57 protein-coding genes (1 of these 57 cut by a window edge) are annotated in these 54,319 nt (G+C 72.1%); 22 read left to right on the forward strand and 35 right to left on the reverse strand.

The genetic code is table 11. The annotated features are described in order from the left end of the window. Positions 1 to 767, reverse strand: the 5' portion of a protein-coding gene (locus ACXNSR_RS03630; protein ID WP_458640685.1) for a serine hydrolase domain-containing protein. The gene continues 646 nt to the left of window position 1, outside the view; the window shows 767 of its 1,413 coding nt (coding positions 1-767); it begins with the start codon at positions 765 to 767; its stop codon lies off the left edge, out of view. Between the two features lie 280 nt (positions 768 to 1,047). Here ACXNSR_RS03630 and ACXNSR_RS03635 point away from each other — a divergent pair, with 280 nt between their 5' ends. After that, positions 1,048 to 1,341 (forward strand): DUF6400 family protein, encoded by a 294-nt coding sequence (locus tag ACXNSR_RS03635; RefSeq protein ID WP_458640686.1) that lies wholly within the window; start codon positions 1,048 to 1,050, stop codon positions 1,339 to 1,341. Next, positions 1,328 to 1,585: a hypothetical protein gene (locus ACXNSR_RS03640; protein WP_458640687.1), complete on the forward strand. Its 258-nt coding sequence runs from the start codon at positions 1,328 to 1,330 to the stop codon at positions 1,583 to 1,585. Before ACXNSR_RS03635 ends, ACXNSR_RS03640 begins: the two co-directional genes overlap by 14 nt. Positions 1,586 to 1,600: 15 nt before the next feature. Here ACXNSR_RS03640 and ACXNSR_RS03645 read toward each other — a convergent pair whose 3' ends face one another. From ACXNSR_RS03645 to ACXNSR_RS03655, 3 genes are all read right to left on the reverse strand, one after another. Then, positions 1,601 to 2,395: a 3-hydroxybutyrate dehydrogenase gene (locus ACXNSR_RS03645; RefSeq protein WP_458640688.1), complete on the reverse strand. Its 795-nt coding sequence runs from the start codon at positions 2,393 to 2,395 to the stop codon at positions 1,601 to 1,603. A gap of 132 nt (positions 2,396 to 2,527) precedes the next feature. After that, positions 2,528 to 3,226 (reverse strand): HAD family hydrolase, encoded by a 699-nt coding sequence (locus ACXNSR_RS03650; RefSeq protein WP_458640689.1) that lies wholly within the window; start codon positions 3,224 to 3,226, stop codon positions 2,528 to 2,530. Between the two features lie 50 nt (positions 3,227 to 3,276). Further along, positions 3,277 to 4,707, reverse strand: a complete 1,431-nt coding sequence (locus tag ACXNSR_RS03655; RefSeq protein ID WP_458640690.1) for a L,D-transpeptidase — start codon at positions 4,705 to 4,707, stop codon at positions 3,277 to 3,279. A 218-nt stretch (positions 4,708 to 4,925) separates the two neighbouring features. Here ACXNSR_RS03655 and ACXNSR_RS03660 point away from each other — a divergent pair, with 218 nt between their 5' ends. The 3 genes from ACXNSR_RS03660 (at position 4,926) to ACXNSR_RS03670 (ending at position 6,839) form a co-directional block, all read left to right on the forward strand. Then, positions 4,926 to 5,432, forward strand: a complete 507-nt coding sequence (locus ACXNSR_RS03660; protein WP_458640691.1) for a GNAT family N-acetyltransferase — start codon at positions 4,926 to 4,928, stop codon at positions 5,430 to 5,432. A gap of 64 nt (positions 5,433 to 5,496) precedes the next feature. Further along, positions 5,497 to 6,045: a GNAT family N-acetyltransferase gene (locus tag ACXNSR_RS03665; RefSeq protein ID WP_458640692.1), complete on the forward strand. Its 549-nt coding sequence runs from the start codon at positions 5,497 to 5,499 to the stop codon at positions 6,043 to 6,045. Next, the gene (locus ACXNSR_RS03670) at positions 6,042 to 6,839 is read left to right on the forward strand and encodes a hypothetical protein (RefSeq protein ID WP_458640693.1); all 798 of its coding nucleotides are present in this window, start codon (positions 6,042 to 6,044) and stop codon (positions 6,837 to 6,839) included. The genes ACXNSR_RS03665 and ACXNSR_RS03670 overlap by 4 nt, the downstream gene beginning before the upstream one ends. 32 nt (positions 6,840 to 6,871) lie before the next feature. On the opposite strand, the gene ACXNSR_RS03675 is transcribed toward ACXNSR_RS03670, so the two are convergent. Further along, positions 6,872 to 7,333 carry a hypothetical protein gene (locus tag ACXNSR_RS03675; protein ID WP_458640694.1) on the reverse strand — a complete coding sequence of 154 codons (462 nt, stop codon included), beginning with the start codon at positions 7,331 to 7,333 and terminating at the stop codon, positions 6,872 to 6,874. Between the two features lie 185 nt (positions 7,334 to 7,518). Here ACXNSR_RS03675 and ACXNSR_RS03680 point away from each other — a divergent pair, with 185 nt between their 5' ends. Continuing rightward, positions 7,519 to 8,517, forward strand: coding sequence for an NAD-dependent epimerase/dehydratase family protein (locus ACXNSR_RS03680; RefSeq protein ID WP_458640695.1), 999 nt, complete (start codon positions 7,519 to 7,521; stop codon positions 8,515 to 8,517). Positions 8,518 to 8,578: 61 nt separating this feature from the next. On the opposite strand, the gene ACXNSR_RS03685 is transcribed toward ACXNSR_RS03680, so the two are convergent. From ACXNSR_RS03685 to ACXNSR_RS03695, 3 genes are all read right to left on the reverse strand, one after another. After that, a complete protein-coding gene (locus ACXNSR_RS03685; protein ID WP_458640696.1) occupies positions 8,579 to 9,343 on the reverse strand; it encodes a class I SAM-dependent methyltransferase in 765 nt (254 codons plus the stop codon). Positions 9,344 to 9,466: 123 nt separating this feature from the next. Next, a complete protein-coding gene (locus ACXNSR_RS03690; RefSeq protein ID WP_458640697.1) occupies positions 9,467 to 11,506 on the reverse strand; it encodes a prolyl oligopeptidase family serine peptidase in 2,040 nt (679 codons plus the stop codon). A 67-nt stretch (positions 11,507 to 11,573) separates the two neighbouring features. Next, on the reverse strand, positions 11,574 to 12,695 hold the full coding sequence (locus tag ACXNSR_RS03695) for an AI-2E family transporter (protein ID WP_458640698.1): 1,122 nt from the start codon (positions 12,693 to 12,695) through the stop codon (positions 11,574 to 11,576). A gap of 132 nt (positions 12,696 to 12,827) precedes the next feature. On the opposite strand from ACXNSR_RS03695, the gene ACXNSR_RS03700 reads away from it, so the two are divergent. Next, entirely contained in the window at positions 12,828 to 14,120 is a 1,293-nt protein-coding gene (locus tag ACXNSR_RS03700) for an MFS transporter (protein ID WP_458640699.1), read from the forward strand. Positions 14,121 to 14,135: 15 nt separating this feature from the next. On the opposite strand, the gene ACXNSR_RS03705 is transcribed toward ACXNSR_RS03700, so the two are convergent. The 4 genes from ACXNSR_RS03705 to ACXNSR_RS03720 all read right to left on the reverse strand — a co-directional run bounded on the left by ACXNSR_RS03705 (position 14,136) and on the right by ACXNSR_RS03720 (position 18,489). Continuing rightward, entirely contained in the window at positions 14,136 to 15,476 is a 1,341-nt protein-coding gene (locus ACXNSR_RS03705; RefSeq protein WP_458640700.1) for a DUF2252 domain-containing protein, read from the reverse strand. A 92-nt stretch (positions 15,477 to 15,568) separates the two neighbouring features. Then, positions 15,569 to 15,742: a hypothetical protein gene (locus ACXNSR_RS03710; protein ID WP_458640701.1), complete on the reverse strand. Its 174-nt coding sequence runs from the start codon at positions 15,740 to 15,742 to the stop codon at positions 15,569 to 15,571. A gap of 160 nt (positions 15,743 to 15,902) precedes the next feature. After that, a complete protein-coding gene (locus ACXNSR_RS03715) occupies positions 15,903 to 17,423 on the reverse strand; it encodes an alpha/beta hydrolase (RefSeq protein ID WP_458640702.1) in 1,521 nt (506 codons plus the stop codon). A 106-nt stretch (positions 17,424 to 17,529) separates the two neighbouring features. After that, positions 17,530 to 18,489: an aldo/keto reductase gene (locus ACXNSR_RS03720; protein ID WP_458640703.1), complete on the reverse strand. Its 960-nt coding sequence runs from the start codon at positions 18,487 to 18,489 to the stop codon at positions 17,530 to 17,532. Positions 18,490 to 18,592: 103 nt separating this feature from the next. Here ACXNSR_RS03720 and ACXNSR_RS03725 point away from each other — a divergent pair, with 103 nt between their 5' ends. Then, complete coding sequence (locus ACXNSR_RS03725) at positions 18,593 to 19,540, forward strand: endonuclease/exonuclease/phosphatase family protein (protein WP_458640704.1); 948 nt, start codon at positions 18,593 to 18,595, stop codon at positions 19,538 to 19,540. Here ACXNSR_RS03725 and ACXNSR_RS03730 read toward each other — a convergent pair. The 3 genes from ACXNSR_RS03730 to ACXNSR_RS03740 all read right to left on the reverse strand — a co-directional run bounded on the left by ACXNSR_RS03730 (position 19,524) and on the right by ACXNSR_RS03740 (position 26,417). Further along, positions 19,524 to 21,035: an Ig-like domain-containing protein gene (locus ACXNSR_RS03730; protein ID WP_458640705.1), complete on the reverse strand. Its 1,512-nt coding sequence runs from the start codon at positions 21,033 to 21,035 to the stop codon at positions 19,524 to 19,526. The genes ACXNSR_RS03725 and ACXNSR_RS03730 overlap by 17 nt on opposite strands. Then, on the reverse strand, positions 21,028 to 24,792 hold the full coding sequence (locus tag ACXNSR_RS03735) for a CDP-glycerol glycerophosphotransferase family protein (protein ID WP_458640706.1): 3,765 nt from the start codon (positions 24,790 to 24,792) through the stop codon (positions 21,028 to 21,030). The genes ACXNSR_RS03730 and ACXNSR_RS03735 overlap by 8 nt, the downstream gene beginning before the upstream one ends. Positions 24,793 to 25,178: 386 nt before the next feature. Further along, the gene (locus tag ACXNSR_RS03740) at positions 25,179 to 26,417 is read right to left on the reverse strand and encodes a hypothetical protein (protein ID WP_458640707.1); all 1,239 of its coding nucleotides are present in this window, start codon (positions 26,415 to 26,417) and stop codon (positions 25,179 to 25,181) included. 303 nt (positions 26,418 to 26,720) lie between these two features. On the opposite strand from ACXNSR_RS03740, the gene ACXNSR_RS03745 reads away from it, so the two are divergent. From ACXNSR_RS03745 to ACXNSR_RS03755, 3 genes are read left to right on the forward strand one after another with little or no spacing between them, the layout of a single operon-like run. Continuing rightward, a complete protein-coding gene (locus ACXNSR_RS03745; protein WP_458640708.1) occupies positions 26,721 to 27,926 on the forward strand; it encodes a sensor histidine kinase in 1,206 nt (401 codons plus the stop codon). Then, the gene (locus ACXNSR_RS03750) at positions 27,923 to 28,588 is read left to right on the forward strand and encodes a response regulator (RefSeq protein ID WP_458640709.1); all 666 of its coding nucleotides are present in this window, start codon (positions 27,923 to 27,925) and stop codon (positions 28,586 to 28,588) included. The genes ACXNSR_RS03745 and ACXNSR_RS03750 overlap by 4 nt, the downstream gene beginning before the upstream one ends. Before the next feature lie 34 nt (positions 28,589 to 28,622). After that, positions 28,623 to 29,132 (forward strand): NUDIX hydrolase, encoded by a 510-nt coding sequence (locus ACXNSR_RS03755; protein ID WP_458640710.1) that lies wholly within the window; start codon positions 28,623 to 28,625, stop codon positions 29,130 to 29,132. A 21-nt stretch (positions 29,133 to 29,153) separates the two neighbouring features. Here the strand turns inward: ACXNSR_RS03755 and ACXNSR_RS03760 are convergent, their stop codons facing one another. From ACXNSR_RS03760 to ACXNSR_RS03775, 4 genes are all read right to left on the reverse strand, one after another. Next, positions 29,154 to 29,762: a DUF6529 family protein gene (locus ACXNSR_RS03760; protein WP_458640711.1), complete on the reverse strand. Its 609-nt coding sequence runs from the start codon at positions 29,760 to 29,762 to the stop codon at positions 29,154 to 29,156. Between the two features lie 125 nt (positions 29,763 to 29,887). Further along, positions 29,888 to 31,042 carry an alpha/beta hydrolase family protein gene (locus ACXNSR_RS03765; protein ID WP_458640712.1) on the reverse strand — a complete coding sequence of 385 codons (1,155 nt, stop codon included), beginning with the start codon at positions 31,040 to 31,042 and terminating at the stop codon, positions 29,888 to 29,890. A 152-nt stretch (positions 31,043 to 31,194) separates the two neighbouring features. After that, entirely contained in the window at positions 31,195 to 31,560 is a 366-nt protein-coding gene (locus ACXNSR_RS03770; RefSeq protein WP_458643554.1) for an ArsR/SmtB family transcription factor, read from the reverse strand. Positions 31,561 to 31,741: 181 nt separating this feature from the next. Beyond that, positions 31,742 to 32,116 carry a hypothetical protein gene (locus ACXNSR_RS03775; protein ID WP_189742363.1) on the reverse strand — a complete coding sequence of 125 codons (375 nt, stop codon included), beginning with the start codon at positions 32,114 to 32,116 and terminating at the stop codon, positions 31,742 to 31,744. Between the two features lie 299 nt (positions 32,117 to 32,415). Between ACXNSR_RS03775 and ACXNSR_RS03780 the strand changes: the two genes are divergently transcribed. After that, the gene (locus ACXNSR_RS03780) at positions 32,416 to 32,688 is read left to right on the forward strand and encodes an SHOCT domain-containing protein (RefSeq protein WP_458640713.1); all 273 of its coding nucleotides are present in this window, start codon (positions 32,416 to 32,418) and stop codon (positions 32,686 to 32,688) included. Here ACXNSR_RS03780 and ACXNSR_RS03785 read toward each other — a convergent pair. Next, the gene (locus ACXNSR_RS03785) at positions 32,675 to 33,706 is read right to left on the reverse strand and encodes an ArsR/SmtB family transcription factor (protein ID WP_458640714.1); all 1,032 of its coding nucleotides are present in this window, start codon (positions 33,704 to 33,706) and stop codon (positions 32,675 to 32,677) included. The genes ACXNSR_RS03780 and ACXNSR_RS03785 overlap by 14 nt on opposite strands. A 70-nt stretch (positions 33,707 to 33,776) precedes the next feature. On the opposite strand from ACXNSR_RS03785, the gene ACXNSR_RS03790 reads away from it, so the two are divergent. Next, complete coding sequence (locus tag ACXNSR_RS03790) at positions 33,777 to 34,676, forward strand: oxidoreductase (RefSeq protein ID WP_458640715.1); 900 nt, start codon at positions 33,777 to 33,779, stop codon at positions 34,674 to 34,676. Positions 34,677 to 34,719: 43 nt separating this feature from the next. Here the strand turns inward: ACXNSR_RS03790 and ACXNSR_RS03795 are convergent, their stop codons facing one another. Both ACXNSR_RS03795 and ACXNSR_RS03800 read right to left on the reverse strand, forming a co-directional pair. After that, positions 34,720 to 34,965: a hypothetical protein gene (locus ACXNSR_RS03795; RefSeq protein ID WP_458640716.1), complete on the reverse strand. Its 246-nt coding sequence runs from the start codon at positions 34,963 to 34,965 to the stop codon at positions 34,720 to 34,722. Positions 34,966 to 35,001: 36 nt separating this feature from the next. Further along, entirely contained in the window at positions 35,002 to 35,508 is a 507-nt protein-coding gene (locus ACXNSR_RS03800; protein ID WP_458640717.1) for a hypothetical protein, read from the reverse strand. A 229-nt stretch (positions 35,509 to 35,737) separates the two neighbouring features. On the opposite strand from ACXNSR_RS03800, the gene ACXNSR_RS03805 reads away from it, so the two are divergent. Continuing rightward, positions 35,738 to 36,604 (forward strand): S1 family peptidase, encoded by an 867-nt coding sequence (locus ACXNSR_RS03805; protein ID WP_458640718.1) that lies wholly within the window; start codon positions 35,738 to 35,740, stop codon positions 36,602 to 36,604. 68 nt (positions 36,605 to 36,672) lie between these two features. Beyond that, positions 36,673 to 37,056: a hypothetical protein gene (locus ACXNSR_RS03810; protein WP_030725697.1), complete on the forward strand. Its 384-nt coding sequence runs from the start codon at positions 36,673 to 36,675 to the stop codon at positions 37,054 to 37,056. A gap of 6 nt (positions 37,057 to 37,062) precedes the next feature. Here the strand turns inward: ACXNSR_RS03810 and ACXNSR_RS03815 are convergent, their stop codons facing one another. From ACXNSR_RS03815 to ACXNSR_RS03860, 10 genes are all read right to left on the reverse strand, one after another. Then, positions 37,063 to 37,449: a hypothetical protein gene (locus ACXNSR_RS03815; RefSeq protein ID WP_189742770.1), complete on the reverse strand. Its 387-nt coding sequence runs from the start codon at positions 37,447 to 37,449 to the stop codon at positions 37,063 to 37,065. Between the two features lie 311 nt (positions 37,450 to 37,760). Continuing rightward, entirely contained in the window at positions 37,761 to 38,678 is a 918-nt protein-coding gene (locus tag ACXNSR_RS03820; RefSeq protein ID WP_458640719.1) for a MurR/RpiR family transcriptional regulator, read from the reverse strand. 65 nt (positions 38,679 to 38,743) lie between these two features. Next, positions 38,744 to 39,451 (reverse strand): NADPH-dependent FMN reductase, encoded by a 708-nt coding sequence (locus ACXNSR_RS03825; protein ID WP_458640720.1) that lies wholly within the window; start codon positions 39,449 to 39,451, stop codon positions 38,744 to 38,746. Between the two features lie 118 nt (positions 39,452 to 39,569). Then, positions 39,570 to 39,911, reverse strand: a complete 342-nt coding sequence (locus ACXNSR_RS03830; protein ID WP_327733771.1) for a TcmI family type II polyketide cyclase — start codon at positions 39,909 to 39,911, stop codon at positions 39,570 to 39,572. 20 nt (positions 39,912 to 39,931) lie between these two features. Next, complete coding sequence (locus ACXNSR_RS03835) at positions 39,932 to 40,411, reverse strand: SRPBCC family protein (protein WP_458640721.1); 480 nt, start codon at positions 40,409 to 40,411, stop codon at positions 39,932 to 39,934. A gap of 1 nt (position 40,412) precedes the next feature. Then, complete coding sequence (locus ACXNSR_RS03840; RefSeq protein ID WP_458640722.1) at positions 40,413 to 40,667, reverse strand: acyl carrier protein; 255 nt, start codon at positions 40,665 to 40,667, stop codon at positions 40,413 to 40,415. An 18-nt stretch (positions 40,668 to 40,685) separates the two neighbouring features. Next, positions 40,686 to 41,912 carry a beta-ketoacyl synthase N-terminal-like domain-containing protein gene (locus ACXNSR_RS03845; RefSeq protein WP_458640723.1) on the reverse strand — a complete coding sequence of 409 codons (1,227 nt, stop codon included), beginning with the start codon at positions 41,910 to 41,912 and terminating at the stop codon, positions 40,686 to 40,688. Further along, on the reverse strand, positions 41,909 to 43,180 hold the full coding sequence (locus tag ACXNSR_RS03850) for a beta-ketoacyl-[acyl-carrier-protein] synthase family protein (RefSeq protein ID WP_458640724.1): 1,272 nt from the start codon (positions 43,178 to 43,180) through the stop codon (positions 41,909 to 41,911). Before ACXNSR_RS03850 ends, ACXNSR_RS03845 begins: the two co-directional genes overlap by 4 nt. Continuing rightward, positions 43,177 to 43,620 carry a cupin domain-containing protein gene (locus tag ACXNSR_RS03855; RefSeq protein ID WP_150255520.1) on the reverse strand — a complete coding sequence of 148 codons (444 nt, stop codon included), beginning with the start codon at positions 43,618 to 43,620 and terminating at the stop codon, positions 43,177 to 43,179. Before ACXNSR_RS03855 ends, ACXNSR_RS03850 begins: the two co-directional genes overlap by 4 nt. A gap of 105 nt (positions 43,621 to 43,725) precedes the next feature. Beyond that, positions 43,726 to 44,823, reverse strand: coding sequence for a SchA/CurD-like domain-containing protein (locus ACXNSR_RS03860; protein ID WP_458640725.1), 1,098 nt, complete (start codon positions 44,821 to 44,823; stop codon positions 43,726 to 43,728). Positions 44,824 to 45,095: 272 nt separating this feature from the next. Between ACXNSR_RS03860 and ACXNSR_RS03865 the strand changes: the two genes are divergently transcribed. Further along, on the forward strand, positions 45,096 to 46,727 hold the full coding sequence (locus ACXNSR_RS03865; RefSeq protein WP_458640726.1) for an FAD-dependent oxidoreductase: 1,632 nt from the start codon (positions 45,096 to 45,098) through the stop codon (positions 46,725 to 46,727). 50 nt (positions 46,728 to 46,777) lie between these two features. Here the strand turns inward: ACXNSR_RS03865 and ACXNSR_RS03870 are convergent, their stop codons facing one another. Further along, the gene (locus tag ACXNSR_RS03870) at positions 46,778 to 46,990 is read right to left on the reverse strand and encodes an acyl-CoA carboxylase subunit epsilon (RefSeq protein WP_458640727.1); all 213 of its coding nucleotides are present in this window, start codon (positions 46,988 to 46,990) and stop codon (positions 46,778 to 46,780) included. A 218-nt stretch (positions 46,991 to 47,208) separates the two neighbouring features. On the opposite strand from ACXNSR_RS03870, the gene ACXNSR_RS03875 reads away from it, so the two are divergent. From ACXNSR_RS03875 to ACXNSR_RS03890, 4 genes are all read left to right on the forward strand, one after another. Continuing rightward, positions 47,209 to 47,430: a hypothetical protein gene (locus ACXNSR_RS03875; protein ID WP_458640728.1), complete on the forward strand. Its 222-nt coding sequence runs from the start codon at positions 47,209 to 47,211 to the stop codon at positions 47,428 to 47,430. Between the two features lie 288 nt (positions 47,431 to 47,718). Continuing rightward, positions 47,719 to 49,149: a glycoside hydrolase family 16 protein gene (locus ACXNSR_RS03880; RefSeq protein ID WP_458640729.1), complete on the forward strand. Its 1,431-nt coding sequence runs from the start codon at positions 47,719 to 47,721 to the stop codon at positions 49,147 to 49,149. Positions 49,150 to 49,274: 125 nt separating this feature from the next. Next, positions 49,275 to 49,811, forward strand: coding sequence for a pyridoxamine 5'-phosphate oxidase family protein (locus tag ACXNSR_RS03885; RefSeq protein WP_458640730.1), 537 nt, complete (start codon positions 49,275 to 49,277; stop codon positions 49,809 to 49,811). Positions 49,812 to 49,899: 88 nt separating this feature from the next. Beyond that, positions 49,900 to 50,736, forward strand: a complete 837-nt coding sequence (locus ACXNSR_RS03890) for a class II glutamine amidotransferase (RefSeq protein WP_458640731.1) — start codon at positions 49,900 to 49,902, stop codon at positions 50,734 to 50,736. Between the two features lie 19 nt (positions 50,737 to 50,755). Here ACXNSR_RS03890 and ACXNSR_RS03895 read toward each other — a convergent pair whose 3' ends face one another. Further along, positions 50,756 to 51,640 carry an MBL fold metallo-hydrolase gene (locus ACXNSR_RS03895; protein ID WP_458640732.1) on the reverse strand — a complete coding sequence of 295 codons (885 nt, stop codon included), beginning with the start codon at positions 51,638 to 51,640 and terminating at the stop codon, positions 50,756 to 50,758. 126 nt (positions 51,641 to 51,766) lie between these two features. Here ACXNSR_RS03895 and ACXNSR_RS03900 point away from each other — a divergent pair, with 126 nt between their 5' ends. Together ACXNSR_RS03900 and ACXNSR_RS03905 are read left to right on the forward strand one after the other, a co-directional pair. Next, positions 51,767 to 52,195 (forward strand): MarR family winged helix-turn-helix transcriptional regulator, encoded by a 429-nt coding sequence (locus ACXNSR_RS03900; protein WP_458640733.1) that lies wholly within the window; start codon positions 51,767 to 51,769, stop codon positions 52,193 to 52,195. 89 nt (positions 52,196 to 52,284) lie between these two features. Next, a complete protein-coding gene (locus tag ACXNSR_RS03905) occupies positions 52,285 to 53,337 on the forward strand; it encodes a LacI family DNA-binding transcriptional regulator (RefSeq protein ID WP_458640734.1) in 1,053 nt (350 codons plus the stop codon). Positions 53,338 to 53,408: 71 nt separating this feature from the next. Here the strand turns inward: ACXNSR_RS03905 and ACXNSR_RS03910 are convergent, their stop codons facing one another. Continuing rightward, entirely contained in the window at positions 53,409 to 54,071 is a 663-nt protein-coding gene (locus ACXNSR_RS03910; RefSeq protein WP_458640735.1) for a DUF4360 domain-containing protein, read from the reverse strand. Between the last annotated feature and the right edge of the window lie 248 nt (positions 54,072 to 54,319).

The following is a 54,319-nucleotide window of genomic DNA, read 5'->3' on the forward strand; positions in this document are numbered from 1 at the left end:
GTGCCGGGGAAGTAGGTGTCGCGCAGCCCCACGCGCCGGATCACGTCCCGCGTGATCACCTGCTCCGGGTCCTGGCCGGTCACCTTGCGGAGCACCTCGCCGAGCAGGACGTAGTTGGTGTTGGAGTAGGCCCAGTCGGTGCCCGGTTCGAACTGCTGCGGCAGGGCCACGCCGTAGCCGATCAGCGTTGCGGGCCCGATCGTGCGGTACCGCTGCTCGTCCAGGCTCTCGGTGGTCCCCTTCAGGAGGGAGGGGAAGGCACCACCGATGTAGTCCTGGATTCCGCTGGTGTGGTTGAGGAGCATGCGTACGGTCACCGTGCGGCCGCGCTCGCCGGGCAGCAGCTCGGGCACGTAGTCGCCGACCGGCCGGTCGAGGTCCACCCGGCCCTTCGCGGACTGCTGGAGGACGGCCACGGCGGTGAAGGTCTTGGTGACGCTGCCGACGCGGTGCCGGAGGTCGGGGCGGACCTTGCGTCCGGTGGCGACGTCGGCGAGGCCGGCGGCGCCGTCGAAGCGCTCGCGGCCGTCGCGGACCCCGGAGTAGACGCCGTACACGCCCGCATCCCGGATCGCGTTCAGCCCGGCCTGCAGCTGGGTCCGGTCGAGGCGCCGGCCGGCGTCCTGGCCGTAGGCGCTCGGCGCTTCCCGGACGGCGGCGCTCGCGGCCGGCGCGAGGCCCGCCAGCAGGGCTATGGCGACGGCGGTGGCCGAGGCGGCGCGACGCAGTCGCGGTGCGGATCGGTCGGCGGCACGGGTGTGGGGCACGGCGGCTCCTCGGCGGTGGCCCGGTGGGGGCCGGCGATCTTGGTCACCTCAATTCTTCGCCTCGGACCCCCACCGCGACCTCCTTCGCCAGGACGAACCGGTCATCAACCTCCAGAAGGAGAAGCACCTTGACAGGCCATTACATTTGTCACCTCTCGCTCCGGGCGCACTGCCCCGTCCGGCGCGGCGCGCACGGGCTCGCGCACCCCCTGGCCGGCGGACTGTGACTCCGCCCACCCTCCCTTGACCGGACAAGGAAGGGCTACCTAACTTCGGTGTCATGGCCCCCCACGACCGCACCCCTCCCTCCGACGCCTCCGGCAGTCCCGGCGCCTCCGACGCGTCCGAGCTGGTCGGCTTCTCCGTCGACCTCACCTCGCAGGAGGTGCTCCGGCGCGCCCAGGTGATGGCGGCACTCGGCCGGGACTGGGATCCGGTGGAGGTGCTCCTCGGCGAGGAGGCCGCGTACGACCTGCTCTATTCCGGGCTCGACGCGCAGCAGCAGCGCCTCTACGACGACCTCGTGGCGGCCGGTGTGCTGCCCCCGCGCGGAGACGGCCGTGCTGCCGCTTGACCCGCAGGCCGACCCCGGGCGCCGTGCCTGGGTGGCCTGCCCGAAGTGTGCGGACGCGCGCGGCTGCGAACCCTGCGAGCAGCGGCGTACCTGCTCCGCCCATTGGCGCTACCTGCTCACCAACACCGGCAGCATGCTCCACCTCCAGTGCCCGTCGTGCACCCACGTCTGGGTGCACGAGAGCGGCTTCGGAGCCACCCGCTCCCGGTGGGACCGCGTCAGGGACGCCCGACCCGGCTCCTGACGGCCGTCCCTGGGGTCAGGTGGCGGCCCAGCCGCCGTCCAGGGGGATCGAGGCACCGGTGACGTAGCCGGTGTGCGGGCCGCAGAGCCACAGGACGGCAGCGGCGACCTCCTCCGGCTCGACCAGCCGCTTGACCGCGGAGCGGCTCAGCAGTACCTCGGACACCACCCGACCTGCGTCGATGCCGTGGGCGGCGGCCTGGGCCTCGATCTGCCGCTCGACCAGTGGTGTGCGGACGTAGCCGGGGTTCACGCAGTTGCTGGTGACGCCGTGCGCGGCCCCTTCGACGGCCGCGACCTTGCTCAGCCCTTCCAGGGCGTGCTTCGCGGTCACGTAGCCGGCCTTGAACGCGCTGGCGCGCCGCCCGTGCGCGCTGGAGATGTTGACGATGCGGCCCCAGCCGTGTGCGCGCATGTACGGCATGGTCCGGCGGATCAGCAGGAACGGCGCCTGCACCATCACCCGCTGCATGAGCGCGAAGCGGTCCGGCGGGAACTCGGTCAGCGGGGCGACGTGCTGCAGTCCGGCGTTGTTGACCAGGATGTCGATCTCGGCCGGCAGTTCCTCGACGGAATCGGCCCGGGCCAGGTCCACGACGTGCGCCCGCCCGCCGATCCGCTCGGCGACGGCCTTCGCCGTGGCGGCGTCGATGTCCACCACGTGTACGTGGGCCCCGGCCGCGGCGAGCGCCGCGGCGCAGGCCCGCCCGATACCGCCGCCGGCGCCGGTCACCATGGCGGTGCGGCCCGCCAGGTCGATGCCCGCTGTGGCGGCTGCTGCGTGGGGCACGGGAGGGTATCCGCTTGTCATGCCCGGAATCATCCGGGACAGCGCCGGGACGATCCCATGTGCGCGGCCGCCACAGTCGCGCCCTGCGGCGTGTCGGCCGCCGCCACTGTGTCGAGGGCAGCGGCCGACGGGACCACGCGGGCCCGAACAGGACTACGCAGGCCCGAGCAGGTCCAGGAGCGGGGTCAGTCCGCCGGGCCGCTGGTCGACCGGGAGGTGGTCGACGAAGTGCACCGGGCAGCCGAGTGCCAGCGCGCCGCCGTCCGCCTCGCGGCTGTCGCCGACCATCAGCACCTCGGCGGGAGCCAGGCCCAGCCGGTCGCAGGCCGTCCGGAAGATCACCGGATCGGGTTTCTGGGCGCCCAGCTCGAAGGAGAGCACGTAGGCGTCGACCAGCTCGTCGAGCCCGTGCGTGCGGAAGACCGGGCGCAGGTCCCATCCGATGTTGCTGACCACGGCCACCGGGAGCCCCCGGCGGCGCAGTGCGCGCAGGGTGGGCCCGGTGTCCGGGTAGGGCCGCCAGGCGGCGGGGGTCATGTGGCGGTCGTAGAGGGCCTGCGCCAGTTCCGGGTCGGTGATCCCCGCGGCGCGGATCAGGCCGCCGTAGGCGGCCCGGTGCTGCTCGGGGCTGATGTCCCGCTGGTCCCACGCGGTTTCGAGGTGCGCCGGCATGTGCTGGGGCGACAGCCCGCCGGGCAGTGCGCCGTATTCGGTCAGCCGCCGCGCCGTCGCGCCGAACTCCTCCTCGGTCAGCCGGATGCCGGTCTCCGCGAGGGCGGCGGCGAGCCACTCCTCGGTCGGCTCGACGCGCAGCAGTGTGCCGGAGAAGTCGAACATCACTCCTTTGATCATGTGGTGATCGTAGTCCGGTCGAAGGGCCGGGCGGGGCCTGCGGGGCGCGCTCAGGTGGTCGGGTGCAGCCTGGACGCGACGGGGGCGGCCGGTGAATCCTCCGGACTCCCGTCGACGGCGGCCAGGGCGCTGCCCGCCAGCCAGGTCCGCCAGTCCACGTTCCAGTCGCCGAAGCCGTTGTCGAAGGGGGCCATCTTCGCGCCGCCGCTGTTGACCACCTCCACGATGTCCCCTTCCCTGACGGTCTCGAAGAACCAGGCGGCGTCCTCGGTGCTCATGCCCGTGCAGCCGTGGCTCACGTTCTCCTCGCCCTGCGCCTCGACCGACCAGGGCGCGGCGTGGATGTACTCGCCGCTCCAGGTCACCCGGGTCGCGTAGGAGACGGGCAGGTCGTAGAACTCGCTGGTGCCCGGCTTGATCCCGACCGTGTCACCGCGCATCCGGACCTTGGGCTCCTTGCGCAGCACGACCTTGATGCCGCTGCGGGTCCGGAAGCCCTCCTTGCCGGTGGTGACCGGGATCGTCCGGATGACCCGTCCGTTGCGGCGTACGGTCATCCGGTGGGTGGCGGAGTCGGTGACGGCCTCGATCCGGTCCGCGATGGTGAACTGCACCGCCTCGGAGGGGCCGCCGTAGTCCTCGTCCCCGACCTCGACCCCGTCGAGACCGCTGCGGACGCGGACGACGGTGTGGGCGGGCCAGTACGTGCGCGGCCGGAAGTGCAGGGTCGATTCGTCGACCCAGTGCCAGGCGCCCTCGACGTGGGGTTCCGAGGTCACCTGCAGTGCCCGCTCCAGCCGGGCGCGGGCCGGGAGGTCGTCGGCGGGCACCGGGCGGCTGAGGCTCGCCGTCACGATCTCCCCCGCGCCGTACGTACCGGGCTCCGGCCCGAACTCGACCGTCAGCCTGCCCCCGTCCGAGGGCGGCGCGGTCCGGAAGGCCATGGTCACGCCGACCGCGGTCCCGTCCGCGTCCAGGGCGCCGACCTGCACGGTGTAGGTCTCGCCGGCCCGCAGCGGCTCGCTGTTGAGCCAGCGCTCGCTGTGCGGGGCGAGCTCGCCGGCGAGATGGCGGCCGTGCCCGTCGCGCACGGTCACGTCCGTGAGGCGGCCCTGGTCCGCGAGGGCGATCTGGAGCGGGCCGCCGGAGTCGGTGGGCAGCTCCTCGGTCCGGGCGGTCCGGGCGGTGCGGGCGGCCCTCGCCGTACCGCCGAGGGAGGGCTCCTTCACCATGGATCCCACCCCGCGCGCGGTGGCCCGTACCCGCTGCTCCTGCCAGCCGCTGCACAGCCCGGGGCGGAACATGCGCACGGCACAGGGCCCGTCGCCGGATCCACCCCCCTCGTCCAGCACTCTCCCGACCAGCAGGGTGACCGCGGCCTCGCGCTGCGGGCCCGCGAGGGTCCCCTCCGCGGGATCCGCATCGGGCGCCCGGCCCGGCGCTGCGGCGACGACCAGCATGGCCCCCGTCACCGCAGCCACGGCGCCCCACGCCTTGGCCGGTTGTCTCCGTCGCATTCGTGGCATAGCCGTATCAAAGCGATGTGGCGCCAAAATGATGATCACGCCCTCCGTGCTGCGCCCGAACGGGCATCCAAGTGAACTCGGACGGAGCACAGCGCCCGGCCCCGACGAGCGGGGAGCGGCCGGAGGTCCGATAATCGGATGCCCTCGGGCGGGCCGCCCGCGAGAATGCGGCCATGGTCATCCGCACAGCACGGTTGCACGAGCTGCCCCTCCTCCAGGACATCGAGAGGGCCGCCGGTCGCTGCTTCCGGGACATCGGCATGCCGGAGATCGCCGACGACGAGCCGCCGGCACTCGACGAGCTCGCCACCTACCAACGGGCCGGGCTGGCCTGGGTGTCGGTCGACGGGGCCGATATCCCGGGCGGCTACCTGATCGCCGCACGCGTCGAGGGCAATCTGCACGTCGAGCAGGTGTCCGTCCATCCGGACCGCGCGCGCCGCGGGCTCGGCCGGGGCCTGCTGGAACACCTGGCGGAATTCGCCGGGCGCGAGGGCGCGCCCGCCCTGACCCTCACCACGTTCACCGCGGTCCCGTGGAACGCCCCGTACTACGCGCGCTGCGGCTTCCGGCCGCTGGCGGACACGGAGCTCACTCCCGGCCTGCGGGAGATCCGTGAGCGGGAGGCGGCACACGGCCTGGACCGGTGGCCCCGCATCTGCATGCGGCGGGACCTGTGACGGCGCCCGGCCTGCGCAGGGACAGCCGGGCTCGAACCGTTGGTGACTCGATGAGGGATACGTGATGTTCGAAGGAAAGTCGGTGAGGCTGCGCGCGCTGCGCGCCGAGGACGCCGAGCACCATCTCCGGTGGCGCAACGACCCGGAGGTGGTGCGCTGGGCCGCGGCCGGTGATCCGTGCTTCGGCCCGGTCACGGCGGAGGCGGTCGGGCTCGCCTTCGACTCCATGCTGCGCCTGAGCCCGAGGGAGTCGGCCGTGTTCACGGTCGAGGACCTGGCGTCCGGGAGGGTGATAGGCATGGCCGACTACCGGGACCTGGACCCGTACGCCGGAGTGGCCACGCTGGGCATCACCATCGGCGAACGGGAGTTCTGGGGTCGCGGCCACGGCCGTGACGCGCTGCGGCTGCTCATCGCCCACCTGTTCGGCGCGTACGGCCTCAGCCGCCTGGAACTGGACACCTGGAGCGGCAACGAGCGGGCCGTGCGGGCCTTCGCCGGGCTGGGCTTCCGGGAGGAGGGCCGCCGCCGGTCGGCCGTGCTGATGGAAGGCGAGCGCTACGACAGCGTGCTCTTCGGGATGCTCCGCGAGGAATGGGCGAACCCCGCATGAACGAGGCAGCTGCGGGAGTGACGGAGCACCCCGGTTTCGGTGTGATGCTGGCGTGGTTGCTGGACCGCAGGGCCCTGCGCGCGGAGGATCTGGCCGATCTCTCGGGATCGATGCCGGACGAGGTCCGGGCGGTGCTCGCGGGGGAAGTCCCCGGCGAGGCGCTGCTCCGGCGGATCGCGCCTGTCCTCGGCTTCCACGCGGTCGATCTGTTCATCCTGGCGGGGCTGAGTGTCCCGGACGACTTGGCGCCGCTTGACGCCGACGCCGAGCGGTGGGCGCCGTACATCGTGATGGAGGCGGTGCACCTTCCCGCTCCGGATCGGCGTGAACTCCTGGAGCTCGTCCGCTCACTGCCGCAGGAGGAACGGTCTTCCGTCTTCGCCGCGAAGCCGATCTCCTCCCTTGCCGGTCCGGGCGGCCGGATCATCCGCATGCTCCAGTACCGCAATCTGGACCGGATGGGCATGGCCAGGCTCCTGGCGGTGGTGACGCCCACGTACCTCTCGGCCCCCACGTACGGCCTGATCGGCTCCGGTCGGACGGAGTTGACGCCCCGCCTGGTGACGGATTCCGCGGCCGTGCTGGGGATCGACGCCGGTGAACTGGCCGTGCTGACGGGCGTCGATCTGCCCGAGGTGCCTCCGCCCGCGGCCCCGGTGGCGGAGGACGCCGCAGCCCTGCTGTGGGAGGCACGGCGCCTCTCCGCGGCCCAGGCACAGCACGTCGCCGAGGCGGCGCGCTCCCTGCGCGGGGACTCCGCCCAGGGCTACTTCCTCAACCTGTCCGGGTCCTGACACCGGCCGGTCCCGCGTCCGCGGTCGCCGCGTCAGACTCCGGCCGAGGCCATTTCGATGATCGACCGGTAGTGGGCGGCCGCGGACACCACGCACGCGCGGTAGGTGCGGTTTTCCCTGACCACCAGGAAGTAGTCCCTGATCTGCTTCCAGTACTGGCGCAGGTAGCCGAGGCCCGGCACGAAGCCCGGGGGCCTGGGTACCAGGGCGAAGGCCTCGGAGCACTTGAGGATGCCGCCGGTCACCTCGGACAGGACGTCCGCCACCTCGGCGTTCATGTTCCAGCCCGCGGCCAGCTGCGGGGTCCAGATGGAGCCGGCGATCTCCCGCAGCCGCTCCTGTTCCTCCGGGGTCGGGTCGCTCGGGGCGACCGCGGTCACCGGGTGGCCGCCGACGGCCCCGGCCGCCTGTGCGGGCCCTGCGGCGCCCACCCCCAGCAGGGCTCCCGCCGCGATCAGCGCGACCGCCGAAAGCCTGAGTGAACGTATCCCCATGTCCGCCCCTCCCGCGTTGCCGGAAGTCCCCTCCCAGGACCGGGCGTCGAGATTTCCACGGCCCCCGCACAGGGTCAACGGGGCCCGGACGGTCATGGCCGGATCCGTGCGCGTCCGCACCCGCCCGCCTTCGCCGAGCGCGAACCGAGGTCGCGGCGGTGCTCGCCATGTGCTGAGCTGGCCCGATGGATCTTCTTGTACTGGGCGGGACCGCATGGCTGGGACGTGAGATCACGCGGCAGGCGCTGGCGCGGGGGCACTCGGTGACCTGCCTGGCGCGCGGCGAGAGCGGCGCCGTCGCGCCCGGCGCGCACCTGGTGGCGGCGGACCGGAACGAGGAGTCCGCCTACGCGGAACTCCTCGACCGCGACTGGGACGCCGTGATCGAGGTGTCCTGGCAGCCGGCCTTCGTCCGCGGTGCGCTCGCGGCCCTCGCGGGGCGGACCCGGCACTGGACCTACGTCTCCTCCATCAGCGCCTACGCCGACCACAGCACGGTCGGCGCCGACGAGTCGGCCGCGCTGCTGCCGCCCGCCGAGGGCGACCAGGTGGGGCGGGAGGAGTACGGCGAGGCCAAGGTCGCCTGCGAGGAGGCTTCGCGCGCGGCGGTGGGAGACCGGCTCGTCATCGCCCGGGCCGGGCTGATCGGTGGCCCGGGCGACGCGAGCGGACGGTCGGGGTACTGGGCGGCGCGCTTCGCCCGTGAGGTGGACCAGCCCGTGCTCCTCCCCCGGTCGTCCGGGGTATCGACCCAGGCGATCGACGTGCGCGATCTGGCGGGCTGGCTGCTGGACCTGGCCCAGGAGGGGACCACCGGGACCTTCGACGCCGTCGGTCCCGTCGTCCCCTTCGACGACTGGATCGGCCTGTCGGCACGAGCGGCCGGGTACACCGGGCCCATGGCGCAGGCGGAGCCGCAGTGGCTCCTCGACCAGGGCGTCGTGCCGTTCATGGGCCCGGAGTCGATGGCCATGTGGATGCCCGATCCCAAGTGGGCCGGATTCTGCGCCCGCAGCGGAGCCGCGGCGCACGCGGCCGGACTGCGCGACCGCCCGCGGGCGCAGATGCTGGCGGACCTGCTGCGGTGGGAGCGCGCCGAGGGGCTGGAGCGCCCCCGCAGGGCCGGTCTGAGCACCGCCCGCGAGCGGGAGCTGCTCACCGCGCTCGCCGCCGTACCGGAGTAGCGCCGCGCGGGACCGGCCGACGCCGTAGCGGCTGATCGACCTGGATCAGGCGCGCCCGCGGTCACCGCCGCGGCCTGGTCGCGACGGTGAGCGCGACGGTGACGGTCCGGGTGCAGGTGCCGTCGGGACAGTGGTCCAGCAGGGCGCGGCGCAGCTCGGACTCGAAGGCGTCCTTCCGGTCGCCGAACAGGGCCGGGCTGGAGCGGGCGCGCGAGAACTGCAGGCCGATCACCTGATCCACCGTGCAGCGCGCGGACCGTTCCCACGTGGTGGTCGCGACGCGGGAGAACACCGACTTCGCGAGATGGTCCTCCGCGTCCCGTACGTCCTCCCTGTCCGCCGGGCCGTGGCCGGGTCCCAGGAAGCGCTCGCGCACCTCGTCGACGACGGCCGGCCAGGGCGCCGCCACGGTGGTGACGACGGCGATCCCGCCGCGCGGTGCGAGCACGGCGTCCAGGTCCGCCGGCACCCGCGTCCGGTCCATCCGGTGGAACGCCCCGCCGATGACGCACAGGTCGGTCCGGGGCAGGCACAGCCGGCCGATGCCGGCGGCGTCACCGCGCAGCCAGGAGATGTTCCGGTGGCCGCGCTCCTCGGCGAGTGCGCACCCCTCGGCGAGCATGGCCGGCTCCGGGTCGACGGCGTAGACGTGCTCGGCCAGCGGAGCCAGCGGCAGGCTCATCGTGCCCGGTCCGGCGCCGAGGTCCAGTACGGTCTGGGAGCCGTCGAGCGCGAACCGGTCGACGAGGAGCGCGTAGAGCTCCGCCGGGTACGGCGGCCGGTAGCGGGCGTAGTAGGGGGCGGCGGACGCGTACGGGGTGCTCATGGGGTCCTCCCGGGCCGGGGTCGCATCCGCCGATGGTGGAGCCACGACCCGGCCCGCGGCAGCGACTGACCCCGGAAATCCCCCGTACGGATGCCTGTCGTTCACCTGCGTCCCGCTGTCCGATCAGTTCCGCGGGGTCAGCCGCTCCCACAGGAAGGTGTGGACGAGGGCTTCGTTGAAGGCCGTCTGCCGGTGGTCGGTGGCACCCGCGTGGCCGCCGCCGAGGTGCTCGTGGAAGAGGACGGGATGCCCGTACTCGCGCAGCCGCGCGGCCATCTTGCGGGCGTGGCCGGGGTGCACCCGGTCGTCTCGGGTCGAGGTGAGCAGGAGCAGCGGCGGGTACGCGGGCCCGTCCGCCCGGATCCGGTGGTACGGGGAGATCTCCTCCAGGTGCGGCCGGTCGGCCGGGCTGTCGGGATCCCCGTACTCGGCGATCCAGCTGGCCCCGGCCAGCAGCTTGTGGAAGCGCAGCATGTCCAGCAGCGGCACGTGCGCGACGACCGCGCCGAACAGTTCCGGGTCGCGGGTGAGCATGGCGCCCATGAGCAGCCCGCCGTTGCTGCCGCCCTCGATGCCGAGCTGCGCGGGAGTGGTGATGTCCCGGGCGGTGAGGTCCCGGGCGACCGCCGCGAAGTCCTCGTAGGCCCGGACCCGGTTCGCGCCGAGGGCCGCCTTGTGCCAGGCGGGCCCGTACTCGTGCCCGCCGCGGATGCCCGCGACGACGTACGTGCCGCCGCGCGCGAGCCAGGCCCGCCCGGTGACCGCGCTGTACTGCGGGACCATGGAGATCTCGAAGCCGCCGTACCCGTAGAGCAGGGTGGGGCCGGGGCCCGGGCGGTCCTCGGGTCCGACGACGAAGTACGGCACCCTCGTGCCGTCCGCGGAGGTCGCGAAGTACTGGCGCACGGCGAGACCGGCCGTGTCGAAGAGCGCCGGACTCTGCTTGAGGGTTTCGCTCTCGCTGTCGTCGCCGGCCGTGCCCCGGTAGAGGGTGGCGGGCTGGAGGAAGCCGGAGACCTGGTGGAAGTACTCGTCGCCGACGTCCGGGTCCGTGTCGGTGACCGAGGCGCTGGAGAGCTGCGGCAGGCCCGGCAGCGGTGCGCGGTGCCAGCCGCTCCCGCCCGCCCCCGTGGGCGGGGTGAGGAGCTCCATCCGGGAGGAGACGTCGGCGCGGGTGCTGAGGATGAGGTGGTTTCGGGTCCAGCTGTACCCGGCGAGCGCCGTGCGCTCGTCCGGGGTGAACAGCACCTCGGCCTCGCGCTCCCCCGCGAGGAAGGCGTCGAGGTCGAAGGCGAGCAGACTGCCCGCGCCGTGGCCGAGCCACGGCGACTTGGTGGTGACGGTCAGCCACCGGCGGCGGACGGAGGCGCCCGCGTCGTCCGGGACGTCGATCTTCAGCGGCGGGGCGGCCGGGTCCTCCTGGAGCAGGAAGAGCTCCTGGTTCCAGAAGTCGATCTGCCGGTGGACGAAGTCCCGTTCGAAGCCGGGGGTGTCGTCGTGCCATCCGGAGGCGGACAGGTCCGTCGGCCGGCCTTCGTAGACCGGCTCGGCGTCCGCGAGGGGCGTGCCGCGCCGCCAGCGGCGTACCTGGAGCGGGTAACCGGACGCGGACATCGAGCCTGCGCCGAAGTCCGTGCCGATCCAGACCCGGTCGTGGTCGATCCACCCGATCCGGGTCTTGGCCTCGGCGACGGTGAACCCGTCCGCGACGAATTCCAGGGTCTCCAGGTCGAACTCGCGCACCACGCAGGCGTCCGCGCCGTCCCGGGACAGCAGGACGAGGGCGTGCCGGTGCTCCGGGGCCAGGACCCGGCTGCCGGCCCAGGCCCACTTCTCGCCCTCGGCCTCGGCGAGCGCGTCGAGGTCCAGGAGCACCTCCCAGGCCGGCCGGTCCGTGCGGTACTCCTCCAGCGTGGTCCGCCGCCACAGGCCGCGCACGTGGTCGGCGTCCTGCCAGAAGTTGTAGAGGTGGCCGCCCCGGCGGACCGTGTAGGGGATCCGGCCGTCGTCGTCCAGGGCCTCGCGCATCTCCTGCTCGAGGACCTTGAATCCGGGGGAACCCGTCAGCTCGTCCACGGTCTCGGCATTGCGCTCCCGCACCCAGGCGAGGGCGGCGTCGCCGGATACGTCTTCCAGCCACAGGTAGGGGTCTACATCGCTCATCAGGCGATTGTGCAGGAAGCGAGGGCGGCTGTCCGACGTCCGGCCGCCCTCAGCCGCCGACGGCACCTCAGCCGCCGTCGGCCCCTCCGCCCTCGTCGGCCTCCCCGCCCTCGTCGGCCGCTGTGCCGCCGACGCCCGCCGGGCCGCCGGCCGTGCGGCGCGCGTCGCGCAGCGCCGAGTGCACCGACCAAGTCACCGAGACCAGCGGGACCGCGACCACCGCGCCCACCACTCCGGCGGCGATGGCCCCCGCGACCACCGAGATCGCCACGACCAGCGGGTGCAGGCTCACCGCCCGGCTCATCACCAGCGGATGCAGCAGATGGCCCTCGATCTGGCCGATGACCACGATCAGCGCGACCACCAGGCCCGCGACGAACGGCCCCTTCGCGGCCAGCGCGACCACCGCGGCGACCGCCAGCGCGACCGGCGAGCCGACGAGCGGGATGAACGCGGCGAAGAACTCCAGCAGGGCCAGCGGCACGGCCAGCGGGACCCCGAGGAAGTACAGCGCCAGCCCGACCAGGACCGCGTTCGTCGCCGCGACGAGGACGATCCCGCGGGTGTAGCCGGTGAACGTGCGCCAGGCCGCGCCGCCGGCGATGCCCACGCGGGCGCGCACCGGCGGCGGCAGCTGCGCGCAGAACCAGGACCACTGCCGGTCGCCGCCGTGCAGGAAGAAGAAGGAGGAGAAGGCCGCGAGGGCGAGCACGGTCAGGACCTGGACCAGGCGCCCGGCTCCGCTGAGTGCCTGGCCGATCAGCGTGGAGCGGTGGCTCGACAGGTACTCCCCGAGGCGGGACTGGAGGTCAGTGAGCGCGTTCGGGTTCAGCCGGAAGGGTGGCCGCTCGAGGTACTCCTCGATGCTGTCGAGTCCCTCGCGGAACTCCCGGGCCAAGGTGGTGCTCTCCCCGGCCACCGCCGTGCCGACCAGGGCCAGTACGCCCAGCAGGAGCAGCGCGCTGCCGAGGAGGGTGACGGCGACGGCGACCGACCGGGGCAGGACGCGGGCGAGGCGGCGGGTGGGCCACCACAGCAGGGCGGTGACGACGAGCCCGAGGAAGAGTGCCACGGTGATCTCGTGGAACCGGCCGAGCACGGCGAAGACGGCGTAGACGGCCGCGCCGACCACCAGCAGGCGCCAGGCGTACGACGCTGCCGTACGCAGGAACGCTGACACCGGCGGCATGACCCATGGGTGCCACACCGGGCCCGGGAAGCCACGCGCCGGACGCCGGATTCGCCCGTCCGTGATCGGTTCGGGGCCGATGCGCGGAAAATCCGTTGCTCCGGCCGCGACGTCCACGGACGATGGCATCTCGTGAGCACTTCCCGATGGACCACCGTACTGCCCGATTTCGCCCCGTTCCGTTCCGGCCGTGACTTCAGGCTGCTGTTCTACCAGGGCACGGTGACGTACTTCGGCTCGTTCATGGCGATGATCGCGCTGCCGCTGCAGATCAAGCACCTGACGGACTCGCCGCTGGCGGTCGGCGCGATGGGGGCGGTGGAGCTCGTTCCGCTGGTGGTCTTCGGACTGTACGGGGGCGCCCTCGCCGACGCGGTCGACCGGCGGCGGATGATCCTGCTGACCGAGGCCGGGCTCGGTGTGCTCGCCCTGGTGCTCCTGGTGAACGCGCTGCTGCCCGATCCGCTGCTGTGGCCGCTGTACGTGGTCGCTGCGGGGGTGTCGGCCCTGAGCGGGCTCCAGCGGCCGGCCCTGGACTCGCTGATGGCGCGGATCGTGCCGCACGAGCAGCTGACGGCCGCCGCCGCGCTCAACGGGCTGCGCTACCAGTTCGGGGCGATCGCCGGTCCGGCGCTGGCCGGTGTGGTCGTCGCGTTCGCCGGTCACGCGGCGGCCTACTGCGTCACCGTCCTCGGTTTCCTCGTATCCGTGCTGCTGTGCCTGCGGCTCAGTCCGGCGCCCCCGGTGAAGGGGGCCGAGCGTCCGTCGCTGCGCGGGATAGCCGAGGGCGCGCGGTACGCGTGGAGCCGGCCCGTGCTGCTGGGGACGTACGCGGTGGACCTGGCGGCCATGTTCTTCGCCTTCCCGAACGCGATCTACCCCTTCCTCGCGGACGAGCTCGACGCGGTCTGGGCGCTGGGGCTGATGTACGCGGCGGGGGCGGTGGGCTCGCTGGTGCTCGGCATGACCAGCGGCTGGATGTCCCGGGTACGCCGGCACGGGCTGCTCGTGGTGTTCGGTGCGGCGGTGTGGGGCCTGGCCATCGCGGGGGCCGGGGCGTCCTCCGGCATCTGGCTCGTGCTGCTGTGCCTCGCGGTGGCGGGCGCGGGCGACATGGCGAGCGGGCTGGGCCGGGCGACGATCTGGAACCAGACGATCCCGGAGGAGCTGCGGGGCCGGCTCGCGGGCATCGAGGTGCTCTCGTACAGCGTGGGACCGCAGCTCGGGCAGGTCCGGGCGGGCACGATGGCCGGCTGGACCGGTACCCGTTCGGCCTTCTGGGGCGGCGGGCTGGCCTGTGTGGCGTCGGTGGCGGTGCTGGCCGCCCTGCTGCCGAAGCTGATCTCCTACGACGCCGACACCGACGAGGACGCGCTGCGCCGCCGGGCGGCCCGGGAGGCGGAGCGGGCCGGCGCGCCGGCCTGAGACGGCCGGGACGGTTCAGACACCGCTGATGGCGGGGAGCCTCCCGTCGGCGACGGCGGCGGTCAGCAGCGCGTGATCGGCGCGGGTCCGGTCCGCGTAGCCGAGGGCGAAGGAGGCCACGGCGCGGTCGAAGGTGTCTGCGCCGCCGAGGTAGCCCGCGATGGCGATGCGGTCGCCGGTACGGGCGTGGGCGCGGGCCAGGGCCCTGCCGCACAGCTCGGCATACCGGGCGAGCAGGCCCGGAGGCATGCCGGCGAGCTCGGCCGACCCCTTCATGTCGCGCAGCTGCCGGCCGTAGAAGTGGCGCCCGGCGGCCCCGGTCGTCCAGCCGAGGAAGATGTCGCCCGCGGCCTGCATGCGGCGCTGGCCCGCGACCACCCGGTGTCCTTCGTGGTCGTGACCGTCGTCCGGGAGGTGGTCCTGCAGAACGGACGGCACGGCTTCCTTGATCTGCAGGAAGAGCGGGTCGTCGGCGTCGCGCCCGAGGAGCAGCACGATGAAGCAGCGGGTCCCCACGCTCCCGACGCCGACCACCTTGCGCGCCGCGTCGGCGAACCGGAAGCGGTCCAGCAGGAGGCGGCGCTCCTCGGGGAGCGTGCTGCGGTACTTCCCGAAGACCTCGTCGACCTCCCGTGAGTCCGCCCGGGCGAGCGGCTCCAGCAGCGGCGGGTCGTGGATGATCCGCCGCCGTCCGCCCTGGACCTCGGTGAGCTTTCCGAGGGCGCGCAGGCTGGTGCGGCGGCGGGCGCGCGCCAGGTTGGCCTCCACCCGGTCTCGCAGTTCGCGCTTGCGGACGAGTGACAGCAGGTCGGCGGTGTCGGTCCGGTGGTACCAGACGTCCAGCTCGCGCTGTCCGGCGAGCTCCCGGATCGTCTCCCGGTAGGCCCGGGCCGCGCCGAGGGCCGCCCGCGCGGCCCGGTCGTCGCCGTGCCCGTTGTCGCGGGCGGCGACGGCGACGCTCGCGGCGAGCCGTTTGACGTCCCATTCGAAGGGGCCGGGGAAGGTCTCGTCGAAGTCGTTGACGTCGAAGAGCAGGGCGCGTTCCGGGGAGGCGAAGATGCCGAAGTTCAGCAGGTGCGCGTCCCCGCACAGCTGGACGGTCAGACCGGTCTGCGGCGCGGTGGCCAGGTCGGCGGCCATCACGGAGGCCGCGCCGCGCAGGAAGGCGAGCGGCGATGCCGCCATCCGGCCGTAGCGGATCGGCAGCAGCTCGGGCACGCGGTCGGTGCCCTGCCGCTGCAGGACCCCGATCGGGTCGGGCCGGTCCGGCGAAGCGGTCCACCGCCCGTGCGCGGCACGGCTTGTGATCTTGCGGACGGCCCGTCCGCGCCGGAGCCGCTCAGCTGGACTGGTCATGCGCCGCTCCTCCTCGCCGGTCCCTCCTCATCCTCGCCGCACGGGGCCGGTCCCGCATGTCGCCGTCCCCGGAGCGGTGGGGACGGCACCGGTCAGCTCTCGTTCTCGGCGAGGATCCGGTCGGCGGCGTAGTGCGGGCAGTTGAGGGCGTGCCAGGTCACCGAAAGCGACCCCGCTCCGGTCCACAGGGTCCGCACCACTCCGTCTGCGGCGGTGGCCTTGCAGAAGGGGCACATGACGGTCTCCGGGCGCAGTAGATCGAACATGCCGTGTCCTTCCCGCAGCTTTCTCACACCGGACCAGTCCAGAACTATCAAATCCGGCGCCATTCGGCCGCAGTACCCGCAAGTACGGATGGATATCGAGGGCCACGGCCGGGTTGCGCGCAGCCGGGTCGGTGACGGTGGCGGTACGGACGCGGTCGGCTCAGTTCGCGCAGCCCGTGTCCCGGGCCGGGCGGCGGCCGCTCGTGAGGAACTCGGTGACGGCGCGGTCGCCGCACGCGTTGCCGTTTCCGAGGTAGAGCCCGTGGCCGCCCTGCTCGACGGTCACCAGCCGGGCCCGGTCGCCCAGCGCCTCGCGCATCTTCAGACCCCCGGAGAGCGGGGTGGCCGGGTCCCGGCGGCTCTGGAGCATGAGGATGTTGGACGGGCCGCCGTCGGTGATCCGGGTCGGCTTCTGCGTGGGGGTCTGCCAGAAGGAACAGGGCAGCACGTTCACCGGCAGGCCGGCCGTGAGCGGGAACCGGGCGCGGTCCGCGTCGACGGCCCGCTGGTACGCCGCCGTGGACGCGTCCGGCCACGCCACGTCGTTGCAGATGACGGCGACCATGAGCGCGGCGTCCTCGTTCCGGATGGGCGCGGCGAGCTCCCTGGGGAGCACCGGGGTCCCGGCCGGTTCCTGCACGGCCCGCACGAGCCGGGCGAAGGAGGGGAAGGCGGCGTCGGCGTAGAGCGTGTTCTGGAGGGCCTGGCGCAGGCCGTTGCCGGTCAGCGGCACTCCCGGGGTCGTCGTCGCCCTCGGCTCGTGGTCCAGCCGGGCCGCGAGCGCGACGACGAGCGGCTCGACGTCCTGCGCCGCCGCGGCGAGCCGCAGGCCGTCCCGGTCCCGGTCGGGGTGTGTCGCCCAGGCCGCGAAGTCGGGGAAGCGGTCCGCCGCGCCCTGTGACATGTTCGCGAGCCAGCCGCGGGCGACACGCTTCGGGTCGGGGTCGCCGCTGCTGTCGAGGACCCAGCGGTCGGTGTGCCGGGGGTACTCCTGCGCGTACACGGCGCCCACGTACGTCCCGTACGAGGTGCCCCAGGCGGAGAGCTTGCGCTCGCCGAGCGCCTCGCGGAACCGGTCCATGTCGCGGACCTGGTTGGCCGTGGTGAAACTGCGCAGCTCGGGGCCGCCGTTGCGGGCACAGGCCTCGGCGATGCGGTGGGACCGGGCGACGTTCTCGGTGATCTCGCCGTTCGGGCCCGGCCAGGACCGCAGGCTCGTCAAGTACCGGTCCTCGGGGGCGAGGTCGCAGCTCGCGGTGGTACTGGCGCCCACTCCGCGCGGATCGAAGGCGACGAGGTCGTAGGCCCCGGCGAGCTCCCGCCGCAGGGCGTCGCCCTTCTGGGTCAGGCGCTGCACACCGGATCCGCCGGGTCCGCCGGGTATCACGACCAGCGTGCCGCGCCGGGCCCCGGGGCGGTCGCTGCGGATCCGGGAGACCGCGATGGTGAGCTGCCGGCCGTCGGGGGCGTCGTAGTCGAGCGGGACGGGCAGCTCGGCGCACTCCTGGGCGGCGAGCGCGTCCGGGTGGGTGCAGCGGTGCCAGTGGAGCTGCGGGGCGGCGGGGGCGGGCCGGGCCGTGGCCGGGGCGGCGGCGCTGGCGGTCGCCGTCGCGGTCAAGGTGGCCGCCACGGTGGTCGCGGCGAGGGCGAGGAGCAGGGCCTTGCGCGGGTAAGTCGTCATGGCGCAAGCCTTGTTGATCTCGGCTCGGGACCCCATCCGGCTTGCCGGTCGGCCGCCGGTGGGGCTAACCCCCTGGGCCGCCCCCTGCTCCCCGCAACCTGTCGGCTCAGGGCAGCGGCACGCCCCGGGCCGTGATCCAGAGCTCGTACCACTCCTCGTGCGTGAGCTCGGGCTCCCGCAGCGCCGCGTCGCGGCAGGCACGGATCCGCTCGGGGCGCGCGCTGCCGATGACCGGGGCGATGGCGGCGGGGTGCCGCATCAGCCACCACAGGAGGAGCGATTCGGCCGTGGTGCCCTTGCGCTCGGCCAGCTCGGCCAGCAGGCGCGCGGTGGCCCGCTCGGCGGGCGTCTCCTCGCGGCCGGTGAAGCGGCCCTGCGCCAGCGCACCCCAGGCCTGGAGGCGGATGCCGTGGTCGCGACAGTGCTCCAGCGTGCCGAACGGGAACCCGTTCCGCGCGGATTCCGGTGTGTTGACCAGGACTCCGGCCTCGACCCAGGCACGGCTGTGCAGGCTCATCTCCAGCTGGTTCGCCACCAGCGGTACGTCGAGCCGGGCCTGGAGGTGGGCGATCTGCGGCGCGCCCATGTTGGACACGCCGAAGCCCCGTACGAGGCCCTGCCGGTGCAGGGAGGTCAGCGCGGCGGCGATCGAGTCCACGTCCGCCAGCGGGTCGGGGCGGTGCAGCAGGAGGACGTCGATCACATCGGTCCGCAGCCGGGTCAGGCTCTCCTCGACGCGCCGCGTGATGCTCTCCCCGCGCAGGTCGTACATCCCCAGGCGGTCCCTGTCGCCCAGCCGGATCCCGCACTTGGTCTGGAGGGTGATGCGCTCGCGCAGCCCGGGTGTGCGCGCGAGCACCTCCCCGAAGACGGCCTCGGCCTTGCCGTGCCGGTAGATGTCGGCGTGGTCGAAGGTGGTGATGCCGATGTCGAGGGCGGCGGCGACGGCCGCCTCGGCGGCGTCGATGTCCGCGGGCCCGTACGGGCCGGGGTCCCAGCTCCCGCCCAGGCCCATGCACCCGTACAGCATCCGGTCGCCGATCGCTCTCGTACTCTCGTTCGTCACCACCCCACCCTAGGCCGTCCCTTTCGGAGCTGCGCAGGGCGTACGGACGGTTCGTACCGGGCCCGATGCACGGTCTGACCGGCCCATACCCAATGATGTCCGAATGCAGAGACACACGGAGACCGGGCGGTGGCCGCGCCGGCGGTCGCTCCGCCGCCGGTTCGGCCGCACGACGGCAGCCCTGAGCCTGTTGACCGCGGTGGCGTGCACATCGGCGCAGACACCGGATTCGGACATGGGCGCCGGGAAGGCCGACGAGGTCACCGTGGCCACCTGGAACATGTGCGGGGTGCGGCAGTGGAGCTGCGAGAAGACCGGGGGCCCGAAGGAGAAGCTCCGGCAGCTGAGCGAGCTGATCGGCGATTCCGGCGTCCAGGTCCTGCTCCTGCAGGAGGTGTGCTCCGAGGACCTGCAGTCCTTCGCCCGCGCCCTCGGCCCGCAGTGGCACACGGCCTTCGAGCCGTACGCCGAGGTCGACTCGGCGGGCGGCCGCAAGGCCGTCGGCTGCACCGGGCAGGGCCGGGGCGAGGCGGGCTACGGCCTGCTGGCCGGCTCCCCGCTCTCCGACGTGGAGGCGATACCGACCGAGCAGCCGACGGTGGGACTGCACCGGGGGATCCTGTGCGCGCGGGTCCCGGCCCAGCGGCTGCGGGTGTGCAACGCGCACCTCTCGCTGCGGGAGAGCGACAACGAGCATCCGGACTGGGACTTCCGCGACGACCAGCTGAGCTCGCTGGTCGCCGCCGCGTCGACGGACGCCGCCACGGTCTTCGGCGGGGACTTCAACTCCCCGCCGCCGGTGGGCGACCGGAACACCTCCGCCTGGATCTGGCCGTCGGAGGCGTACACCACGTACCGCGAGTGCGACCAGAAGGGCAGCTCGAAGAAGGGGCGCGCCACCCTCAAGGACGGCACGAAGATCGACTACCTGTTCACCCGGCTCCCCCGCACCGCCTGCGAGGTGGTGGACACCAAGGCGTCCGACCACCGGCCGCTGGTGATGCGGGTGACCCGTCCGGCGGACCCGGCCACGGTCAGTACCGTGGGTTGAAGAACGCCCCCTGCGCGGGCACGGGGTAGGAGTTCATGATCAGGGTGAAGGGGACGGCCGTCCACGGGGAGGCGTTGCCGACGGCGTCCACCGCGATGGCCTCGACGAAGTGGTCGCCCTGGTTCCAGGCCCAACCGGGCTCCCACACCCAACTGCCGTCGGCCCGCACCTCGCACGTCCCCAGGGCCGCTCCGCCCTCCTGGAAGTCCACGCGGACGGCGCCCGGGGCGTAGCCGGCGAAGCCGACGGCGGGGCCCGGCAGCTGCTGGTGGGCGGCCGGGGCGCTCACCGACAGCACGAGGCGCTGTGCCGGCATGGGCATCGGCGCGGGCGCGGGGTCGTACTCGGGCAGGGCCGCGGACGCCTTCTCGACGGCCGTGAAGACCGCTTCGGTGCGCTCGGTCTGGTAGTTGTTCGCGTCGGCGGCGAACAGCCTGACGACGTGCCTGCCCTTGGGCCAGGGGCTGCTGCGCTCCCAGACCCACGTGCCGTCGGGGGCGACGGGCGCGGAGCCCTTGTGCTTGCCGTCCTGCCAGAAGCTGACGCGGACCGCGCCCACGGCGGTGCCGGTGAAGCGGACCATGTTCGCGGGGACCCGCTCCTCCGTCGTCGGGGTCAGCACCACCGGACGGGGGAAGGACTCGTCCTTCTGCACCAGGGAGGTCTGGGTCAGGAACGAGTCGATGGCCGACGTGTCGCGCTTGGGCTCCTCGTAGCCGTTGCGGACCATGCCGAACCGGGGGGCGATGCCCTCGACGAGGAGGTTCAACAGCCCTATCAGCGTAGGGAGGTTGCGCAGCGTGACCTTCCCGTGGTCGGTGATCAGGGGAGAGTCGTTGTAGACGAAGTTGAAGTTCTCGTGTGCCTGGAACAGCCTGACGAACGGCTCGACCTGGCTCGCGTACTGCTCGTCCTGGGGCGAGGTGACCAGGTAGATGTTGGCCGAGCGGTTCGCCCCGCTGTGCACCAGGTCGGGCAGGACCGAGTCGAGGACCCGTACGTTGTGCTCGGTCGCCTCGCCCATCATCACCCGGACCGCCTCGGGGTTGCCCTCCCTGACGCGGGTGCCGATCTGGAACTGGGGCACGCTGGCCACGATGTTCCTGAAGCCGTACTTCAGGCCGAAGAACAGGGCCGCGCTGCCGCCCTTGGAGCTGCCGAACATGGTCACTTGGTCCGGCGACAGCGACAGGGCGTTCATGACGCGCGAGATGAGACCGGCGACGGACTGCTCCAGGGAGAAGTCCATCCCCTTGCACAGGTAGTAGGTGTTCGCCCCGTCGAACAGGTCGCGGACCCACAGGATGTTGGAGCGGAGCAGGTCGAGCTTTCCGTTGGCCCAGCCGTACTCGTTCGTCGCGTAGCGGTTCGCGAAGACGACGACCAGGTGGCGGTTGCCGTTGCGCGCGTGGGAGAACCGGTACTCGATGGGCACCGCCCCGGAGGAGTCCACGCCGGTGAAGACGCGGCGCGTGCTCTGGGCTGTCTTAGACATGCTCGGAATCCATTCTTCTCGCCGGCTGGCGCGGCACCTGACCGAGGGTGCCTCCGTTCCAGGGACCTGCCTGACCTGTCTGACCCGCCGCGCCTCGCGGACCCGCCTGACCCGCCTGACCGGCCGCGGGGCCGCGGACGGCTCCGACGGCGGGGGCCTGTGCCCGGGCGGGGTCGAGGTCCCCTCCGGCGATCAGGATGCGGTCGGTGAGCCTGGCCGAGGCGTAGCCGTCGTCGAGGTCGCAGAACTCCTGCTGGAACCAGCGGTAGCGGGCGGCATAGCCGTGCTGGATGCGGTCGATGTTGCGGATCGCCCCGATCAGCTCCGGGGAGGAGTACACGAGCGGGCCGGGGGCGGACTGCTCGAAGTCGAAGTAGAAGCCCCGCAGGGTGTCGCGGTAGTGATCCAGGTCGTAGGTGAAGAAGAGGATCGGCCGTCCGGTGTTGACGAAGTCGAACATCAGGGAAGAGTAGTCCGTGATCATCACGTCCGCGATGAGCGAGAGATCCGCCATGTCCGGGTAGTCGGACACGTCGAAGACGAAGCCGTCGCCGGCGCCCGGTACGGGGTCCACCACGTTGGGGTGGCGCCGCACGAGCAGGACGTGGTCGTGGCCCAGCTGTGCCTTGGCCTCGTCGAGGTCGATGCGGAAGTCGAGCTTGTACTTCCCGGGTGCGTAGAACTGGTCGTCGCGCCAGGTCGGCGCGTACATGATGGCCTTCTTGCCCGGCGGCAGGCCGATGCGGCGGCGTACTTCCGCCGCCCGCTGCCCGGAGTCCGCGCGCCGCAGGATGTCGTTGCGCGGGTAGCCGCTCTCGACCATCTCGCCGGGGAACTGGAAGGCCCGCTTGAGGATCGGGGTGCTGAAGCTGTTCGGGGACACCAGCATGTCCCAGTTCTGCACCTCCTTCTCCACGCGCTCCAGGTACCTCTTGTCCGCGAAGTGCACGGCTTCGATGTCGTGTCCGATGCGCTTGAGCGGGGTGCCGTGCCAGGTCTGCACGACGACCTGGCCCTCGCGCTTCTCGAACCAGTCCGGCATGTGGTTGTTGGCCACCACGTACTTCGCCCGGGCCATGGCCTCGTACCAGTCGGGGGACCACATGCGCACGGGCCGCGCGGTCGGCGGGACCTCCACCTGGTCGTCGCGCACCACCCACAGGTGCTCGAGGTCCAGGCCCCGGCGGACCATCTCCTCGTGCAGCGCGCGCGGGCTGTCGGAGTACTGGGTCCCCTTGAAGGCGTCGAAGAGCACGGCCTGCATCACGGGCTGGCGGCGGGCCGCCGGATACGTCTTGGTGCGCATCAGCTTCTGCCGGTAGGGGCCGCGGGCCTCGTCCGGCATCGCCGAGTGGACGAGCAGCGAGAGCCGGTCGTAGGCCTCGGACTGCAGCTCGTAGCGGCGCTCGTTGCTCGTCAGGTCCCGGGGCAGGGTGGGTATCAGATCCTGCGTCATCTTGACCATGAGGTCGCTGGAGCGGTTCTCCGGGGTGACCGCGGAGGGGTCCTGGCGGCGCAGGAAGAAGTCCCAGCGGCCGGAGGCCAGCGGGATGTCGCCGGCCAGCGTGCGCATCGCGGCGGGGGTGATGACGAAGCGGAACTCGTCGCCGTACCAGGTGATCGGGGCGACGCGTTCCGCACCGTGCGCGCGGGAGCGCACGACGACGTGCGCCATGGCGTACTCGGACGCGTCGAGCATGTCCTGCGCGGCGTAGCCGACGACGACCTCCAGCGAGCCGTCCTCGCGCCAGGTGGCGGACTTGGCCAGCGGCAGGGTGTCGCGCTCGAACAGCACCACGTAGCCGGAACCGTTGCGGTGCACGAAGACCTCGCGGTCCCCGCCGTCGGTCTGCAGCCCGGTCGGCATCCGGTAGTGGCCGTCGGTGGCGTCCTCCGCCATGACGGGGTATATGGCCGCCTTGCGTCCCTCGACGTGGAAGGTGGTCTTCCAGCCGTTGGCGCCGGTGTTCCAGGTCTCCGGGACCCCGTCCGAGGAGTTGGTGCGGTGTCCCGGGACGAGCGCCTTGACCGGGATGCGGGTGACGAAGAGGTACCAGCCCTCGCCGCCGGGCGTGAAGTTGACCCACGAGTCGTGCCGGCCGGCGCCGCTCATGCTGGTCACCCGGAACTTGGCCCACTCGGGGAGCTTGGGCCCGAGGTAGACGCCGCCGAGCTCGATGTGGTCACCCACCATGCGGTGCCTGGTGATGCGGCAACGCACCGTCTCGACGCGGAGCTTGAGCTTGCCCTGCAGGAAGAGGGGCACCACGCGGATGTTCTTGTCCACGTACCGGTAGGGCGGGTTGGCGGCGCTGCCGGCGCCGCCCCGGGCTATGCCCTTGTAGCGGAACAGACCGCGGCTCAGGACGCCCGCCGCGACGTCCCAGGTCCCCTCGACCCACTCGCCCTTGCGCTTGAGGCGGCTGGTGTCGAAGCTGACCTGGAAGCCGGACCAGTCGTAGCAGTAGCGGTTCTGGTTCGAGTACTCGGTGGCCTGCGGGTAGTAGGTGGTCTTCGCCTTGGCGACGACCACGCGGCCCTGCTTCTTGTTGCGCAGCGCGATCGCCTTCATCGACATGTGCCGCTTGTGCACGTTGATGAAGCGGACGTAGGCGGACCCCTCCAGGGTCAGGTTGTCGTTGTCGTCCCAGGCCGCCCGGATCAGCGAGCCGTGGAGCGAGAGCTCCTTGTCGAGCCGGTAGGCGCTCTTGTCGAGGCCGATCGAACGGTCGCCGAGGTAGGGGTAGTTGAGGTAGCGGTGGAAGCGGCGCTGAACGGGCATGGGCCCGCCCTTGCGCTCGAACTCGACCACGTCGAGCAGTTCCTTCAGGCGCCCCTCGCGCACCAGGAGCCACTTGACCCGGGCGTCGGCGGGAAGCTCCTGGATGATGTCCGCGTCGGCCTCGTCCAGGAACTCGTTCGCCCACTGCATGAAGGCGTCCTGGTACTCCTCGTCGGCGTCGGGCAGCACCTTCAGATGCAGCATCAGGTCCGACTTCAGACAGGCCAGGTCGTACTTGCGCTTGTGGTCCGAGTAGGACCGCGCGCGGTGGCCGGCGAGGAAGCGGCTGACCGACTGGACCGCGGAGACACGGTCCTGGAGGTTGCTGAACTCGGTGTGCCGCTGGGTGATGGAGGGGGCCGCGCCGCCCTCGCGCCGACGCCAGAAGTAGACGATGTCCGTGAGGATGTCGACCTTGGCGGCCCGGAAGTGGGCGAACATGTTGACCCAGGAGTCCTCGTACATGACGCCCTCGGGGAACGCGATGTAGTGGTAGTCCCAGAAGGACCGGCGGAAGACCTTGTTCCACACGGTGCGGTCATAGATGAGGTCGGGCAGCTTCGTGATGTGCGTGCCGCGCCGGCTCTTCTGCATGGGCGCCTTGTGCAGGGGGGACTGCCACCGCTTGGTGGAGTTCATCATCTGCACGTTGCCCGACACGAAGTCGGAACCGGAGCCCTCGAGGGTCTGCACGAGCAGCTCGTAGGCGTACTCGGGTATGACGTCGTCGCCGTCGACGAACGCGAGGAATTCGGCCTGCGGATGAGCGGCCCGAATGCCGACATTGCGGGCATGCCCCGGCCCCATCGACTCCTGGCGCAGGAGCTTGAACCGGGGGTCGCGGCGGGCGAAGTCGGCGGCTATGGCCGTCGAGGAGTCGGTCGAGCCGTCATCGACCATGATCACTTCGAGTGCCGAGAACGTCTGCCTGGCTATCGATTCCAGACATTCCTGGAGGTATATCTCAACGTCCATGAAGGGCACGACAACGCTCAGGCGGGGCATACCTGCCACTCAGAAAGCTCCTCGATAGACACACTTCTCACGGCGCGCCGGAAGGTGCCGGGACACACCGCCAGACCCGCCCCTGAATCTGGTCACGCACCGCTCCCCGAACACTCGACCCGCCCACCGCAGTCGACCGCACACTTATACGACCTTGACAGCGTCTGCGCAGCGTAGGCCAATCACTTAATGGCGAGCAAGTATTCATGGGCGCCTCACACGCCCGAAGCTTCACGTTCGCGAATGGGCTGCGATTTCCCGCACCTGCGCGGCGGGTCAACTCCCGGTCGGCCCAGGGTGCTGCATGCCCGAAGACGACTCCGGTCGCCGCACGAAGGGCATTCGGGTGAGGTGGATCACCCCACCCGACGCCAGGGGCCGAAGGCGAGGCCGGGGTCCGTCGGATCCTGCCGGGCGACCAGCAGCCCCCCGTCCATGTCAATCATCGCGATCGTGACCGAGCCGCGGGCGTCGGACGAGATGGCCGGCAGCCCCGCACACCGGTCCCCGACGGGGGCCCACCAGGTGCCGTACTGCTCGCCCTCGGTCGGGTAGGCGGCGATCTCTGGGTAACCCTCCGCCCCCCGCTGCAGCAGGACGGTGCAGTCGTACCCGCCGATGCGCGTACGGGCGACACCCACCGGGCCGACGCCACCCGCACCTCCCAGCGGCATGAGCGCGGGCGACGCGCCGGCCGGAGCCTGGGGGCGGTAGGCGATGACGCCGCCGTCCGCCGGGTGGCGCCAGAAATACGTGCCGGTGCCGGGGCCCGTCTCGCAGGAGCTGTACGTGCCCTCCACGGCATCGGCCTTCATGCGCCCGAGCCATCTGAAGTCGCTTCCGGGTGCGTCCTGACCCCAGTACGAGGCCCCGCCCCGGAAGGTGACGAGGAATTCGGCCCGGCCCTGGGCGGTCACCAGGGGGACGACGGCCCCGCGTACCCATTTGCCCTGATAGTCGACCCAATTGCCCCATGCGCCATCGGCACGCCGGGTGCGGCCGCGCGCTCCCACGCCGAACCGGGTGGTGAGGACGTGGAGCGCGCCGGTGCCGTCGGGGAGGACGATCGGGTCTCCGGGCGGGGGCAGCGGAGCTCCCGACTCCGCCCCCGGGTCCGGCTGTTCCCGGCCCTGGGGTTGTTCCGCCGCACGTCCCTGCTCCGGCCCGCGCGCCTGCTCCCGCTTGCGCTCGGGGAACGGGTTGCCCACGGCGCGCCAGTCGCCGAGCGGGCGGCCGGTCTGGTATTGGGCGGCGATGATCAGCTCGCGGCCGCCCGGCGCCCCGTCCCGGTAGCGGGTGCCGGCGAACCAGACGAATCCGTTGGAGTCCTGGGCCAGCGTGAAGCGGCCCGCCCATCCCTCGACGGGGAACAGCTCCGGGCCCTGCCAGATGTCGGAGCCTGGCGCGGACTCGGTCCAGCGCACCAGGCCTTCGGCGCAGCTCGCGTAGGCGGTCAGCCGGCCGTCCCGGCCCAGTCGGAGCCAGCCCCGGGCCGCGCTCCCGCCGTCGGCCGCCGCGGCTATCTCGGAGCCCGGCACCGCAGGCGCGGCGGAGGTGGCACCTCGGTCCGCTTCCATCCGTCCGCGTCGCGCCATGTCCTGCCCACACCTGCCCAAACTCGTACCTTTTGCCCGACCTTCTCCGCCGGGCCGTTGGACAATTTACGGCAGTGGGACAACCGGCGGATGCCGGGGGCGGATGTCCACGACAGCCTCCGCTTCCGTGCAACCTAGCCTGATCCGCCCGCCTCCACCAGCAGATGCCGGCCACTGCTCGCCACCGGTCGGACCGTCGCCCGCGAGGCCGAAAAGTCGGGTACGGGTACTACGTGGGGAGTACGCCTGAAACGCTACGCCGGGGTGACGCCGGTGACGGGGGACGCCGTTTAGCGTGGCGGTATGGAAGAGCTGCGCGAGCGCCCGGGTCCCCCGTGGCGACGGTGGGTGGAGCGGACCGGGCGGGGCCCGGCCTGGCGCTCGGCGCTGCTCGTGGCTGTCTTCACGCAGATCGGCGCGGGGTGGGCCGCGCACGCGCAGGGCGGGCGGGTGGCACTGGACGGCTTCGCCCGGCTCCTGCTGCTGATCGGGCCCGCGCTGCTCGTCGTGCGCCACCGGTACCCGGTGGCCGTGGCGTACGGGGTCAGCGTCGTCACCCTGGTCTATGTGGGTGCCGGTTATCCGTACGGGCCGGTGTTCCTCGCTCTCGCCCTGGCCTGCTTCGCCGCCGTCGTCGCCGGACACCGCCGGGCCGCCTGGGGCGCCGTCGGCCTGTTCTGGGCCGGGCACCTGCTCATCGGGCACTGGCTCTACCAGTGGCTCCCGCCCGCCGGGGACGGCCCGACGCCCTGGGCGCAGGAGGTGGGCGTCACCGCATGGGTGCTCGCGGTGCTCGCCGTCGCGGAGCTGGTGCGCGTACGGCGGGAGCAATGGGCCCGGGAACGGGCCGAGCGGGCGGCGGCCGAGCGGCGCCGGGTGGACGAGGAACGGCTGCGGATCGCGCGGGAGCTGCACGACGTCCTCGCCCACAGCATCTCGGTGATCAACGTCCAGGCGGGGGTCGGGCTGGCCCTGCTCGACTCCGATCCCGAACAGGCCCGTACGGCGCTCGCCACGATCAAGGCGGCGAGCAAGGAGGCGCTGGGCGAGGTCCGGCAGGTCCTCGACACCCTGCGCTCCCCCGGCGAGGCACCGCGCTCCCCCGCACCCGGTCTTGACCGGCTCCCCGAGCTCGTGGAGCAGGCCGCGGCGGCCGGGCTGACCGTGGAGGTCTCCACCGAGGGCGAGCCCAGGGCACTGCCTCCCGGTGTGGACCTGGCCGCCTTCCGCATCCTCCAGGAGGCACTGACCAATGTGATGCGCCACTCCGGATCGCGTACCGCCCGTATCCGGCTCATCTGGGGGCCCCGCGCCCTGCGACTCCGGGTGGACGACGACGGCCCGGCGACGGGCGGCGGCCCGGGCGGCAGCGGCAACGGCCTCGTCGGGATGCGCGAGCGGGCCTCGGCCCTGGGCGGCACCGTCGAGGCCGGCCCGCGACCGGACGGCGGCTTCCGGGTGACCGCCGTGCTCCCGCCGAAGGCCGACGCGCTCCAGGAGGACCCGTGATCCGCGTACTGCTCGCCGACGACCAGCTGCTGGTGCGGGCCGGGTTCCGGGCGCTGCTCGACGCCCAGCCCGACATCGAGGTGGCGGGCGAGGCCGCCGACGGCGAGGAGGCCGTGCGGCTGGTCCGGGAACTGCGCCCCGATGTCGTGCTCATGGACATCCGGATGCCGGTGCTGGACGGACTCGCCGCGACCCGCCGGATCGGCGAGGACGGGTCCCTGGCCGCCGTGCGGGTGGTCATGCTCACCACCTTCGAGCTCGACGAGTACGTCTTCGAGGCGATCCGCGCGGGCGCTTCCGGCTTCCTGGTCAAGGACACCGAGCCGGAGGAACTGCTGCGGGCGGTCCGGGCGGTGGTCGCGGGAGACGCCCTCCTGTCCCCCGGCGTCACCCGCCGCCTGATCGCGGAGTTCGCGGCCCGTTCGAAACGGCCCGCCACGGCGGCCGGGCTGGGCCGGCTCACCGACCGCGAACGGGAGGTGATGGCCCTGGTCGGCATGGGCCTGTCCAACGAGGAGATCGCCCGCCGCCTGGTCGTCAGTCCCCTCACCGCGAAGACGCACGTCAGCCGCGCCATGGTGAAGCTGGGTGCCCGCGACCGTGCCCAACTGGTCGTCCTGGCCTACGAATCCGGCCTGGTCCGCCCCGGCTGGCTCGGCTGAGGCGGTCAGGGTGTGCTCCAGTAGGGTCGGGGCCGTGGAGACCATACTTCGGCCCGCCGTGCGGGTGATCTGCCTGGATGGCGCCCAGCGCCTCCTCCTGCTGCACTGGCGTGATCCGTTCGACGGCACGATGCTGTGGGAGCCGCCGGGTGGCGGCATCGAGCCGGGCGAGACACCGCTGATCGCGGCCCGGCGAGAACTGGCGGAGGAGACCGGCCTGGACCCCGCCGCGGTCCGTGACCGGTCCGTGCCGGTCGAACGTGACGTCCCGTGGAACGGTAAGCGGTACGTCGGGTCGGAGGACTTCTTCGTGGCCCGTTTCGCCGAGGAGCGGCCGGCGTTGAGCAGGGCCGGTCTCCTCCCCGATGAGCGCCTCGCCTTCCACGACCACGCGTGGATCGACTGGTCCGATCTGAACACGCTGCCGGATCGGGTCGAGCCGCCGGCATTGACGTCCGTTCTCGCGACCCTGGTACCGGACGGCCCTTGGCGCGACGCGGGCGGGTCACGGACGCGGCCCGGCTCTTCCGCAGAGCGCGGGTGACGACCTTCCGCGTAACCGTCGTCAGATCCGCCCCGGTGGCAGGTGCTGGTGTCCGAGCGACAGCACCGGCACGCTGTTGCCGTTGAAGTACCACAGCGCACTCGTGTACCAGAGGACCACCACCACGACCACCAGCGCGCCCCCCGCCAGCGGCAGGGCCCAGCCCGGCAGGCGCCGGCTCCGTACCAGCAGGACCTTGGCGGCGAAGGCCCCGTAGAAGAAGCAGCCCGCGATCGAGTGCAGTGCCACGCGCGAGCCGTTCAGCTGCACGCCGTAGGCCTGGATGCAGTGCACCGTGATCGGGACGGTGAGGACGAACAGGACCACGCCGGCGATCCGGTGGGTGAGGGGCACCGGGCCCGGCACCCGGCGCACCCCCGGCAGCCTGCCGTACATCCACAGCGCGAGCACCAGCTGGAGAGCGGCCAGCCCGACGACGCCGGTGGCGAGCCGCGCCTTGAGGCGTACGGCATCGGTGTCCGCCTGGCCGAACAGTGTCGCGGTGTAGTCCGGCGTGTTCGCCCGGCCCACCAGGAAGATGACGACGAAGACCGCGACGGCCGTCGCGAACGCCAGTGCGAGAGCGAGCCCGGCTTCCGGGCGGCGCAGAGCGGGCCGGGCGTGCGACATGGTGCTCCTCGTCTCGGAACGCTGAGGGTGTGTCCGCCATCCCTTGTACCCGCCCGGTGCGGCAGACGGCGCCCGACGCGGCCGTAGCGGCCTGGACTCCCTTCCCCGCGTCCGGGCGTCCGGGTCTAGGTCGACGGCACTGCCTGCGGAGCGTGGAAGCGGACTTCCGGGAAGCGTGCTGTCGGGCCGTCCAGCAGCGGGGTGCCGCATCCCCGCAGGTGGGTGTCCACGAACGCCGTGACGTAGGCCCTGGTGATGGCGTCGACGCGGTCGCCGTCCAGTCGCTGGAGCGGCATGCCGAGCTGCTTGGCCAGGGGCGCCAGGTCGGTGAAGGACAGGTGCCCGATGTCGTCGACGCTCAGCCAGCGCTTCCATCCGGTCAGCTCGGTCCAGGTCTCGTCCCAGGTCGGATCGACGCCGCCGGGTATGTGGCTGGGCTGGCCGAGCATCAGGAACGGGCGGTCCAGAGGGGTGTCGTTCGGGAACCGGAAGTTGCCGTCCATGTTGACCGCCGCCTTGACGCGCGGGTCGCGCAGCATGGCCGGGACCGAGCTGAAACCGCCGGCCGAGTGCCCCACGACGGCTACGCGGTCGGTGTCGACGGGTGCGCCGCGCTTCCAGGCCGACCGGGCGCCGGTGAGCTCGTCGAGCACGAAGGAGATGTCCTCGGCCCTGACGGCGCCGACCTTGGGGTAGTCCCTGTTCACGCACGCCACGCAGGAGGTGGTGCGCCCGTCGGGGAACGAGATGCCGTCCGCCTCGTAGTTGTGCCCGATGCCGGCGACGGCGTAGCCCCGCGCCGCGAACTCCTCGGCGAGCCCGGTGAGGGTGGCGCGCGGCATGCCGAAGCCCGGTGAGAGGATCACCAGCGGCAGTCCGCCGCGGGCCTTCGCCGGCCTGGCGTCCACCGTCGAGTGGGTCCTCACGCCGGCGAACAGGCCGGCCGGCAGGTTCAGTCCGGTGGCTGCCGCGTACTGCTCGGATTCCCCGGCCGTCATATAGGGCGCGGGTGTGTCCGAAGGCTTGAGGGCCGGGTACCAGAGGGAGACCATCAGCTCCCGCTTCTCCGAGGGGACCCAGGGGTCGGCCCGGCTCTCGTCCTTCAGGTGGACGACGGTCCTGCCGACCGGGTGGTGCCCGGACGGCGCGGGCAGCACGAGTGCGGTCCCGGGCGGCGGCGGCCCTGCGGGGCGGATGTCGGCATGGGCGGTCGTGGTGGCCAGGGTGCTCGCCAGAGCCGTGGCAACGGCGGCACCGACCAGGAAGAAGCGTCGTCGCATCGAATTGTCTCCATCGATGTGTCTCGTGGCATTCGGCCCGGTGCGGGCCTGCCACGAACGCTATGCGGGACGCGAGGGGCTGCCATCGGCCCGGGGATGTACGCCGACGGCACGCGTACATCCCCGGGTCGACATCTCCTGGACGGCCGGCGTCAGCGGCCGATGACCTTGTCCGCTCGGTCCTGTTGCGGCCCCAGTTGCTTCAGCTCGGCCAGGAGTTCGCTCTGGCCGGTCAGGAGCTCGGTCAGGATGCGGCGTGCCGCGCGCAGGAGGTCGGCCACGTCGCCGCCGGCCAAGGCGTAACTGACGGTCGCTCCGTCGCGGATGGAGACGACGATGCCGGACCGGCGCAGGACCGCCAACTGCTGGGAGAGGTTCGATGCCTCGACGTCGATCGCGGCGAGGAGGTCGCGCACCGGTACCGGGCCGTTCTGCAGGAGTTCCAGGACGCGGATGCGGACGGGGTGTCCGAGCATGCGGAAGAACTCGGCCTTCGCCTGGTAGAGGGGTACCTGCATTCCCATGAGTGCTCCTGCTGTTGCTTCAAACCTTGCTTGGGGGCGCGGGGCTGCCAGTCGACCGACCACCCATACATTCGTACGGACGGGCCCACGCACGCCCGGGGATTACCTGTTTCAGATGTGCCGGATTGAAGAATTCTTCAACTCGTGGGCATGCGTGGGCGCAAAAATGCAGGACTCAGAGCTCCAGGGCGGCCTCGACGCGCTTGAGCTGGTGCCGGGCCATGGCCAGGTTGGACTGGGACTTGTCCAGTACGACGTACAGGAACAGGCCGCTGTGACCCCGGCCCTTGAGCAGCCGGATGAGGTGGTACTGACCGCCGAGGGTGATCAGTACGTCCTCGATCTCGTCCTTCAGGCCCAGCATCTCCATCGTGCGGACCTTCGCCCGGATCACGTCCGTGTTGCCCGCGGCGGCGACCGTGAGGTCCAGGTCCTTGCCACCGCCGAGGGTCCCCAGCGCCATACCGCTGGTGTAGTCCACCAACGCGGCTCCCATCGCACCCTCGATCGAGGTCATCGTCTCCTTCAAAGAGACCTCAACGTTCGCCATAGGTATTCGCTCCCTTGCCTTCTACGGACTCCGCCCGGTGCTCGGTTGCCGACGGCACCGGACTGCTTGTGATCCAGACGCTACCGAGCGTGCGCGGCGGCGTACGGGGAACGAGGGATTGCGTGAAATGTGCTCATCATGCGCTTCTGTCCCACGCGTACCGGCTCGTACGGCCTGCCGCACCCGGTACTCCCGTGGAAGTACCCGGGGTGCAGCCCGCCGTACGACGACCGCGGGGAGCTTTCCGAGGAGTCTCGGAACGAGACGAAACGTCCGTGCTTCCGAGGAGATGAATCGACATGGACACCTTCACCGCCCTCGCCCACGACGGGCCCGGCCCCTGGATCCTGTTCCTTCCGCTGATCTGGGCGGCGGCGGTCGCCGGTGTCGTCACCGTGCTGCGCCGTACCGTCCGGCACGGGCGCCGCGGGACGGCGGCGTACGGTGAGCGGTCGCCGATCGCGATCCTGGGGCGGCGCTTCGCCGCCGGGGAGATCGACGAGGAAGAGTACTGGCGGCGGCTGTCCGTCCTGGACGAGCAGTTCGGCCGGTCGTCCCTCAAGGACGGGTAGCCGCTCCTCGTGATCGTCCCCGCTCCATGCCCGGGGTGCCGGCATCGAGGAGGGTCTCGGCGACGGCGGTGCGGGCATAGAGCACGGAGCGGCCGGCCCGGTGCGCGCTGACCAGGCCCGCCGCACGCAGCGCGGTCAGGTACTGGGACACTCCGGCGGCCGAGAGCCCCGTGCGGCGGGCCAGTTCGGTGGTGGAGGCCGGGGTTTCCAGTTCGGCCAGCAGCCGGGTGCGCGACCGGCCGAGCACCGCGGCCAGGGCCTCGGTCCGGCCGGCTCGCCGGGGTTCCCACAGTGAGCCGGTACCGCGTGCCGGGTAGGCGAGTTGCGGCGGTTCCGGGGGCGTCACACGGGTGAAGGGGACCGGTCCGATGAAGACCGAGGGGATCAGCAGCAGCCCGGCACCCGCCGTCGTGCGGGACAGGGGCCGGTGCCGACGCGACAGCCGCAGCGCGTCGTCGCTCCAGCTCACCGAGGGGTGCAGGTCGTTGAAGAGACGGGCCGCGCCCTGTTCGGCGGCCTGCCGGGCCCGGTGGAAGACATCGGCGTCGAGCACCGTGCGGATCCGTGCCCAGTAGGGCGCCAGGGCCAGCTCCCAGTAGGTCCCGATCTCTTCCGCGACCTGGACCAGGCGGGCCCGGGGGTCGGCGTACAGGGTCCGCGTGCGCGGGCCGAGGCGCCCCTGTTCCTGCCGCAGGCGGTCGAGGTCGTGGCGGACCCGGGAGGCGGGCGCGTCCCGGATCCCGGCCAGTTCCTCCGTCAGGGAGGGAGCCGGACCGGCGGGCGCCGGGTTGAGGAAGTCGGGCACGTACCCCGAGGGCGGGATCAGTTCGGCCAGCCAGCCCCGGTCGAGCCCGGCGGCCGCCAGCCGTGGCCGCACCTGCTCGGTCCAGGACCGGTGCACGGGGGACACGGCCCCGGAGGCCAGCAGCCGGTAGCTGGGCCCGACCTCCCACATCGGGGAGACGGCGAACCGCATCTGCGCGAGATCGCTCACGGAGAACGCCAGCTCCGCCTGCACGGCCGCTCCAAGGATTCAGTCATGTCTTAATCAATGGCCCGCCAGCCTACCGGGTGGCGATCATCCGTACATGACCTCACAGACGACGACCGCGGACGCGGCGGGCACCTGGAACCTCGGCGACCTGAAGATCAACCGGATCGGGTTCGGCGCGATGCGCCTGCCCCAGACCGGCGAGGCGTTCGCGGACGACGCCGTACCCCGGGACCGCGGCCGGGCGATCGGCGTGCTGCGCCGGGCGGTCGAGCTCGGGGTGAACCACATCGACACCGCCGCCTTCTACTTCTCGCCGCTGCGCTCCGCCAACGAGTTGATCAACACGGCGCTGTCCCCCTACCCGGAGGACCTCGTGATCACCACCAAGGTGGGCCCGGGCCGGGACCCGTCCGGGGAGTGGAGCCATGCCACCCCGGAGCGGCTGCGCGGCCAGGTCGAGGAGAACCTGCGCCAGCTCGGCCGCGACCACCTCGACGTGGTGAACCTGCGGATCGTCGGGACCGGTTCCATCGCCGAGCGCTTCGGCGCGCTGGCCGAGCTCCGGGCGGCGGGCCTCATCCGCCACCTCGGCATCTCCAACGTCACCCCCGAGCACCTCGCCGAGGCCCGGGCCATCGCACCGGTGGTCTGCGTGCAGAACATGTACGGCATCGGGGTGCGGCCCGAGCACGACGGGTTCGTGCGCGCCTGCGGTGAGCAGGGCATCGCGTTCGTCCCCTTCTACTCCATCGCCGGGACCGGACGGCAGGCGGGAGCGAGCGGAGCCGAGCACGAGGCGGTGCGTGCCGTCGCCCGGGCGCACGGAGCGAGCCCGGCGCAGGTACGGCTGGCGTGGACGCTCCGGCGGGGACCGCACGTTCTGGCCATTCCCGGCACGGGCGACCCGGATCACCTGGACGCGAACGTGGCCGCCGGGGCCCTGCGCCTGTCCGAGGAGGATCTGGCGGTCCTGGAGGCCGTGCACCACGGCTGACCGAGCCGGCCGGCGGGCCTTCCCCAGAGGCCCTCGGAGGCCTTCAGAGGTCGTCGGTCGGCGGGTCGGCCTCGTACACGTGAGGGGTGTCCCACTCCCAGTCCAGCAGCTCGGTACCGCCGAGGACCACCTCGTCGGGGTCCGGCATTCCGGCCCGGCGCAGGAACTCGATGACGTCCTCGTCGGAGCGGGCCAGGCCCAGGCGCTCCTCCCCGTGCGAGGTCCGCAGGGTCACCTGCCGGCCCCCCGACGGGAAGATCCGGTGCACGACGACGGGCGCGTGATGCATACCACCAGCCTCGCCCCGTCGGCCCGGACCGGCACCTCAGGGGGTGCGGCCGGCCGTGGCGGCGCGGTCGCCGCGGGTGGGGATGCGGAACGTGGAGGGGTCCGGGTAGGTGGCCTTCTCGGCGTGTACGACTTCCTCGATCGCGGCCTTGAACGCGGGCTCGAAGAAGTCGACGGCCAGCAGCAGCCGCAGTCCCTCCAGGGTCGGATCGAGCAGCGGGCGGGCCATGCGGGCACCGCCGCCCGAGATGCCGGGGAAGCCGGCCCGGGCGGTCTCCGGTCTCTCTCCCGCGCGCTCCCCGAGCCCGGCGGCCGCGTAGCCGGCGATCAGCGCGAGTTCGGCGAGGTACTTGCGGGCTCCGAGGGCCATCTCCTCGGCGCCCTGCAGGGTCTGGACCGAGCCGCCCGCCACTTTGAAGTCGTCGCTGATCCTCTTGAGGCCGCGCGCCTCGTACACGGCGTGCGCCTCCTCGAAGAGCCGGCCCGCCTCGTCGACCGCCTTCATCGCCGTCACCAGCTGGTCGATGTCGATCTCGCGCTTCACATTGCCTCCTGGTCCGGAACTGTGCTGCCCCGACCGTAGGAGGCAAAGCCACCGGTGCGGAACACCTGTGCGCGGTCCGTTATAAGCGCGCTCGGGGCCGCCCGGGACCCCTCTCCCGGCACCGTCGTCAACCGGCCATGCGGTCTTGCGACTTGAAGTCGGGATACCAACAATGCGCATGACAACCGGAGGATCTTCGGTCGCATTGTCAGCAGAGGGGAACCCCCACATGAACAAGCCTCTCACCGGCGCCTTACTCTCCCTGCTCCTCCTGGGAGCGGCGGCCACCCCCGCCGTGGCCGCGCCCAACACCACCACCACCGCACCCGCCACCACCGCGTCCGCCCCCGAGGCCACCGCCCTCGCCGTCGACTTCGCCGGCACCGTGGCCCTCAGCAACTGTTCCGGTTCCGTCGTCCGGGCGCCCGGCTCCCAGCCGAACGACTTCGCGCTGGTCCTGTCCAACGGGCACTGCCTGGAGTCGGGCTTCCCGGCGGCCGGCGAGGTCGTCAGGGACCGCCCGTCCAGCCGCTCGTTCTCGCTGCTCAACTCGGCGGGATCCAAGGTCGGTACGCTCCGCGCCAGCAAGATCGCGTACGCGACGATGACCGACACCGACATCTCGATCTACCAGCTCACCCGGACCTACGCCCAGATCCAGAGCCAGTACGGCATCACCGCCCTGACCCTCGACGGCGCGCGCCCGGCCCAGGGCTCGGCGATCAAGGTGGTCTCCGGCTACTGGAAGCGGATCTACAGCTGCAACGTGGACGGCTTCGCCTACCGCCTCAAGGAGGGCGACTGGACCTGGAAGGATTCGGTCCGCTACACCTCCGCCTGCAACACCATCGGCGGCACCTCCGGGTCACCGGTGGTCGACACGGCCACCGGCAAAGTCGTCGCCGTCAACAACACGGGCAACGAGGACGGCGCCCGCTGCACGGTGAACAACCCGTGCGAGGTCGACCAGAACGGCAACGTGACGGTCCGCCAGGGCATCAACTACGCGCAACAGACGTACATCGTCGTCCCCTGCATAGCCCCCGGCAACAGGATCGACCTGAACCGCCCGGGCTGCACGCTGCCCAAGCCGTAATCCCGCGCGCGTCCCCGCCCGACCGGAAAAGCCCCACGGCCGGGCCCCGGGCGGGGATACTCGAAGGCGTGGAACTGCACATCGATCACCGCTGGCTGCTGGAGCGGCAGGAGGCGCTGTTCAAGGACGTGGCGGTGGCCGACCACTCCGCCCTGGTCGCCGCCGTGGCCCGGCACCGGGTGAACACGCCGAGCCTGGAAGTGGACGACCCCGACGCCTACTGGCGCGCGGCCGCACTGCTCGACGCGATCGTGCTGCTCCGGCCGCTCCCCGACTCCAACGAGTACTTCGCCTACGGGGTCGCCGTCGCGTACATCGAGGCCTCCGGCAAGGCGGTGGACGCCACCTACGAGCAGTGGCGCGACCTCATCACCGACATCCGCATGCTGCGCGCCACGGTCTTCGACGTGGCCGCCCGGCTCCGCTCCTGGCAGCCGACGCAGAGGCCCTGAGGCAGGTCAGCGCCTGCGCTGGGCGGGGGTGCCGACGAGGAGCGCGTCGGACACGAGGCGTGCGCCACGGGCGAGCCGGCCCAGCTGCTCCAGCTCGACGGCGTACATCCTGATCGAGTTCTCGATGACCGACTCGGCGATGCCCATGGTGGGCAGCTCGGCGCGGCTGGTCTGCAGGGCCGTCCGCACCGCGCGCATCTCGTGCTGCAGCTGGAGCTGGACGTGGCGGGCCAGGAGGGCGTGGTGGCGGGTGAGGGTCAGGTAGCCGCCGTAGCGGGCCGGGAGCAGATCCCGCAGCCAGCGGGTGGCCGTGCGCTCCCAGTCGTGCGTCCCGGGTGCCTTGACCTGCATGGGCCAGTCAGGGCTGAGGGTAAACGTGGCCGTCTGAGGCATTCTCGTCACTTCCGAGTGGTGTCGAACTCTGATCGAGACGTTCTTGGGGGGCGGCCTCGGCCCAGGGGTTGACCGAGGCCGCCATGGGCGCTCTGCGGGGATCCAAAGCCTGGACCCGTCACGCGGCCTCGACCTGAGGAGGTTCGCCGTACCGCGAGTACGTTCGGGAGGACATGGGGGTCCTCCTTGGCATCTGGTGGATCCGGAGCGCCGTCGTCAGTAAACATATATACCGTCGAGTAAGCAAGAGTATGAAAAATTTCATGCACTTCGAGGGCTGAATATCGCCTGGTGAAGCAGGCCAGGAGGGGCTAGAGGAAGAAGCCGTGCTGGTCGGCCACGTGCTCGTAGCCCTCCAGCCGGGCCTGGGTCCGTTCCGGGTCGGCGTCGGCCATCGCCTGCAACAGGGCCGCGGACAGCATTCCGGGGGCCGCGTACGAGTCGAAAACCAGCCGTGACCCGGTGCCCGCCGTCAGTGCCACGTCCGCCTCGTCCACCAGCGGCCCCAGGGTGGGGTCCGTGATCAGGACCACACGCAGCCCCGTACTGCGCGCGGCGCGGATGGCGGCCAGGGTCTCCTTGGCGTGCCGCGGCATGGCGAAGGCCAGCACCCAGGTCCCGCCGGCCGCCCTGGACTGCAGCAGCGCGTCGAAGGCGACGCTGCCGCCGCGGGTCACCAGGCGCACGTCGGGGTGGATGCGCCGGGCCGCGTACGCGAAGTACTCGGCGAGCGAGACCGAGATGCGCAGGCCGAGGATGGTCAGCGGCACGGAGGCGGCCAGCTCACGGCCGATGTCCAGCACCTGGTCGGTGTCGGCGAGCAGCCTGCGCACGTTCTCCAGGTTCTCGATCTCGGCGTCGACGGCTTCCTGCAGCTCGTTGCGGCGGATCTGCGCCCGGGTGTCCGGGGCGCCGGCGACGGCGCTCAGCGCGATCGGCTGCAGCACGTCGCGCAGGGCGGGGTAGCCGCTGAAGCCGAGCGAGGCGGCGAAGCGGGTCACGGAGGGCTGGCTCACGCCCACCCGTTCGGCCAGTTCGGTGATCGAGAGGAACGCGGCCTCGGTGAGGTGGTCGATCAGGTACTGGGCGATGCGGCGCTGGCCCGGTGACAGGCGGCGTCCGTCGAAAAGCGCGAGGAGCCGGTCGGCCGGAGGGCGAACCTCTTCGGACGACTGACCCCCTGGTGTGATCGCAGCCGCTTGTGCGCGTGCCTGCTGCCCCGATGACACTCGAGGGCCTCCCTAACTCATGTCACTCGCGCCCAACATAACTCACCCCCTGTGGCCGATGATGATCAGTCCTGGGCGCGCGAGGTCACGGGGGCGTCGGTGCGGTCGCCCAGGAACTCGTACCAGCGACGCTGCAGGCACAGGTAGCGGGTGTCCGCCTCGACGAGGTCGAGGAAGGAGCCGATCGTACTGGTGAGGCGCTCGCCGAGGCCCGGGTCGGTGAGGGCGCCGTCCTCGGCGAACGCCTGGTGGGCGCCCGCCAGGCTGAACATGTCCGGGTAGACGCGCGCGCCGAGGTGTTCCAGCGGTACGCGCAGGGCCCACAGCCCGCGGTTGCCGCCGACCATCGAGGGCGAGGCCGACACCAGCAGGGTCTGCTTGTCCTTGAAGGGCTGCGGGCGGTAGCGGGAGACCCAGTCGATGGCGTTCTTGAGCACGCCCGGCACGGAGGCGTTGTACTCGGGGGAGGCGATGATCAGCGCCTGCGCGGCCTCGATCCGCGCGCACAGGGCCCGGGCCCCTTCGGGCAGTCCCTCGTCGGCCTCCACGTCGCCGTCGTACGGCGGCATCGGGAAGTCGCCGAGGGTGACGGCCCGTGCGGTGGCGCCCGCCCGGGACACCAGCGCGGCGACCAGGGAGCCGAGGCGGGCATTGACCGATCCGGTGCGGGAGGAACCGGACAGGACGAGCACGTGCAGGGAGGTACGGGCGTGCTCGCCGTCGTGCGGACGGGCCGGATCCGCCGGGAAGTGGTCGGTGTCGTTCGGGTTCATGCCGTCTGCTCCTGCTCTCTTCCGGCTTGCTGCTTCCTGCTTCCTGCTTCCTGCTTCGGTCGGCCACACGCGGCGGGACCCGCACACTCCGGTGTGCGGGTCCCGTCCGGGCCGCGGGTCACTTCGCGCCGGGGTTCTCCCAGCGGTAGAACTCGTGGGCCATGGCGTCCTTCGGGCTGCGCCAGGTGTCCGGGTCGTGCGGGCTGATGTAGGCGGTCAGCCGCTCGCTGAGGTTCTGGAACTCCGGGTGCTCGGTGACCTTCGCGATGGCCGGGCCGGGCGGCCGGTCCGACTCGATCAGGTGCAGGTAGACGTCGCCGAACTGGAAGAGGCTGCGGCGCGTGACCCCTACCAGGTGCGGGAGTTCACCCGCGTCCGAGCCCCTGAAGAGGTCGGCGATGTCCGGCGCCGAGCCCGGCGCCATCCGGGCGACGATGAGAGCGCGGTGCGTCTGGTTCATCCGGGTGTTCGCCTCTCTTCTCAGACTCGGCTGACGGCGGGGGCGCGGCCCTCGCGCTGACGCTTCTCGATCTTGTCCCGGATGAGCGCCATCTGGATCGGGGAGTTGCGGTTGATGTTGTCGGTCATCCACGCGTCGTCGACGGGGGCGTCCGGCTTCATCGCGAAGTCCTGGGTCCACTTCATCCGGGTGCCACCGGGCACCTTGAAGTACTGCCAGTGGATGTCCATGTGCGCGAACGGGCCGGTCTCCACCCGCCGGGCACGGACCGTGAGGCCCTTGCGGTCGACGGTCCGCTCCGAGACCCAGCTCCACACCTTGCCGTTCTCGTCGGGGTGCATGGTCAGGCGGAAGCGGGTGGTGTCGCCCTGCTCCTCGAGCACCTCCAGGGAGGCGTACTCGCTGAACAGCTGCGGCCAGCTGGGGAGATCGTTGGTCATCTCCCAGACGAGGTCCACGGGCGCGTTGACGGTGATCTCGTTCTCGGTGTGTCCCGGCATGTCAGGCTCCTGTCATCAGACTGTGGTTGACGAGGTCGAGGAATTCCCCGGGGGTCTTGCAGCGGTCGGCGTGGGTGGGCAGGGCCCGCCCCCGCCGGTTCTCCAGTTCGCCGACGATCCCGAGCAGGCCCAGCGAATCGAGGCCGTACTCGTCGAAGGCGGAGTGCGGACGGCTCGCCAGGTCGGAGGGATCGACGGTGATGCCGGCCTTCTTCATGAGGGCCGCCAGTTCCACCAGGGTCAGTCGGTCGGACATCTCGGTTCTCCCTTCTTCCTACGCGCCCTTGCGGACGACGAGCGCGGAGTTCGACCCCATCCGGCCGCGGCTGAGCACCAGCGCGGTGCGCAGCTCCGCGGGGCGGGCACTGCCGGTCACCACGTCGAGGTCGTGGCACACGTCGTAGACGTTCGGGGTCGGCGGGACGATGCCGTGCTCCAACGCCAGGACCGCGGCCGCGGTGTCGAGGGCGGGAGCCGCGCAGTACGCCCTGCCCGTACCGGACTTGGGCGCCGTGACCGGCACCTTCCGCCCGTACGCGCCGAGGGCGTCGGCGATGGCGGCCGCCTCGGCGGCGTCGGCCTCCGGGGTCCCGATGGCGTCGGCGAAGACCACGTCGATCTCCTCGGGCGCGCAGCCGGCTTCCCGGAGGGCGCCGCGGATGGCGTGGGCCAGGCCTTCGCCGGCGGTGTCCCGCCGGCGGGTGCCCGTGAAGGTCGCGCCGTGGCCGGCCAGGACGGCCCGTACGGTGGCGCCGCGGCGGACGGCCTCTGCCTCGTCCTCCACGACGAACATCGCGCCGCCCTCGGCGGGGACGAATCCGCAGGCCTTGTCGGTGAACGGCCGGTAGGCGCGCTCGGGGTCCTCCCCCGTGCTCAGCCCCTCGTACTCCAGCTGGCAGACGATGGAGTACGGCGCCAGCGGTGCCTCCGTCGCCCCGACCAGCATGGCCCGGCTGCCCTGGCGGATCCCGCGGACGGCGTGCGCGAAGGCGTCCAGTCCGCCCGCCTCGTCGCTGGCCACGACCCCGCAGGGGCCCTTCAGCCCGCGCCGGATGGAGATCTGGCCGGTGCTCGCCGCGTAGAACCAGGCGATCGACTGGTACGGGCCCACGAAGCGCGGCCCCTGCTCCCAGAGGTGCTGGAGCTCGCGCTGGCCGAACTCGCCGCCGCCGGATCCGGCGGCGGTGACGACGCCCACGGAGAAGGGATCGCCCTCGTAGTCGGCCCGGCCGAGCCGGGCGTCCTCCAGGGCCAGGTCGGCCGCGGCGAGGGCGTGGTGGGTGAAGCGGTCGGTCTGGACGAGGAAGCGGTCCTCGACCATCGCGCCGGGGTCGAAGCCCCGGACCTCGCCCGCGACGCGCAGCGGCAGGTGCTCGCAGCCCGCCCTGGTGACCCGGTCCAGTACGTTGAGTCCGGACTGGGTCGCCTTCCAGAAGGCGTCGGCGCCCACGCCGTTGGGCGCGACGACGCCGATGCCCGTGATGACCGTACGGCTGGTCACGAGACCTCCTCCTTCGGCCGGGTCATGACCACGGCGGACTGGAATCCGCCGAAGCCGCTGCCGACCGAGAGCACGCTGCGCAGCTTCCGGCCGCGGGCGACGCGGGGTACGTAGTCCAGGTCGCACTCGGGGTCGGGCGTCTCGTAGTTCGCCGTCGGCGGTACCACCTGGTGGGTCATGGCGAGTACGCAGGCCGCGAGTTCGATGGCGCCGATCGCGCCGAGGGAGTGCCCCACCATGGATTTGATGGAGGTCATCGGCGTCTTGTAGGCGTGGTCGCCCAGGACCCGCTTGACCGCCGCGGTCTCGTGGCGGTCGTTCTGCTTGGTGCCGGAGCCGTGCGCGTTGACGTAGTCGATCTCGTCGGCGGCGACGCCGGCCTCGGCGAGGGCGGTTTCGATGGCCCGGGCCATCTCCAGGCCCTCGGCGGTCAGCCCGGTCATGTGGTGGGCGTTGCCGAAGGTGGCGTAGCCGCCGATCTCGCAGTAGACGGTCGCACCGCGGGCGCGGGCGTGTTCCAGCTCTTCGAGTACGAGGACGGCGCCGCCCTCGCCGAGGACGAACCCGTCCCGGTCGGCGTCGAACGGCCGGGAGGCGTGGGCCGGGTCGTCGTTGTTCGGCGAGGTCGCCTTGATGGCGTCGAAGCAGGCCACGGTGATGGGCGATATGGGTGAGTCGGAGGCACCCGCGATGCACACGTCCATCCGGCCCTCCGCGATGGAGTGCACGGCGTACCCGATGGCGTCGAGTCCTGAGGTGCAGCCGGTGGAGACCGTCTGGACCGGGCCCCGCGCGCCCGTCTGCTCCGCGACGGCGGAGGCGAGGGTGGCGGGGGTGAACGCCCGGTGCAGGAACGGGCCGGCCCTCTTGTGGTCCACGTCCCACCAGGCGCCGGACTGGCTGACGGCCACGTAGTCGTGCTCCAGCCGGGTGGTGCCGCCGACGGCGGTGCCGAGGGAGACTCCGGTACGCCAGGCCTCGTCGGTGGTGAGGTCGAGTCCCGCGTCCTTCACCGCCTCCCGGGCGGCCACCAGGGCGAACTGGATGTAGCGGTCCGCCCGGTCCGCCTCACCCGGCTCGAGGCCGTGCGCGGCGGGGTCGAAGTCGACCTCGGCGGCTATCCGGGAGCGGAACCCGGCCGCGTCGAAGAGGCTGATCCCGCGTGTCGCCGTTCGGCCGTTGGAGAGCAGGTCCCAGAAGTCACGGACGCCGATCCCGCCGGGCGCGACGACGCCGACTCCGGTGACCGCCACCCGCCGGCGGGTCACGAGACCGCTCCCGTACGGTCCGGCGGCTGCTCCCACGCGGTGCTCTCCGGGTGCGGGGCCTGCTCGGTGTCCACGTGGCCGAGTTCGGGGCGCGGAGCGAGCGGGCCGAGGTGGAAGACCATGCGGGCCTCGGTGTCCCCCACGTTCCGGAAGCGGTGGCGCACGTTGAGCGGGACGAGGAGTCCCTGGTCGGTGCGCAGCGGGTGGGCCTCGCCGTCGAGGTCGACCTCCAGCCGGCCGCTGACCACGTAGACGAACTCCTCGGAGTACGGGTGGTAGTGCTCCGCGATCGACTCCCCGGGGGCCATGATCGCCAGGCCCATGAAGCCGCTGGTGGAACCCACGGAGGTCGGGGTGAGCACCGCCCTCAGGTCGCCGCCGCGCCGACGGTTGGGGGGCGTCTCGCTGAGGTCCACGATGCGTGGGCGCTGTTGGGTCATGGCGGGTTCCTCCTGCGTGTGGGGAGAGCCTGGGTACGGATGGGTCGGGATCGGGGGTGGAGCGGGTGGAACGGGTGGAGCGGTGGGCCGGAGGGCCGGGGAGGATCAGGAGTCCGCGGGTGCCCGGCGGTCCGTGATCAGGTTCATGGTGTGGCCGGCGGTACGGACCCGCCTGCCGGCCCGGGCCGTCAGCCGGTCGAGCACCGCCGCCTTGCGCGGCCCCGAGACGCCGAAGGTGGTGTCGGGCTCGGCGTCGAACGGGCCCCGGACGTCGATGAGCCGGACGACGATGTCGTCACGCTGGAAGATGCTGCTGCTCCGAACGGGGCTGCCGGAGTGGCGCGCTGCCGCTTCGTCCTGGCGCGCCAGGAACTTGGCGAGTGCGGCGCCGCAGCCGGGCTTGGCCGGGTAGAAGAGCGCGTGCCGCTGGACCTCGGCGGACTCGGGCTCGGGTGCGGCGATGTGGTGGACCGCCGGGAGCGCCGCCCGCATGAAGAACATGCGCGCGGACTCGGGGTCGTTCAGGTTCCGGTTCTGTTCGAGGTAGGGGTTGATGGCCTCCTCGACGGCCCGTACTTCGGGCTGCTCGGAGACGTGCCGCAGGGCCGCCATCAGGTCGCCCTGGACCTCGACCGTCCGCACGACCCGGTTGCCGTGCATGAACAGGGAGGTGCGGCACAGGCGGGTGTGGTCGTCGACCCGGGCCTCCGGGGAGGCGTAGCTGGAGAGGATGGCGGCGACGTCCCGCTCGCTTCCCGGCTTGACGGTGAAGGTGAGGGCGTGGCGCACGATGCCGGCCCCCAGCCGGGGGGTCTGCTGCAGGCGCGCCGTGGCCGGGCGGGACTCCTGGCCGTAGCCGCGGCCGGTCTCGCGCAGGACGGTGAACTTGAGCGGGCGCATGGCCCGGGCGCACGCGCCGAGCGGCTTCACCTGTTCGGCGTGATGCTCACTGTTGACCCATGCGAGGTACTGCGGGGCGCTTTCCCACTCGCTGGTGATGAGCCATTGGGAGGGATTCTCGAAGGACTGGCACAGCTGGTCGCTGATGTGGCCCGGAACCGACGCGATGTCGTGGCGGAGCTGTTCGTACGCCTCGAAGAACTGCTGCTGGGTCCCCTCGTGGAGATCCATCAGCAGGACGACCCGGAGCATGGAGCCGTCGAAGGCTGACTGCGACACCCGTTCGGACAGGGTGGTTGTCATCTACTCACTCCTTCATGAGGGGGTGGAGATCCATCGCGTACGGACCCCTCGTCCGTCACCGGTGGCGTCCGCCCGGGCCGGCGGCCGCCTCGGTGGGGGGCAGGCCGGCGCGTCTCAGGGGGAGCCGCTGTCGCTCATCGTCGTCCGGGTGGGGACGTACCGCTACATGTCCGGATCAAGCGGGTGACAACCGGCGAATCAACTGGGCCTCATCCCGGATCGGGGGCATAAAGAGTCCACTCCCCCACACAGAAAACAGGAGCCCGCAGCTGATGGAAGACAACGCCGATGTTCGCGTACCGGTTCTCGTCGTGGGCGGCTCCCTCGTGGGCCTGTCCACCTCGCTTTTCCTGAGCCGCCACGGAGTGAGGCACCTGCTGGTCGAGAAGCACTCCGGCACCTCCGCACACCCGCGGGGCCGTGGCATCAACGCCCGGACGATGGAGCTGTTCCGCACGGCAGGGGCGGAGCGCGCGATCCGCCGGGCGGCGTCCGTACTGGAGGGAAATCAGGGCATTCTGCAGGCCCGGTCGCTGATCGACGGCGACCACAACTGGCTGGTCAAGTCGATCGATCCGGCCGGGGCACTGGCCCGGTTCAGCCCGACCGGCTGGTGTCTGTGCAGCCAGAACAACATCGAGCCGGTGCTGGCCGAACAGAGCCGTGAGCTGGGCGCGGACATCCGGTTCGCCACCGAGCTGATGAGTTTCGACCAGGACCCCACGGGGGTGAACGCCGTGGTGAAGGACCGGGAGACGGGCGAGCACATCACCGTGCGCGCCGACTTCCTGATCGCCGCGGACGGGCCGCGCAGTCCCGTCAGGGAGCAGCTGCGGATCCCCCAGACGGGTAACGGCGAGCTGTTCCACAACGTGAGCGTCACGTTCCGCTCGGAGAAGCTCGTCGAGGTGCTGGGCGACCTGCGCTTCATCGTCTGCTACCTGATCCGCCCCGGAGCGGACGGGGCGCTGCTGCCCGTGGACAACAAGACGCAGTGGGTCTTCCACGCCCCGTGGCACCCGGAGCAGGGCGAGACCCTGGAGGACTTCACCGACGAGCGGTGCGTGGACCAGATCCGCGACGCGATCGGCGTACCCGACCTGGACGTGAGGATCGGCGGCAAGGCCCCGTGGCATGCGGCCGAACGGGTGGCGCAGCGGTATTCGTCCGGACGGGTGTTCCTGGCCGGGGACGCGGCCCACGAGATGTCCCCCACCGGGGCGTTCGGCTCCAACACGGGGATCCAGGACGCGCACAACCTGGCGTGGAAGATCGCCGCGGTACTGGACGGCTCGGCCGGCATCGGGCTGCTCGACACCTACGAGGCCGAGCGGCTGCCGGTGGCACGGGCCACCAGCGAGCGTGCGTCGGCCCGTTCCGCGGAACACAGCCACCCGGGGTACGCGCCGCCGCCCACCATGGGCGGCGGGCCGGGCAGCGGGGTCCTGACCACCGCCATGGGCTACGCCTACCCGCAGGGCGCGCTCGTCGACGGCGAGCCCGGACGGCCCGTCATCCCGGAGAACCTGCGGCTGGTCGGCGACACCGGGACCCGGGCCCCGCACATGTGGGTGACCCGGTCGGGTGAGCGGATCTCCACCCTGGACCTCTACGAGCGCTCCTTCGTGCTGCTCAGCGGGGCGGGGACGCCGTGGCAGGAGGCCGCCCAGCGGGTGGCCGGGCAGCTGCGGGTGCGGCTGGAGGCCTACAGCATCGGCTCCGGGCCGGGTGCGGACCTGGTCCAGGAGGGGCGCTCCGACTGGACCGAGGTCCACGCGATGAGCGCCGAGGGCGCCGTGCTCGTACGGCCGGACGGATTCGTGGCCTGGCGCTCGGAGGGAGCCGTGGCCGATGCCGCGGCGACGCTGCGCGAGGTCCTCTCGACGGTGCTGCGCCGGGCGTGAGGACCTCGTCCCCGGTTCCGCCGGCCGTGCGTGCGGCCGGCGGAAGCGGTTCAGTGGCAGGCCCAGCAACCTGCCCAGCAGCCGGCGGCGGCGGGCGCGGCGGTGCGCCGACGGCCGGGCCCGGCGCCTGCGGCCGCGTCGCCGCCGCCGGAGGTCCGCCCTGCGTAACACGCGACGACGACCGCGATCGCGGCCAGTTCCTCAGGGGCGGCGACGCCCCGCTCCACACGCAGCAGGCTCGCTATCGGGACATCCTTCGACATCGGCACGGCCTCTCTCACGGGGGCTGCGCGTGCGCCCGGTCGCGTCGCGAGGGGCGGACCGGCTCGGCTCCGGCGCGGGCGGCACACGGGTTGCTCGGCGCGCTGACGGGACGTGTTCCGCGTGAGCGAACCGGCCTGCGGACTCCGGCGGGATCACCTGGAATCCTGTCGCGACCGACGCTACAAGAGCGCGCCGTGCGCGGCATTCCGGGCCGGCCGTGGTGACCGGCCACCGGGCGCTGCTGTGCCGGGGCTGCGCCGGCAACCTGTACGCCGTCTGCACCGTGGACCACGCGGGCGGAAAGGCGGTCGGCCAGTGGGAGGTCGACCACGAGACGCCCGTGCCGTGCCCGCTGTCCGGGCTGCTGCCGCTGACCGGGACGGCGGCCTCCGTCCACGACCTGCCCGGCGCCGAGGAGGTGCTCGGTCCGCCGGTGTGACGTGCGGCGAGCGGGTCCGTACGGGTGAGCGTCCCGCCGCCGGCCCCCGGCCGGCGGCCGGCGGCGACAGGTGTCCCGGTCGGCGGCCACGCCGGCGACCGGGACACCCCGCGTTCACTGATTGAACTCGCCATGCCCGCAAATGCCTTGCCGGTTCAATCTCTTGACGGCCCGTGAGGGCGCGGAGGACAGTGTCCAGCGGCGGCGGCTTGAGAGCGCTCTCAAGCCGCCCGACGCGCTGACCCTTCCCCCCGCACCGCGCCTCGGCGCGCTTCAGAGAGGGCACCCATGCACGAGATATCCGGCCGGAAGCGGCCGACGGCCCGGCGGGCCGTGTTGGCCGCGCTCAGCACGATCGCGGTGGTGGCGACGGCCGCCGCGGCCGTGGTCCTGCCCGCGAACGCCGCGGCTCCCCCCGCGCCCACCGGCTGGTCCCGGGTGTTCCTCGACGACTTCGACGGCCCCGCGGGGTCCGGGGTGAACACCGCCGACTGGCAGTACACCACCGGCACCTCCTACCCCGGCGGACCCGCCAACTTCGGTACCGGCGAGATCGAGACGATGACCGCCGACCCCTCCAACGTCTCCCTCGACGGCATGGGCAACCTGCGCATCACCCCGCGCCGGGACGCCGCCGGCCGCTGGACGTCGGGCCGCGTCGAGACCCGGCGGGCCGACTTCGAGCCCCCGGCGGGCGGCAAGCTCCGTTCGGAGGCCCGCATCCAGATGCCGAACGTGACGGGCCCGGCCGCCAAGGGCTACTGGCCGGCCTTCTGGATGCTGGGCGCCCCCTACCGGGGCAACTGGTGGAACTGGCCGGGCATCGGCGAGATCGACATCATGGAGAACGTCCAGGGCCTCAACAACGTCTGGGCGACGGTGCACTGCGGCACGAGTCCGGGCGGTCCCTGCAACGAGACCTCCGGAATCGGCGGGCAGCGCGTCTGCCCCGGCGCCACCTGCCAGGCGGGCTTCCACACGTACGCCGTCGAGTGGGACCGCTCGACGGCGGTCGAGCAGATGCGCTTCTACGTGGACGACTTCAACTTCCATACGGTGCGGGCCGACCAGGTCGACGCGACGACCTGGACCAACGCCACGAACCACGGATACTTCGTCATCCTGAACGTCGCCATGGGCGGCGGATTCCCGGACGCCTTCGGCGGCGGACCCGACGCGGGCACCCAGCCCGGGCACGCGATGGTCGTCGACTACGTGTCCGTCCTGCGCTCGACCGGCGGCACCACACCGCCGACCACCCCGCCCACGACTCCCCCGACGACCCCGTCGACCACGCCGCCCGGTAACCGCGACGCGTACACGGCGATCCAGGCCGAGTCGTACGACGCCCAGTCGGGCGTGATCAAGGAGAGCACCACGGACAGCGGCGGCGGCCAGGGCCTCGCGGCGATCGGCAACGGCGACTGGGCGCTGTTCCGGGGCGTCGACTTCGGATCCACCCCGGCCGGGCAGTTCTACGGGCGCGTGGCCAGCGGTGCGGCCGGCGGGGTCAGCGGACTGGTCGAGGTGAGGCTCGACGACCGGGCCTCGGCCCCGGTCGGCAGCTTCTCGGTCGCCTCCACCGGCGGCTGGCAGAGCTGGCGCACGGTGCCGGCGAACATCACCGCGGTCACGGGCACCCACGACGTGTACCTGACCTTCACCAGCGGCCAGCCCGCCGACTTCGTGAACGTGAACTGGTTCGACTTCGGCCATTGATGCGCGGCGCCGTCCCCGCAGGACCCCGCGGGGACGGCGCCGGACGCGGGCCCGGTGGACGGCCTGGGCGTCCCGGGACAGGCTGGTGACCGACCGCAGCCACAGTCCGCAGCAGGAGGACAGCCGTGCCCGACGAGGAACCCGGTGAGGGACCCCGTGAGGAACCCCGCGCCGAGCTGGACGCGCGGTACAGCGACGAACGGGCGACGGCCGTGCCCTGGCGGGAGGCCGTCACCCGGTTGGCCGCGGCGGAGCTGTACTGGCTGACAACCGTGCGCCCCGACGCCCGGCCGCACGTCACCCCGCTGATCGGGGTCTGGGCGGACGGCGCGCTGCACTTCTGCACCGGGCCCCGGGAACGCAAGGCCAAGAACCTCCGCGCCAACCCCCACGTCGTCCTCACCACCGGCACCAACACCCTCCACGAGGGATTCGACCTGGTCGTCGAGGGTGAGGCGGTGCGGGTCACGGATCCCGACCGGTTGCGCCGGCTCGCCGCCGCCTGGGAGGCAAAGTACGGCGCCGAATGGCACTTCGAGGTGGGGGACGGCGTGTTCGTGAATCCCGACGCGGGCGAGGCGGTGGTCTTCGCGGTCCGCCCGGGCACCGCCTTCGGTTTCGGCAAGGGCGGCTACAGCCAGACGCGCTGGCTCTTCTCCTGACCCGCGGCCGCCGCCCACGGCCTGTCCCGCGAGAACCCCGACGTCAGCGGGGTTAGGCTCGGAGCAGGTCGCGAAGGGGATGGTGCGCATGTGTCGCTGGCTCGCCTACTCGGGTTCGCCCATGCTCCTCGACACCGTGCTCTACCGCCCCGAGCACTCCCTGATCAACCAGAGCCTGCGGGCCAAGATGGGCGCCGAACCGACCAACGGCGACGGTTTCGGCATCGGCTGGTACAGCGCGGACGGCGACGGCACCCCGGCGGTCTTCCGGGACGTCGGCCCGGCGTGGAGCAGCCGCAATCTGCAGGAGCTCGCCGCGCACGTCCGCTCACCGCTGTTCTTCGCGCACGTCCGCGCCTCGACGGGGTCGGCCGTCCAGCAGTCCAACTGCCATCCGTTCCGCCACGGACGCTGGCTGTGGATGCACAACGGCGCGATCGCGGACTTCCACCGGCTGCAGCGCGATCTGTGCATGGCCGTCGACCCGGCGCTCTTCCCGTCCATCGAGGGGTCCACCGATTCCGAGGTGATGTTCTACCTGGCGGTGACTTTCGGTCTCGACCAGGACGCCCCGGGTGCGGTGGCCAGGATGGCGGGGTTCGTGGAGCGCCTCGGCAAGGAGCACGGCGTGGCGGAACCGCTCCAGATGACGGTGGCGGTGAGTGACGGCGTGCACGTATGGGCCTTCCGCTACTCCAGCCAGGGGAAGTCCCGCTCGCTGTTCTACAGCTCGCGGGCCGAGACCGTCCGGCACCTGCACCCGGAGGTGCCGTATCTGAGGGAGGTCTCGGACGAGACCCGTCTCGTGGTCTCCGAGCCGCTCGGTGACCTGCCCGGTGTGTGGAACGAGCTCCCGGAGAGCAGTTACGCGGTGATCCCCTCCGGTCCCGGCGCGGACTACCTCCCCTTCGTCCCCGAATTCTGACCGCCGCCCGGCCCGCCGGTCACGCGTCCAGAGGGCGCCAGGCCGGGCCTTCCCCGTCCTGCCGGACGTGTCCGAACACCACATCGGCGAAGTGGACGCCGAAGCCGATGGTGCCGGGCTCCGCCAGCTCGGCGACGAGGCGGTGGCGGTGGCCGGCGGTGAGGTCTCCGTCGTGGTCGAAGCCCGAGGACCACGCGGGGTGGTCGATCTGGAAGGGCGAGTGCACGGCGTCCCCGAAGGCGATCAGACGGCGCCCGCCGCCGGTGATGACGTACTCGGCGTGTCCGACGGTGTGGCCGGGGGTGATCCGTACGCGCACGCCGGGGAAGACCTCCTGACCGTCCGTGACCGTACGGACGCGCGGTGCCAGGGCCGCGACCTGCTCGGCCATGCCCTGGGCCTCCAGGAGGTCGCGCCGCTCCCATTCGGGCTCGGACACCAGGTAGTCGGCATGGGCGAAGGCCGGCCGGTCACCGCCGGGCACGGGGTGGCAGGCCCAGCCGAGGTGGTCGGCGTGGAGGTGGGTGAAGGCCACCGCCTCGACGTCCTCGGGCCTGCGGCCGAGTTCGGCCAGACTGCGCAGGAGCGCGCCGCCCCGGATCGTGGCGAGCGGGCCGTCCGGGGCCCCGTGCGTCTGCGGGCCGAAGCCCGCGTCGATCAGCAGGGCGCGGCCGCCGTGCTCGACGAGCAGTGCGCCGACGCTCCCCACCAGGTGGCCCTCGGGGTCCAGGTACTCGGGATGCGCGGCCCACACCTCCTCGGTGCTGTCCCGGAGCAGCGACAGCGGGCGGAGCCGTACGTCGCCGTCCGGCACGTAGGACACCTTGGTGTCGCCCAGCCGTATCGAGCGGATTCCGGCCGGCCGGCGCAGTCGTACGTCCTGAGCCACCGTCATGTCGGCCATGGGTCATCTCCTGTGAGTTGCCATCGGTTCGCCGCGGTCCGCCGCGGCGACGATCACCATAAACATCAAGTTCGAATCATTCAAGTTGTAAATATTTCGGCTTCATGGACTTGCTAGGCTGGTGCCATGACGACGCCCCCGGAGCTGCAGGCCATCGCGGAGCGACAGCTGTGCGGCCTGGTGAACGGACTGGCCCAGCGGATCGCCGAGCACGTGCGCGAGCGCGCCGCGACCCTGGGCCTCACCGCGTCGCAGGCGACCGCGCTGCGGGAGATGAGCGGGCCGATGACCATGCGCGAGCTCGCCGAACGCATGAGCTGCGAACCCTCCAACACCACCTTCGTCGTCGACAAGCTGGAGAAGCAGAGCCTGATCGAGCGCCATCCGCACCCCACCGACCGCCGTGCGAAGCAGCTCGTCCTCACCGCCGGGGGCACCGCACTGCGCGAGCGCCTCCTCGCGCTCCTCGCCGTGGACTCCCCGCTGTCGGGCCTCGCCCCGGAGGAACAGCGCGTCCTGCGGGGTCTGTTGGAGCGGGCCGCCACCCGGCCGTAACCCGCCGGTGGGGCAGCGACCGCGGGCGATCACCGGTTACCCTGCTGCCCGTCGAGGCCACCGCCCGCAGGCACCGTGGAGGAGCATCCGTGACCGAGCCGCGTCCCGACAGCCGCCCCACCCTGGAGGCCGTCGCGGCGCACGCCGGCGTGTCCCGGGCCACCGCGTCCCGTGTGGTCAACGGCGGCGACGGGGTCCGCGCACATCTGGTGGACCGGGTGCGCACGGCGATCCGCGTACTGGGGTACGTCCCCAACCACGCGGCCCGCACCCTCGTGACCCGGCGCACCGGAGCCGTCGCGGTGATCATCGCCGAGCCGGAGATCCGGATCTTCTCGGACCCCTTCTTCTCGCGCCAGGTCCGCGGCATCGCCAAGGAGCTGACCGCGCACGACACCCAGCTCGTCCTGCTCCTGGTCGAGGACCGCGGCGACTACGAGCGGATCGAGCGCTACCTGGCGGGGGGCCACGTCGACGGAGCCCTCGCCTTCTCCCTGCACACCGACGACCCGCTGCCCGCCATCACCCGCCGCATCGGCATGCCCACGGTCTACGGCGGGCGGCCCGGCTGGACCACGGCGACCGGGGAGGACGAGGGCGAAGGCGTGGCCTACGTCGACGCCGACAACCGCGGCGGCGCGCGCGAGGCCGTGCGCTATCTGCTGGCGCAGGGCCGGAAGCGGATCGCGCACATCTCCGGCCCGCTCGACCAGACCTCGGCGGCCGACCGGCTGAGCGGCTACCGGGACGCACTGGCGGCCGCCGGGCCCGACCTCTTCGCCGAGGGGGACTTCACCCCGGCGGGCGGGGCCCGCGCGATGGCGGAACTGCTGGACCGGGACGCCGGCATCGACGCCGTCTTCGCCGGGAACGACCTGATGGCAACCGGCGCCCTGCGGGTGCTGCGGGAGAGCGGCCGGACGGTGCCCGGGGACGTGGCACTGGTCGGCTTCGACGACGCCGAACCGGTGGCGGAGAGCGCCGACCCGCCGCTGACGACCGTACGCCAGGACATCGAGGGCATGGGCCGCCTGATGGCACGGCTGCTGATGCGCCGCCTGAACGGCGGTCCGGACGGGCGGCCGGCCGCGCCCGATCCGGTGATCACCGCCACCGCGCTGGTGCGGCGCGCGTCGGCCTGACCCGGCACCGGACGCACCGCGGGGGCCCGCCGGGCGGCGGGCCCCCGCGTCGAGGGGCGGGCGTTCCCGGATCAGCGCCGGACCGGGCACTTCTTCCAGGAGAAGTGGTACACGCTGTTGATGCTGCCGTCCGTCGAGTCGAGCGCCATGAAGCTGGTGTGCGCCGGGTCCGAGGTGCCCACCTCGGCGCGCAGCTCGGTGTTGATGTTGAAGTTGCGCTGCTCGCCGCAGGGTGCGAAGACCAGGGCCTCGACGCCGGTGGTGTCGGTCGCCTGCCAGTTGTCGACGAGCTCGCCGTTGAACTTGTGGGTCCGGTACGCGGTCTGGCTCATGCCCTGGAAGTAGTAGCTGGCCTTCTGCGTGCCGACCGCGCCCGGTGCGAGGCTGCCGAAGCCGCGGTAGTCGACCTTGGCCACGGCGTAGGTGTACCCCTGGGGGACGTGGACGTCGAGGGAGAGGAGGCAGTTCTTGCGGCCCTCGACGGCGGAGACACCGCCGCCGGCCTGGGCCAGGTATTCGCTGTAGGTGACGGTGAAGGCCGAGTTGTCCGGGGACACGGAGACGGCGGCACTGCCTGGACGGCAGCCCGATCCGTTCACGGAGGCGACGTCCACGGTGACCTGGTCGGTGGGGGCCGAGGGCGCCGAGGACGAGGCCCCGGCGGCGGGGGTGAGCGCGATGAACGTCGCGGTCACGGCGGCTGCGGTGAATCCGGTACGGAGGGACTTGATCACATCGCCATGGATAGCGGTCCGCGGCGGTCCCGGCCGGCCGACGGGCACGCGGTCTCACCTCGATGGCCGAGGCCCGTCACCGCAGAAACGATAAATCTACTCAAACCCCTCGGCCGGATGGCCTCAGGTGGCGTGGAGCACCGCGTCGCGCCCCGCACTCGTTCCCATTTTTCCTAATATCGGCGAGGTCCTTCAGGCAATCAGCGGGTTCTGGAGCCGGCCGGGGCGCCGGACCCTCCTGCGGTGAG

It is taken from the genome of Streptomyces sp. NC-S4 (assembly GCF_054353315.1).

Coding starts and splice junctions, on each gene's coding strand:
- ACXNSR_RS03635 (WP_458640686.1), top strand. CDS start 1,048: ATGGCCCCCCACGACCGCACCCCTCCCTCCGACGCCTCCGGCAGTCCC.
- ACXNSR_RS03645 (WP_458640688.1), bottom strand. CDS start 2,395: ATGACAAGCGGATACCCTCCCGTGCCCCACGCAGCAGCCGCCACAGCG.
- ACXNSR_RS03650 (WP_458640689.1), bottom strand. CDS start 3,226: ATGATCAAAGGAGTGATGTTCGACTTCTCCGGCACACTGCTGCGCGTC.
- ACXNSR_RS03660 (WP_458640691.1), top strand. CDS start 4,926: ATGGTCATCCGCACAGCACGGTTGCACGAGCTGCCCCTCCTCCAGGAC.
- ACXNSR_RS03665 (WP_458640692.1), top strand. CDS start 5,497: ATGTTCGAAGGAAAGTCGGTGAGGCTGCGCGCGCTGCGCGCCGAGGAC.
- ACXNSR_RS03670 (WP_458640693.1), top strand. CDS start 6,042: ATGAACGAGGCAGCTGCGGGAGTGACGGAGCACCCCGGTTTCGGTGTG.
- ACXNSR_RS03675 (WP_458640694.1), bottom strand. CDS start 7,333: ATGGGGATACGTTCACTCAGGCTTTCGGCGGTCGCGCTGATCGCGGCG.
- ACXNSR_RS03680 (WP_458640695.1), top strand. CDS start 7,519: ATGGATCTTCTTGTACTGGGCGGGACCGCATGGCTGGGACGTGAGATC.
- ACXNSR_RS03685 (WP_458640696.1), bottom strand. CDS start 9,343: ATGAGCACCCCGTACGCGTCCGCCGCCCCCTACTACGCCCGCTACCGG.
- ACXNSR_RS03690 (WP_458640697.1), bottom strand. CDS start 11,506: ATGAGCGATGTAGACCCCTACCTGTGGCTGGAAGACGTATCCGGCGAC.
- ACXNSR_RS03695 (WP_458640698.1), bottom strand. CDS start 12,695: ATGCCGCCGGTGTCAGCGTTCCTGCGTACGGCAGCGTCGTACGCCTGG.
- ACXNSR_RS03705 (WP_458640700.1), bottom strand. CDS start 15,476: ATGACCAGTCCAGCTGAGCGGCTCCGGCGCGGACGGGCCGTCCGCAAG.
- ACXNSR_RS03710 (WP_458640701.1), bottom strand. CDS start 15,742: ATGTTCGATCTACTGCGCCCGGAGACCGTCATGTGCCCCTTCTGCAAG.
- ACXNSR_RS03715 (WP_458640702.1), bottom strand. CDS start 17,423: ATGACGACTTACCCGCGCAAGGCCCTGCTCCTCGCCCTCGCCGCGACC.
- ACXNSR_RS03725 (WP_458640704.1), top strand. CDS start 18,593: ATGCAGAGACACACGGAGACCGGGCGGTGGCCGCGCCGGCGGTCGCTC.
- ACXNSR_RS03730 (WP_458640705.1), bottom strand. CDS start 21,035: ATGTCTAAGACAGCCCAGAGCACGCGCCGCGTCTTCACCGGCGTGGAC.
- ACXNSR_RS03735 (WP_458640706.1), bottom strand. CDS start 24,792: ATGGACGTTGAGATATACCTCCAGGAATGTCTGGAATCGATAGCCAGG.
- ACXNSR_RS03740 (WP_458640707.1), bottom strand. CDS start 26,417: ATGGCGCGACGCGGACGGATGGAAGCGGACCGAGGTGCCACCTCCGCC.
- ACXNSR_RS03745 (WP_458640708.1), top strand. CDS start 26,721: ATGGAAGAGCTGCGCGAGCGCCCGGGTCCCCCGTGGCGACGGTGGGTG.
- ACXNSR_RS03760 (WP_458640711.1), bottom strand. CDS start 29,762: ATGTCGCACGCCCGGCCCGCTCTGCGCCGCCCGGAAGCCGGGCTCGCT.
- ACXNSR_RS03765 (WP_458640712.1), bottom strand. CDS start 31,042: ATGCGACGACGCTTCTTCCTGGTCGGTGCCGCCGTTGCCACGGCTCTG.
- ACXNSR_RS03770 (WP_458643554.1), bottom strand. CDS start 31,560: ATGCAGGTACCCCTCTACCAGGCGAAGGCCGAGTTCTTCCGCATGCTC.
- ACXNSR_RS03775 (WP_189742363.1), bottom strand. CDS start 32,116: ATGGCGAACGTTGAGGTCTCTTTGAAGGAGACGATGACCTCGATCGAG.
- ACXNSR_RS03780 (WP_458640713.1), top strand. CDS start 32,416: ATGGACACCTTCACCGCCCTCGCCCACGACGGGCCCGGCCCCTGGATC.
- ACXNSR_RS03790 (WP_458640715.1), top strand. CDS start 33,777: ATGACCTCACAGACGACGACCGCGGACGCGGCGGGCACCTGGAACCTC.
- ACXNSR_RS03795 (WP_458640716.1), bottom strand. CDS start 34,965: ATGCATCACGCGCCCGTCGTCGTGCACCGGATCTTCCCGTCGGGGGGC.
- ACXNSR_RS03805 (WP_458640718.1), top strand. CDS start 35,738: ATGAACAAGCCTCTCACCGGCGCCTTACTCTCCCTGCTCCTCCTGGGA.
- ACXNSR_RS03815 (WP_189742770.1), bottom strand. CDS start 37,449: ATGCCTCAGACGGCCACGTTTACCCTCAGCCCTGACTGGCCCATGCAG.
- ACXNSR_RS03825 (WP_458640720.1), bottom strand. CDS start 39,451: ATGAACCCGAACGACACCGACCACTTCCCGGCGGATCCGGCCCGTCCG.
- ACXNSR_RS03830 (WP_327733771.1), bottom strand. CDS start 39,911: ATGAACCAGACGCACCGCGCTCTCATCGTCGCCCGGATGGCGCCGGGC.
- ACXNSR_RS03835 (WP_458640721.1), bottom strand. CDS start 40,411: ATGCCGGGACACACCGAGAACGAGATCACCGTCAACGCGCCCGTGGAC.
- ACXNSR_RS03840 (WP_458640722.1), bottom strand. CDS start 40,667: ATGTCCGACCGACTGACCCTGGTGGAACTGGCGGCCCTCATGAAGAAG.
- ACXNSR_RS03855 (WP_150255520.1), bottom strand. CDS start 43,620: ATGACCCAACAGCGCCCACGCATCGTGGACCTCAGCGAGACGCCCCCC.
- ACXNSR_RS03860 (WP_458640725.1), bottom strand. CDS start 44,823: ATGACAACCACCCTGTCCGAACGGGTGTCGCAGTCAGCCTTCGACGGC.
- ACXNSR_RS03865 (WP_458640726.1), top strand. CDS start 45,096: ATGGAAGACAACGCCGATGTTCGCGTACCGGTTCTCGTCGTGGGCGGC.
- ACXNSR_RS03870 (WP_458640727.1), bottom strand. CDS start 46,990: ATGTCGAAGGATGTCCCGATAGCGAGCCTGCTGCGTGTGGAGCGGGGC.
- ACXNSR_RS03880 (WP_458640729.1), top strand. CDS start 47,719: ATGCACGAGATATCCGGCCGGAAGCGGCCGACGGCCCGGCGGGCCGTG.
- ACXNSR_RS03890 (WP_458640731.1), top strand. CDS start 49,900: ATGTGTCGCTGGCTCGCCTACTCGGGTTCGCCCATGCTCCTCGACACC.
- ACXNSR_RS03895 (WP_458640732.1), bottom strand. CDS start 51,640: ATGGCCGACATGACGGTGGCTCAGGACGTACGACTGCGCCGGCCGGCC.
- ACXNSR_RS03900 (WP_458640733.1), top strand. CDS start 51,767: ATGACGACGCCCCCGGAGCTGCAGGCCATCGCGGAGCGACAGCTGTGC.